Source organism: Pedobacter sp. A2324, assembly GCF_059693705.1.
Genome location: NZ_JCASSK010000001.1, coordinates 970,995 through 1,028,665, shown reverse-complemented (window position 1 = coordinate 1,028,665; position 57,671 = coordinate 970,995). Strand labels below are relative to the sequence as shown.

Sequence of the window (57,671 nt, the reverse complement as noted above, 5' to 3'; positions counted from 1 at the left end):
GAATCAAGCGGTTTTTCATTCTGGATGTATATGATTTTCCTCACTTTTTTCCCTCTGGACTTAGCGTAATACCGCTCAGTAAATGTAGCCATTTGTTTATCGAAAACCCATCCTGCTTCTCGCCTGTTCCCACTATATTCTGCATAGGGTGCGGATTTTGTATTTGGGGGTAGGTTATTCCGCCATCTATCGACAAGCCATCCTTTTAAAGGATCAATGGGAATCATGGAAGCATTTGAACTTCGGTGTTTGGGGAACCTGTTCTCAACAGTCTTTTTTATAAAGAGATTCAGATATTCTATAAGCTCATCAGAAAAGTCAAAATGACCGTGACCAGCGTCACATAGAATTGATATTGCCGATGCGGGATGCGCGGCTTGGTAACTAAGCAAAGGGTTGAGCCTTCCCTCTCCCCATTCATATTCCCCCATTACGAAAAGACCAGGAATTCCATCTATATTACGGTCTTTCCAATAGGGGTTCGGCTTTCCGCTTCCAGTCAAATTGGTCTGTGGTGCATCACCATGAATAGAAAGGATAGCCAGTGTCCGCTGTGGATTTACCGCGGCAAAATTCCATGGATAACTTGCCGCAGCGGAATGTCCGATGGGGATTATTGGGGAGGAACTTAGTTCAGCATAACCTGATTGATGAGCCAGTGAATCCAGCATCTGCTGAAATATTGCAGTTGAACGATCGCTAAAGACAAAATCAGCCACTGGAGTAATCCAGATTTCGGCGATATCAAGGGATTGAAGATTTTTTCTAAATGCCTTATGCTCTAAAATCCCTTCTTCGAGCATATTATGTTGTCCGATAACTATGCCCTTAACCCCCTTACATCCTGGCGGGATCCAAAGATAAGCTACGGAATTACCCTTGGTTTCAGTATTAGGTGTATTGAGCAGCGGTGTAGACCATTGCCATTCCGCTGCTTTGAGCTGTAAAGTCGTTAGTAGCATGACAAACCCGAGACCAATTGAAAATACTTCTATTCTTTTTATCATTTGCGAATTCTAAAATAATCGAAATCAGCATAGCCACCTATCCTGACACTGGGTGAACTGGTTGAAAATATTCCTATTTTTGCACCTATCCATTTGTCCTGCTTCGCTTGGAAAACCTCACCAAAATTGACAAAGACATCACCATTTTGACTAAATGAAAATTGGCAATCCCCCCCTGGACCATTAACAGTTACTTTAAGAATTACCGAACTACCTTTTAACCTCTTGCTTGCTACAATAATTTCTTTTGTACCCTCGGCAGCATTTTTACAAATAATCTGATTTAACTTATATCCGGTCTCATCTTTTGAGATGGATAGATAGGAATAGTCATTGCCCATAATGAGCAGACCAGCCTTTTTCTCTTGCCACACATCCCACTCGGTATTCCAACTTAGCTTTGTTGTTGCAGAAAATTTTTCAGCCGGAAATTTCTGTAATAATAAATTGGGGACTTGCCAAAGATTCTGACCGGCTGATAAAGTGGGATAGGCAAATAGGCGTAGAAAGCCGGTTTCCGCTATTAGTGCAGACCACTGAATTTTTTCATTCGCATGCCATTGCCACTGAAGGCCGAGGTTGCTTCCATTGAATTCATCATCGACTTGCAGTGGCTCTATTGGATAAACCTTACCTACATCAGGTTTTTTTCCTATCAATATTGGCTCTCCTATTCCGTCTTTCTCCTGCCCGATGATTGGCCAGTTGTCTATCCATTTTACGGGTTGCAGGTGTACTACCCTGCCATACACGCCCTTATCCTGAAAATGAATGAAATAGTCCTCACCTTTTGGCGTTTGAATCAAAGCTCCCTGGTGAGGTCCGTTGATCTTGGTTGCACCCTGATGCATTACTGTCTTCTGTTCAAATGGGCCATATATATTCTTTGAGCGTAGCACAAGCTGCCAGCCTGTGGATACTCCACCGGCAGGGGCAAAAAGATAATAGTATCCATTGCGCTTATAGAATTTTGGCCCTTCAACAGTATGATTTTCCGGATGTCCATCAAAAACATGCCTTCCTTTATCCTCTACAATAGTTCCCTCTTTATTCATCTTAAAAACGGTAAGCAAGCTGTTTACCCCTGCCCGGCTGCCAGCCCAGGCAACGGCAAGATAAGCAAGACCATCATTATCCCAAAAAACGCTCGGATCGATGATACCCTTTCCAGCTAGGATTAAAACCGGCTTTTCCCATTCTCCGAGAGGATTTTTGGTTTTGACCATAAAGATTCCATAATCTGGATCGGGATAATAAATCCTGAATTCACCGTTGTGAAAATTCAGGCTTGGCGCCCATACACCCTTTCCATGCTGAGGAACATCATAAACTGCTTCCGGTTCCTGTTTTCTAAGGGCGTAATTGACCAATTTCCAGTTGACCAAATCTTTCGAATGTAAAATTGGTAATCCTGGAATGCAATTAAAGCTCGAGGCAGTCATGTAATAGTCTGTTCCAACACGTATGGCATCGGGATCTGAATAATCGAGATGAAGAATAGGATTCTGATAGGTGCCATTGCCCAGATCTGATGTCTCCAACTTTGGTTCACCATGCTGGGCGAAAGCTGTAGAAGAGCAACAAAAAAACATATTGATGATCAAAAAAAAATTAATTGGTATTCTTTGGGTTAACATAAATTCTTTCTTTTAATTGCTTTCTGTTTTAACTGAGATCATTCCTTTACTAAAGACTGGATCTATTTTTCGATTATTCAGTAAAAAAATCCCGGGTTTGCCTGGTGCAAAAAAGTTGGCCTTAAAATAAGGCTGGCCCTGCACGTTTACTTCCATTTTTGATGAGTTCAAAGTGGAAGTTACATATAGTTTGGAAAGGGAGTCAAAAATATCCTTTTCTCCTATTTTTAAATAACTTCCATACCCGATAAAATATTCACTGATATTGTTTGCATTGTTAGGTGCAACCCCCTCCTTGTAGCTTATGCCGGTAAGGTATGCATCCGTTTGAATGCCATTAAAGCTATTAACACTGTTTAAATGCATGATATGGCCGTCTGCAAGTAGGTTCAAATAAAGCTCAGTTACTTTTCCGTCTTGGGTAATGCGAACTCCGTTCATCGTCTCGCTATGAAGTCTTTCAATTTTAGGAAGGTTTTTATCTGAAGGAGAATCCTTCAGAATAATAGCTGTTATGAATTTCGTTTGAGTGACCTCTTGAGGATATTTCACCTCATAGTAAACTTCTGTAGGGTTTTTTGGATCTCTGGCTTTGGGTGCAATTATCTCCTCGAGCTTGAGTTTCTCAGGAAAATCGTGATCGTATCCCGTTTCGACCAGTGTTTCGGGAAATAAAGGGCGTACTAATACCGACGAGTTATTATTGATGATACTTATATCACCCCCAATTTTTTTCGAGATTCCACCAGGGTGCAATAACCAGGAGAAAGCACCTGTCTGGTAAGCTCTAACATCATCAATGATTAAAATTACTTTCCCCATCCAGATGATGTTGCGAAAATTTCTGCTAAAATTTGATGCGGTTGGTCCCGATGCATCGGCAAGCATGTATTTAAAATCTGAACCGTTGATAAGTTGGGTAATCTTGCCTGGTATTGGAGATCCATTGTATTGCTGTTGTTTTGGTTGTGCCTTTCCATTGAAAAGGACGACATTGTGTGCAGGGCTTTGAAAGAAATAAGCAGGATATTCCTTAGTCCCATAAGAACTGTTACCCGCATCCTTGATAATGGCCTCCCCATTGTGATAAAGAATGAAAGAATTGGCATCAGCATGTGAATGGTTCCAGGTATAACCACTTTTTAATCCGAGCATCGTCTGATTTTTTTCCCAGGAATTGCGCATCATTGCCCAACCCATATCCTTAAACAATGCCGCTGTGGGCAAATTAGGTACTTTGGGTGCAGAACGGGTATCCGGCTGATAGATGATTCCTATGGGTGTATTAGGAAATAATCCCTCCCGGTGCTGTCCGTTCTCAACCTGGTTGAGGTACCACAAATTATTCGGGTTTTTATACCCTAGTGCTTCCAGTAGTTTAACCGAACGGTCAGCAGCAACATCTGTACCTGAATCTCCAAAATTGAGTGACTGAATAGGTCCTGTCCGTGGATAGGATGCCTGCATAAACCAATTTGCCATTTTTTCAAGTCCGGGAATGACCGGAAGTTTTTTTGCAGGGAATGTATTTTTGTAAGCGAGGCGAAAAAACAAGAATTCGCCCGTTCCGAATGAGGCATAGTTAAAACTTTCGTACATGCCACCATCCCGATCCATTGTCTTTGGCTTAAACTGAAGATCATCTCCGTTAAATCTAAACCATTCTTCTAATCCCTCTGAGCATTGCTCTACCCATTCTTTTGCAACAGGTTCTTCATTCACGATAGCCAGAGAGGCCACCCCTGCCATCCCTACGCAAGCACTCCACCAATTATGCCCCATAGAATTCAGCGTATGAATTCTGGTTCCTTTCAAAACCCAATCCTGCATGGCTGGTCGTATTCCCATTCGGACTAACCCGTCAACAATTACCTTTCTTTCATCTGGCGTGAGCAAATCATAGACTGAATCATAGCCAATAGCAACCAACCAGCAGTTATCAGCCACAGGAAGATCGGCGTGCCAGGCTGGCGATCGTTTCAGCATTTCTTCACTGCTCCATGTTCTTTGTCCACATAATTTGAGCAAAGTCTTTACAACCTTCTCACCGTATTTACGCTCACCTGTTACCAGATAGGCTAAGGAAAGAAATTCGATCTGTGGTTTTGCATCTGTTTTTAGAAGAGCATCGTCCGATACTTTAAGGATTGAGATCCAGTTTCTGCGTATAAATGTATCCTGGTCTATCCTGACTTTGAGTTTCTGTGTTTTCTCTTTGGAAAAAAACAGATAAGGGTGCTTTTGTGCACAAGTGATCATCGCTGAAAATACGAGCGTGATCAGTAAGCCATATTTTTTAAAATTTCTCATATATAAAATTTTGGAGAGTATTTTTATCCTATTTAAAGTCTGTTAGCGTCTTTTAGATGATGTAGAGGAGCTGTTACTGGTAATAAAATCAATAATTCGCCTATTGAACTCGACAGGGTTCTCAATATTACTTACATGTCCAGCATCGGCGATCGTCACTTCGATTGCTGTTGGAATTGCCCGCTTTAGTTTATGATTGGGATCCAAGTCATATTCACCTCTTAAAATTTGTACAGGAAAATTGATTTTAGCGGCAGACAATAGTTTACCAAGATCATTCCCGAGTAAAAAGCGTGGTTCATGATGTAGTGGCTGCCAAGCATCCCACTGGTAAATCATTTTCCATAGGGGCCTGGTGAGAGAGGGTATCGAATGGCCGTTGCGTGTGCTAAGGGCATTGAACCATTTCGATCTCATCACATCTATCCCGGCTGAACGATAAGCTTTTATTTTTTCGGACTGCGCATTCCATTCAGCGGTTGTCCATGGCCTGGAAGGGCCATTAACGTTAAAGAAATCCCCGCTTGCAGCGGTTGCGGTTAATACCCTCTCAGGATAGAGTGCCATGAAATCGCAAACAATAAATCCGCCTAGAGATAGCCCAACAAGATTAGCCTTTTTAATATGCAGGAAGTCCATTAAAGCTGCCAAATCCTGAGCATGAAGTTCAGGTTGGTTTTCATGAGGCATACTCGACCATCCATAACCCCTAATATCATACCTGATTACCCGGAATTTTTTGGATAGCGTTTCAAATTGTAAATCCCACATAGATCTGTCAAATGAATGGCCGTGTATCAGGATAAGGGGAGCTCCTTTGCCCATCTCTTGGTAATAAAGCCTTCCGCCCTTGACTGGAAGATAGCCTTTTTTTATCCTTTGGTCTGATGCGTCAAGGATATCTCTTACGAGATAAGGGATGACAGGACTCGAAAGAAAGGCTTTAAATTCTTTATGATTGTCATTGACATGTGCTATAAAAAAACCATACACGTTATTTTTTTTATCTATCCAGGGATATGCTCCTGCCCAGCTTGGACTACTCAGCAGTGTTGCCCTTCCAGTACTATCGGCCTCCTCCCTGTAGCACCCAACTCCGTAAATATCATTTCTATCATCACCACGCACCAAATTAACAAAATTTTCTTTATCTACTTTGGCGCCTTTCAACTGATCCGACTGCATCTGGAAAAGTGCCTGTTCAGATAGGATTCGTTTCCCTTTGAAAACACCATTATTTGATACCATGGATAAGAAATTTACATAATCACTCAAGGTAGATCTTGCGCCGCCACCAAGTTTAGGGTTATGTCCTGGTGTGGGATCAACAGGCGAGAACGAAGTTGCACTCATCTCGAGGGGTCTTGCAATCTGTTGTTTGAAGATATCGTCCCAATCTTGCCCTGTAGCCAATTCTGCCATCCTTCCGGCCACCTGCATCGACAGACCACCGTATTTGAAAGAAAGTCCAGGCAGTGTATCAGCATTCAGAGGAATAATTGCATCTACAGAGGCTTTGAGGTTCTGGTAATTATCTGGTCTTTGCCCTGGGGGCTGATAATCAGGATAACCACTGGTATGAGAAAGCAATTGCAGTAACGTAGCCCGACCTTTATCGCCTTTCATTTCCGGAATCCATTTATTTACCTGGTCTTGCCAGGATAATTTGCCTTGATCCACAAGACGCGCTATCACTGCAGATACAAGCCATTTGCCTGCGGAGGCGATATACACTTGCTGGTCTTCGGAGCCATTGCCATAATATCTCTGGTGCAGAATTTTATCTTTACTGCAAATGATTAGCGATGCACCAGAATAATACCCACTATCGATCCAACGCGTAATTCTCTCATCAAGCGGCGAGAAATCAAGCCTGGAGGCGTTTAACTGCTGGGCACGCAACTGGTGACTAAAACCAATATATATAACCAGCCAACCCAGCAGAAAAAACCTCAAATTAATCATTTAAATATCAACTAGTGTTTAACGCGGTAAAAGCGTATACCAAATAAGAAAATCACTATATAACATATAATGGGAAGATAATAAGCATTGGCCACCCCAAACTGGTCTGCAGCATATCCCATAACAAAAGGAAAAAATGCTCCCCCCACAACCCCCATAGAGATAAAAGATGAAGCCTGTTGGGTACGGCTTCCAAGGTTTTTTATGCCCAGGCTAAATATGGTAGGAAACATGATACTAAAAAAGAAATTAATCATCAATAAAGCGATAAAGGAAACTAAACCCAGGCCTTGTGCAACGATAATACACATAACAATATTAGATACTGCGAATATCGCCAGCAGTCGGCTGGCACTGATATACCTCAACAAAAATGTTCCGACAAGGCGTCCAGCCAACATCAAGCCCATAAAAACAGTCATATAACTTCCTGCTTTCAGGTCAGAGAAGCCCATTTGTTCGTGGGCATAATTGATAAAGAATGCCCATGTTCCAGCCTGTGCTGCGACATTGAAGAACTGAGAAATTGCGGCCCAAACAAAGTGACTATGCTGGAATAGCTTTTTATCCGGGGCAAGATCTATATTAGTGGCATCTTCAGTGTTTGCATGAGGGTCGCTCAAGGCTGGAACTTTTACAAAAGAAAAGCAAATCGCAATTAAAAGGATTACGCTTCCAATAACCAAATATAGTGACTTGACCGAAGAAAGGTCGGTGCTTCCAGGGGTATTTCCCCTTAGCAAAAAATATGATCCGATTAGCGGTCCGAGCATTGCTCCAACTGCATTAAAGAGTTGTGCAAAGTTTACCCTTTGATCACTCGTACGCTGATCGCCCAGAGCTGCGACAAAAGGATGGGCAACTGTTTCAAGTGTGGAGAGGCCGCAACCTAAGATGAATAGTGCTGCGCCGAAAAAGCTAAATGAAGCTGCATTGGCTGCAGGATAAAACAAAAAGGCACCTAGCGAAAATAAACTCAACCCTAGGATCACGCCAGCTTTATAGCCGAATCTTTTCATAAAAAGACCCGCAGGGATACCCATCACAAAGTATGCGCCGAATACGGCGAACTGGACAAAAGCTGATTGGGATTTGGAAAGTTTAAGCACATGCTGAAAATGCTTATTTAGTACATCGGCCATTGTAATCGCAATACCCCAAAACATGAAAAGGGATACTACAAAAACTAAGGTTATTAGAAATCTTCTATGAGTAAAACTCGGTTGATTTGTGATCATAAATTACAGTGTTATATTTTACGCAGCCAGATAGCCTGACCACCTGAAGCTTTTAGTGGTGTATTAATTACGGTTTTTGAAGTAACTTTTAGAGTTTTCACACCTACTTTTGTTTTGGTTTTAGCCTGATCGTCGTCGCTGTATATCCGGGCTTCATAAGTGGCTCCTTTAGGTAGAAAATCAAAGGATATTCTTACATTCCGAGCATCGTTATTTGTTATAGTCCCAATGAACCAATCGGTACCGGATCTCCTCGCTGTTGAGACATATAACCCAGGGTTCCCTTGGAGCACTTTGGATTCGTCCCAGCTGGTTGGAATCTTATCCCAGAATTCGAGCTCGGGCTCACCTTGATATTGACCTGGACGATCATACCAATAAAGGGTTTGTATCGGGCTATAGTAAACAGCTGCAAGTGCGAGCTGATGTGCATGGGTTGTTTTGATACGTTTGTCGAAATAACAAATGGTATAGTCTGCCGGACCACACAGATATCGGGTAAATGGCATAATTGTATTATTGGTTGCTGAAGGCATTTCCTCGTTACCTCGAATACCTTCAGCTGTCATTAGGTTTGGCCAGGTGCGCTGTTCGCCGGTCTGACGCCAATCATCATGGATGTTAAGCATAATCTGACTGGCGGCAGCCTGTTGGATGGCTTTCTCTATCCAGGTGGTCCAACGGTGTGAACCGGATTGCACAAAGCCAAATTTTACACCTGCCACTCCCCATTTCTTATACACTGAGAAAAGACTGTCGGTCTGCAGTAATAGCGCCTGTTGATTGACATAGAGCCAAACCCCTATGTTTTTTTCCTTACCATATTTAATGATCTGTTGAAGATCGAAATCCTTTATTGCAACTTTGGTGGCATCAGAACTGAAATCAAAAGCAGGACCATACCATTTCCAATCGAACAAAATATGATTTAGATTCCTTTTGACAGCAAAATCTATATTATCGATCGCGTCCTGTGTGGTCTGCGACATCACCCTCATAATTTTCCCAGGCTTGATGTAAGAGAGATCTTTAATCTTTGACGGCTCGTTGAGGTTTAGGACCATATAGCTGTTCTGAGCAAGCTTTGCAGCATTATCAGCAACCATAATCATTCTCCAGGGTGTGGAAACCGGGGAGATCAGGTCAACAGGCGTAAACATCGAAGTGACAATAGTATTAGCATACTTCGGGTCAAGCTTAAATTTAGTTCTTGCATAATCAACCATCTGGGCTTCTACTAAAGAAACGAATTTACCCGTAGGTAGCACAAGCGTTAATGGCCGCTCTCCCTCACCATTCCAGTCTTTCAAGGCCAAGAGTTCATATGGTGCCTGAGCCCATTTCGCCACCCACGCGTTTGTATTTTCAGGAAAAGTAAAAGTATCATTCTCTGATACAATCCTGTAATAGGTACCTTTCTCGTTCTCAGGAAAGAAATAGCGAAATGCGACCCCCTCATTGTAAACCCTTATCTGAATATTCATACGATATATCGAATTATCGTCTTTCACTGTTTCGATCACAACAGCGTTATAACTATCCCTTATTTGGGACTGTTCGCCGTACACGGGCTTCCAAACGGTGTCCTTATTGGTCCGTACAACTTTTGTAATCTTGAGATTATCGAACCATTTGCGATGCTGATCAACCTTAAGTGCCATGGCACTCTCAGATAAATGATTATCTAGGTCTAAATCTAAATTAGATTTGCTGATGATTTCTTCTTTTTTATAGTTAACACTATAATGAAAGGACCTTTGGCCTGATGCATCGGCAACTTGCCAAAATCTAAATTTAAGGGATTGATCAGGAGAGGAAATGCTTATATCCGAACTTGGAACGGTTTTTTGAGCCATCACGGACTGGAGAGCAAAAAATCCGGCAACAAATAGAAAGAAATATTTTTTGGCCATATTGTTATCTAATAGAGAATCTATAGCAGATTCTGGTTTAATGATTTACCTTTCTGCAGCTTTGCTAGTCTGGTAAGTGCTTCAATGTAATAATAGTCCGCATATATAATGGATGTATCCACTTCAGAGCCATTCGGCTTATGCCCTGTAGAATGAAGTAAAAATGCGGTGTTGACTGAACCGCTTTTGTAACGATCTGAAGAAAGAGAGGTAAGCATTTTTTCGGCAGCCCTACGGTAATGAGCTGCTTTTTTTTGATCTTGAACAAACGTGGACAGCTCCAATAAAGCAGAAGCGACTACCGCTGCTGCTGAAGCATCACGAGGGGCATTTGGAATGGCAGGATCATTAAAATCCCAGTATGGAACCAGGTCCGTAGGAAGCTTTTTTAAATATACATCACTTACCTTCTGGGCAAAACTTAAGAAGGATGTATCACGCGTTTCACGGTAACACATCGTGAAGCCGTATATTGCCCAGGATTGACCACGGGCCCACATTGAATTGTCGGCGTATCCCTGATGGGTCAGCCCTTTGATTTTCTTTCCTGTAAACCGATCGTATACCACGGCATGATAGGCAGAAAAATCTGCTCTAAAATGATTTTCCATCGTTTTTTTGGCATGGGATAACGCCATATCATAAAGTGCTTTGTGCCCACCGTTTTTTGAAGCCCAGAATAAAAGCTCCAGATTGATCATGTTATCAATAATTGTATTATGCTGGGGCCAGTCCATGTGTTCTACGGATCGCGGCCAGGAAAGTATGGTGCCCACCTTTGGGTTGAAAAGTGTTGCAAGTGTGTCTGCGGTGGCTAAAATAACCTGTTTATACGCTGGGTTTTTGGTTAGGCGATACCCGTTCCCATAGCTATTAAAAACCTGAAAACCCAGATCATGATCTATCGCCTTTTGCATAGAGAGTGATTGGAGTTCATGTGTAAACCCGTCAGCTGAAGTTCGAAGCGCTTGATCGTTTGTTCCTTCAAAAGTATACCATAGCGTGCCTGGCCAAAATCCACTACACCAGTCCTTATAATCCACGAAACGCCATGTATCCGTCCCCGGCAAAACACTTCTGGGAATATTTGTAGTGCCTTCAGGTATCAACTTAAGCGTTTTCTTTGCTTGGCGAGCGCAATAGTCTATTTCCTTTTGAACATTAAGTTGCGCATACGACTTACAAGAAGTAAATGTAATGACAGTTAAAAGAAAAACTGGAAACCATGATCTCATGTTTCGGTAATCTGTATTATTCATAAGTTTTGAAATTCGGTAATAAATCCGGTAAGAAAAAATACATTCCACCGAATTGCGATACCTTTTATTGTTATTTTGTATACATCAGTGTGCCAAAGCCTAGCTGATCAAATCCCCCACTATTAGGACCATAATTTCCACCACCGCCTTCAGGCCTGACTTTTTCGGCAAATTGTTGGCTATACTTTGCGCCTAAACCTTTAACCTTCACATAATGGTTGTAGATTAATTCCCACGATGGGCGAAGAGTACCTCTTGCAACACTGGAAATCACTGTGTGTTCTGGCGTTAGGCTTACAGGATCACAATTTTTATAAGGGCTAAATGGCACAATGTTGGTAGTATTAACATTGTACTTCGCGGTGTATTCTGATAAGGCCAGAACCCGATTATTATCGTAAGAAAATAGGTCAATCCCGATATTATAGGCCATCTGACAAAATGTTCCATATAGAGATATATTAAGGGTTGCGTGTCCCTGATCTCTACCAGACTCCTGTCCTTGCCCTAAATCCTCATCGCCGACCTGGTGCCTATGAATAACGGCATTATGAATGTTACCAGTTCCTATCCCGTTCTTGAAATAATTGACTGCATAATCAATTTTGCTTTGGTCATCAACAAGAATTCCTATGGCAAGAACAGTATTCATATTGGCAATATCCCAGTTGGTCCAATAATGAGAAGCGCACGTTCCGTTATGTCGCTGTAAAAAATCAAGCGAAAGTGGATACCATACGCCAGTCATCCAATTTTGAAAAGCTTTGAAGTCATCTGGATTCCAGCCTGAGTATCCCCTTACAAGCTCAGCCGCATTCGCAAACTGATAGCCATATATACCGGAAGCTAGAAATCTATTTGAATCACCATTAATACTTTTATTAACCGCGGCCCATGAATTGAGTATTTCCACTGTCTTATCGGCATATTTTATGTCACCAGTAAGGTTATACATTAATCCGCACTGGTATGCTGCAGCGGCATCACGGTAGGCATTGCCATAATTATCACCTTCAGCCTCCTCCCTGGTACCGCCCCCACGAATGATTTTCACGGTAGGCTTGGGAAGGTAGGTAAGCGATACGTAAGTGCTTGCAGAAAGTTTATCAAATCCTGATTTCCATGGCTGCAAATTTGCTGTCAGCTTAGATTTTATAAAATTGAAATCAGATTTTTTATGAAGCATTGCAGGATGGACTATTGAAGAGGCATTCACCTCAACGCTTGCAATTTCCCTCATCCCGGCTACCTCTTCATCCGCAGGCGCGATTTCTTTACAACAAATAAAAATACTAGTTAAAACAATCAAATAACCTATCTGAGTAAATGCTTTTAGGTAATCGCCCTGGATAATAGGAAAAAAGTGTGGCAATTTTAGTTTCATAAATTTTATTTTTGATCTCATGTTGTAAGGCATATAGCAAATAGAGGCTGTATTACGCAGCATATATGAGTTTGAGTGAACTGAGCTCTCTCAAGGCTTGCGTTGCCCGGTAAACATGGTTAACGACAGTTTGATAGCGAACCCCGGTTACCTTAGCGATTTGATTATAGTCGAGCCCCTCATAAAACCGAAGGTGGACCGCCTCTCTCTGCTTTCTCGGTAAGGTATCAATCGCCTTTAAAAGCTTAAGACTTATTTCTAAGCCTCTTTCGGAGAGCATAATCAATTGTTCCTCACAACATTCAGTCTCTACTTGTGGAATCAAGGTAAGCTTCTGATTCTTGGCATTAGTTATCCGAATATGGTTGAGCAAATTTGATCTTGTAGATTTGAAAAAATAAGCCTTAACATTGGATATGATCCCTATTTTCTCCCGATTGATCCAGAACTTTAGGAAAAGTTCCTGAAGCAGGTCATTTGAGAGATCCTCATCCCGTAAAATTTTGTAGGAATAAGCAAGCAATGGCGAGTATAGTTTTCGATAAAGCTCTGAGAACGCTCCCCGATCACCCATAATAGTTTTTTCCCAAAGCTTTACTAGCGCTACGTCTGCGCATTCTTTCAAAGATGAATTGGTGGATTGCATGCTGTTTGATTAAGTTGTTGTTTCAAAACAAAATCTCTGGCAATTATAGATTCCTTTATAGCTGTACAAAAGAATATTTTGAAAGGCCTGTTGTATATTTAAAGTCAACGTAGAGGCCTTTACAGAGTCTATCAAGCACATAGATTTACATTTGGTATTCCAAACATAAAAAACCTAAACCGGTTTAGCAACACAATGTTCAATTTTATTAAAATTTATCTTAAAGCACCTATTAAAAATGATTCTGATTACAAATATCATTTTTCTTTGAAGAATCAATAAAAATATTTCGATTTAAACAAATTAACGAGAAATCAGAATAAGACCAGAGTTGATTAATTTTGCATCCTAAAGGTGGAAAATATCTTTGTTTATCACATCATCCTCTAATTGAAGGCAGCTTATTTTGATATTTGTTGAATGGGCAAGAAGTGATTGAGCGTTTAGGATCAAGATTTAAGATACCGTTTGTTCAAAAGGATGATATCTGGAGTGGTGGGATTTTTGGCCTAAAAATTCCATTTAGAATCTTGCAGAATTTTTGGGTCAGATAATGGTATGGTGAGAAATTACTAAAGTTCAATATACAGTAATAGGCACATTAGCCTATTACTGTATAAATAATTTGATAAAATCATTACTACTTTCTGTATAACACAATGGTTGAAGATGCAGCAATCTTAAGCTTATTTTGAACACCAATATTTTTTTTGGTTACCAAATCTGTCGATGATCTAAATTCGTTTGGCACTATAAATTCAGACTCCTTGTCTTTTTGTGTATTCATTGCAATAAGATAATTACCATAAACCATTGTGTAGAGATCTGCTTTCCCAGCATAAACATTCTCATCTCCGGCTTTAAATTTAACACCCTGCGGTATCTTAGCTATGGGCAATTCCTCGCCTGCATGTGCAGATTCTAATCCAGGATACCATTCACGACCACCAGAAAATGCCAAATTCACCCAGTTCGGTCGCTTATATTTCAAGCCCGAATCCTCAAATTCTGATTGAATATAGATGTTAGAGATGAAATCATTTTCTAGAGTCATGAAATGAACCTTGGCAAGACCGTTAACTCCATACCTTGCTCTCCAATAAAGTGAGGCATAAAGCCTTTCTTTTCCATTTTTAACTGCCACTACCCCGTCCTCTTCGTCTGAAAAAACAAAATCAGGCATTGCCGCTGACATTGGCAATTGCACTTTAGTCGGTTTTTGAGCCTTTATCCATTCATAGTCATCCGGGATAGTAATTAAACTCTTCGTTACCCTAAGTCCACCCATTTTAAGTTTATTCGCTACAGCCTTAAAAAACTGGTTATCTTTGATCATCTGTTGCGCAATGCCTATGGCGAGCGTATCATGAGTAGAGGCGGCAGTCATAAGCGGGCTGGCATCCCAAGCCAGGTAACGGTCCCCATATATCACATCACCGGGATAATGTTGATCATCTCTCCATCCTACAACTGACTCCATGCGCATCGCTTTATAACCATCATCATCCTCAGCTGGATATCTAAAATAAGTTCTTGCCTTCATCATCTTTAAGAGCTGCGCTCTGATTTGCTTATCTCCTGAGTTTGCTACACCATCCTTTCCTGTAGAATTGTAAATATCAACAACCCAGTCTAATACTTCTCCATAATTACCAACATAGCCAAGCTCCTTAGTTAACCCCTTAGCTGTAGTCTGGAGGTAATTTTCCCCAAGAATTTTTTCCGGACCATTTGCAGTTTCCTTACCTAACCATGGCTTTAATCCCACTGATTGATAGAGGTAATCTAACGTTTTCTCCCGAGGCAATGCCTTGCTGCTGTCTAGAAGCATGAGCGCCTCATTACAATCAAACATGAAAAGATCTACGATCATGGATTGATTTGTGTATTGCCTGCGATGGGTCGCGCTATGTTTGACGGCTTCATCCATAAGCACTGACCATGCTTTTCTACGATTAATCTGTGTACCCTTCCCGTCATCAAAAGTTTTTTCAAGCTCAGGGTTGATCTCAGTCCAGAGCTGCGTGATGGCCCTCGCGATCGGGCCGGTTACTAACCAATCCCCATTATAGATATTTGGATCAGAATAAAGGATCTTTGGGTCCTTCAGATATTTCCGGTAGTGCTCATCAATGCCTAAAATTATCTTATCAACTAATAACTTGTTATGATAGGCAGTAGTCCATTTTATTTTGTAGGCAGCTGAAAGAAACATAATTTCCAACTGGTTGATCGGGCGATTTTGCTTCAACGCAGCGTTAAGTTCATTATTTACCCTTTTTTTAAGTTGAACCATAACCTCATCATCCGGTTCTTTCCTGGTCTGAGGGTTGGATGGGGCTTTACCTTGAACTTCTTTTTTCCCCGGCTCCAGTTTAGTACTTGTATGTGAATAAGCGTTGTATAAGCCAAGCGAACCTGAGCTCATGTTTTTTTGATACTTATCAAATGTGGTTCCATATCCCCAAATCTCGCCATAAGAACGTATCTCAAGATTTATTTCCCTTTTTCCAATGGTGAGGTTAAGTGGTATAGGAAGTGTAACGTAAAAAAACCTGTCCTTTAGAGGCACTTCTCCGTTCCCCAGATAAAGTAAGCCAATATCACCAAGATGGCGGTAACCGACCTGCTTTCCTTCTGCAAAGAGCATAAGCATGGAACGATCCATGTCCGATCCCCAAAACTTTACGCTGAAATAATTCTGAAGAGTTGGGTCTACTTTCATTTTGAATGATAATGTTCCTCCATCGAAGCTGGGAACTTTTTTTGGCAGGAGCAGTCTCGCTGGTTCAAACAACCCTCCCTCAATGACTTCAGATTCGACGGCCTTAAGCTGGTGTAAGCCTTCAGACTGAGAATTGCCAAATATTATTAAATCGGTATTTCCCTTTTGGGAGTATGCAGCTTGGGAAAATAAAACCATCAACCCCATGATGCCAATCAATACGGAACATTTGGTTCTACTGAGTCTGATTGAAAAAAGTTCTTTCTTTAGCATAAATTTAACTTTTGCTCTTACATCCATTTTTATTAACTTGTTAATATTTGCGTTTAAAGGTTAGAAATAACGGAATGCTCTGACTTTATACTTATATAGCTTGCTAAAACTGGATGTTGAGGATACAGTGCCTGGTCCCATGAAAACATAGTTTGCATTGGCAACATTTGTCTGTATTTCTGAGGAAGACCAATAAACAGTTTCCGGAATATTTCCAACAACTGACTTTCTCAAGCCCAAATACGCAAGTTCGGCTGAAGATGGCAGAAACCAATCAGAGTAACCACCGCCCCGATAGTCTGCGCACAATTTAGCAGCATAATTTCCGGATCCTAGTAAAGTGATGATCTTGGTGGTATTAGAAGCTCCGGTACCGACTGCAGTACCTGTAGCAGTAGTGGCTTCAAGGGATTCAGGGGTCCAGGGAGCTGACGGTGATATGTCATCTTCTGATACCACATAACCACGTTGTACGCCAGCTACTGTAAGGAGATGAACAATGATTCCACCAGCATAAAACTGTCCGGCAACAAAAGTTCCCGAAGGAACTACCGTAAAAACGGTTTCTACTTCTCCTGCATCGAAATCCCCTGAACTTGATTGAACGGCTTTTATCGTAGTCGTTCCTGCACCCAAAATAGTTATAGTATTCCCTGAAACTGTAGCCACACCACTATTACTGCTGGTATACGTGAAATTTCCATCACTATTGCTCTGCGGTGGCCTGACCGTAAAAGGTGCATCACCAACTGCGCGTGCATTAACGATAAAGCTTAGTGTTGGAGCTACTTTTTGATCTTTTTTGCAAGCCGAGATCAGCAGCACAAAAAATATAAATATGAGATTTCTCATTTGAAATAAGTTTAAATGATAGTGTGCCTAATTAACCGTTATAGTGAGCTGTTTTACAATTTCCTTCACGCCGTCAGCCGAGGCATTATTCGCAACAAAGGTCACCAGATAGGTTCCGCGTCTGGCAAAAGAATATATAAATTTATCAACGACTGCCGAAAACTTTTTCACGCCCACTGCCTTATCTGAGGCAATAGAGGATGCTTTGAAGCCGCGGGATATCAACCAATCTTCATCGCTCAGCTCGTTCACTCCAGCCTCGAAGCTCGCCGTTGTAGAGAATGACCATTTAAGCGAATCCTTTACCGAAGTACCTTTAAAACTAAAGCTATTGAAGCCAGCAAGTTTATTATCGGTATCCACCGTACCATGAGTAAAAACGGTGCCGTTAGGAAATTTATTCTGAAAGATAAACTTGCTCATCGTCCATCTACGCGCCCTAGATGCAGCGGAATTTGTCGTACTCATGTATCGGAAAGCCACATATAGGGAATCTCTTGAGGTCCTGAGATCAGCGACATTTATTGAATCAGATACCACCGCTGTAGTGCTTGTTGGCGCGGGAAACTTTGCCCGAGAGCTAATGTCTGTCCATGTAGCACTTCTAATACTGGCGGAGTCAAGCCTTCCGGAAAAATCATTGGAAACAAATAAACGGAGGTTATTGGTTTGTCCAATATTTCCTGACGCAAGTGCAGTCAGCTGGGTGGTAAAATGGATAATATTACGGGCATCAGGCGCTGTTACACGTGCGATATTGGCATATTCCTTGCCAGGTTCTCCGGAATAAAAGCTGATATTATCCGGTACACCCTGAATACTGAATTCAATATTCTCGTTGACCGCCACCGTGGTTTTATTTGCAGTTACCTCAAATGCTGGTTCCTCAAGATTGTAATCCTTGCGGCAAGAGGATGCAAATACAATTGTAATTGCAAGTATGGTATATAGTGAAAATTTCGTTTTCATTGTTTATAGCTTAATGGGCGATTAATAGCCAGGGTTTTGCACGATTTTTTTATTTAATGTTATCTCTTTCAATGGTATTGGCCATATAATACTAGAAGTAGTGATCTGGTTTACCGGTGAAATGGCACTGGCACTTGTGGTGGCCGGAGCCGCTGGTATTGCGGGATCGCCTCCCCCAATGTCCGTGGCAAGTCCTCTGACCACATTGTAAAGGGTTCCCCACCTTTTAAGGTCCTGATAGCGCAAACATTCAAAAGCAAGTTCTCTGAACCTTTCATCCCGGATAGCCTGATCAAGCTGTGATTTGCTCATGGAGGCAAGGTCAATTGTACTTGCATGGTTGCTTAAGTTTGCTGTGATCGATGTTGGCCTTTCCCCCACGTAAGTGAAAACAGCACCAGTCTGCGCTGCAGCAGAAGCTCCGGCGGTATTGGTAGGTGCAACCGAAGTTGCTGTTCCCGCCGTCGTGACGCGATACTGCCTGGTCCCTACCGCTACATAGTCATTTAGCTGATAGCTGGTAGCCGCTACCCAGCTACCCCTACCTATTGTAATTATCGGAGCTGAGGTATACCCTGAACCCTGATTAATGACCGTGATGGACAATTTTCCAGAGGTGACAAAGGCCACCAATGACGCGCCACTTCCTCCACCTCCAGTGGAAGTAATCAGCGGTACAGATGTAAAATTCGTAGATGCCGCATTTACTACGTCCACACTATTGATGATATTGGTTGTACTGAATGCACGTCTTCTAACCTGATTGATCGCATTTAATGCCGCAGTAGTAGGGCCGTTAACATAATTCTCTGCCTCTGCGAACATCAACAAGACATCAGAATAACGCAATAATGGAAAATTGATGGCGCTGGTGCGAAGTGTACCCCTGCTGATCAAATCTTCTTCTTCCCTGCGCCACTTTGCCGGGAAACGTTCCCACAATAAATTCTCAGCAACGAAATTACGTACCACTACAGCACTGGTGGTCGTACTGGTAAAATTATAGTTGGCGATCGTGCGGTCCCTTCTCAAATCACCAGGCTGATAAGATTTGAAAAGCCTTGGATGCACAACAACGTTCCCCTCACAAAATCCGGTATCAATACCCCTGGTGGGTGTAACGGCCTCAGAAATCATTCTCACCCCGACGAAGCAAGCCACGGGCCCACCTTGATTTTGAGTTACAGCTGGTCCATTATAAGAGTAGCCAAGTTCCCAGATATTCTCTGAATTGTAAAGATTCTTTGCCTCATCAGCAAATACCTTACTGAATTGCGGAAGCAAGCTATGCTTATTCGAAGTGATCAATTTATTTGACCAGAATAATGCATCCTGATATCTGGCGACGTCTTTTAAAGGCTCACCTGCTGCATGCAGGCAAACTCTGGCCAGAATTCCCTGTACGGCATCCTGGGTAACCCGGTCCGAATAACCCAGACTGGCAAAGGTTTGGTCTTTCAATAAGCCTTCGGCTTTGACCATATCTGTTATGATCTGATCATAAACTTCCTTCAAAGTCGACTTGGCCAGCTGTCCTTCTTCTACGTTCTTGGATGCTGTCAATCTTAAGGGTACACCTCCGTACCATTGCGCCAATAGAAAATAATAGTATCCCCGTAAAAAATAGGCCTCCCCGGTTGCTTTATCTATTGTTGACTGATCCACCCTTCCGGCAGAGTTCCCGATGTTCTCCAAAAAGTTATTGATAAAGTTGATGCTCGCATAACAGTTATCCCAGTAGTTGGTGATAATACTGTTACCCGCTGTTGATGAGAAGGTGGCTGGCCCATTTGGCGCTGTCCTGTGATATCCTTCATCACTGGATGCATTTGCAGCCTGCATCCAGTCCCTGCTTAGTGCAGAATTTTTTAGGTTTGAGTAAATTCCAGCAATCGCATAATCGATTTCGGTCTTGTTGGAATAATAATTAGAAGTAATGGCGAAGTCGGTAGGCTCAGTTGCCAGGTACTTTTTGCATGATCCCAGCATAAAGATGCTGCTAATGCTCAATATCAGTAGAATATAGTATTTCATGAATGTAATATTAAAGGGTAACATTTAAACCAAACACCACAACCCTTGCTCTTGGGTAGGGAGAAAAATCAAATCCGGGAGTAGTAGCGGTATTCTTTGTTGATACCTCAGGATCTGGCCCGGTGTAATTCGTCCAGGTATAAAGATTTTGTGCCGAAACATATAGCCTGGCGTTTGATATCTTAACCTTTTGGAGCAGCTTGCGATCGAAGTTATATCCCAATGATACGGTCTTCAATCTCAGATAAGATGCATCTTCAACAAATCTGGAGCTGAACGAACGGATTCCGAATGCCGTAGCATTAGCTCCTGGGTATTGTCCCCCATCATTTTGAAGTGTCCAGTAATCGGCATAGCTCGCGAACATATTCAAGCCCAACCCTCTGGCATCACCATTTGACTGACCTTCGTTGACAGTCCTGTTTCCGTTATAAACATCATTTCCATAGGACCATTGAAAGAATACATTCAGATCGAATGCCTTGTAGGTGAAGTTATTAGAAATACCGCCAATGTGCTTTGGATATGGATTTCCGATCACCGCATAATCATTTTCATTGATGATGCCATCATTATTGAGATCCTTAAATTTCACATCGCCAGGTTTAACCGAAGTTGGATTTGTTCCTGGATAAGCCATGGTACTTTTAAGGCGATAAGTGGTTTCAGTACCGTTTCTGATTACATCAAAGTCCGCAAGTCTATATAGACCGTCGTATACATAACCAAAAAACTGCGCCACCTGTTGGCCTACCTTGGCGATGTAAAGAGGCTGACTGGCATAGTCACTTCCAAAGGTAGACGATGCCGAAAGCTCTTCTCTCACCTGTTGATTTCTCGATAGTGCTAAAACCTTATTTTTATTAAATGAGATATTTAAATTCGTTGACCAAGAAAAATTTGTGGTTTTGATATTATTGGAATTGAATGAAAATTCCAATCCTTCATTTTGGATGTCTCCAACATTTTCGACCGTCGTGTTAAAACCTAAACTTGAAGGAATGTTAGAGGTAAGCAGCAAATCGTAAGTTTTCTTTTTATAATAATCCACCTCTAAATAGAACCGATCCTTCAAAATTCCGACCTCCATTCCTATATCCAGCATCCTGGAAGTCTCCCACTTAAGATCTGGATTAAACATTTTGGTAGGAATCGCACCATTGGATATCGTGCCATTGAAAGAATAACGGGTAGTGGTACCGGATCCCGACAATACAACTGGAGAAGCATAAGCATAATCACTCACCCTATTGTTTCCGGTTATACCATAAGATGCCCTCAACTTAGCAGTACTGATTGCTTTGAGGTTTTTCATAAAATCCTCACTGGTGATTTTCCAGGCAACCGCTCCTGTTGGAAAGTATCCCCATTTATGTCCTTCATAAAATTTTGATGATCCATCTGAACGAATGGAGGCAGTGATCAGGTATTTATCCTTGTAACCATAATTCACCCTTCCTAAGAACGATGCAAGTGTATTTTCACTTGTAAAAGAGCCTACACTGAAAGGGGTACCCTCATCCAGTCCAGATACGCCCAATTTTTCATTTGGTACCTGAATAGCTGAGAACGCACTGGTTTTGAATGTACTACGCTGATTGGTAAAACCAACCAAGGCATTGATGGTATGGTCCTTTCCAATCTTTTTATCATAAGTCAATGTATTTTCATTCAAAAAGCTAGTGCTGTTAAATGAATTTATTCCGCCGCTCATTCCGTTGAGCGCACCTTGATTGGTTAATGGACTCCCTCCTCTTGTAAAGGTATTGTTAAAGAACTCTGCACTACCGGTATTGTAATTAATACCAGCGGTACTACGAAGTTTTAAATTTTTGAAAATTTTATATTCCACGAAACCATTGGTCTGGAGATTGTTAACATAATTATCATTAACTGTATTCAGCGCGAGCAAGTAAGGGTTTAGACGATCCAAATCCCGGTCTCCTGCCTCATCATCCTGAAAGCTATTTTCCAATGCATCCAGGTTGCCTGAACTGTTGATCGGCCTGTAACTCCAGACACTTTGAAGGAGGTTAAATTGTACACTGTTTTGAGTTCCAGAACCAATGCCTTGAGATTGGGTATTAGTCTGGTTGCCATAAGATTTGCTTGCTGCATAATTGGCAACTACGCCTACCCTGAATTTGGAACCAAGGTTTTGATCCAAAGTAATACGCCCTTGATATCGCTTGAAGCCACTGGCAATCACTAACCCCTTTTGATCTACATAGTTTCCGGATATATAATAATTTGTTTCATTGGCACGTCCTGACATGGTTAGGCTATAATTCTGAAAAGGCGCTAGTTGAAAAACCTTATCCTGCCAGTCTACTGTTTCCACATTCCTGTAGGATTCAAGCGTTTTGCCATCCGTGAAGTAAACGCCTCTGGCATAGGCTGGACTAATGTCCTGCTGCAACCTCACGAAATCATACGCACTCAATAGGTCCATCTTTTTTAGCACTTCCTGAACACCTGCATAGCCCTTAAAAGATATGTTTGGCGTCCCAGCTTGTCCTCTTTTCGTTGTAATCACTACTACCCCATTAGCCCCCCTTGCGCCGTAGATTGCCGTTGAGGAAGCATCTTTCAAAATGGTAATAGACTCTACGTCACTGGGGTTGATACTATTGAAGGCGTTATCTTCCTGAGGGAAACCATCCACAACGTAAAGTGGTCCTGCTCCTGATGTTACCGAGCCAGTACCGCGAATGAGAATCTCTGAGGCGGCACCAGGCTGCCCATCGGGTGAGGTCACCTGGACGCCGGCTACCCTTCCCGCCAAAGCTTGATCAAGGGAATATACAGGCGCCTTATTGACATCCTCCATTTTCACCACGCCCACTGCCCCAGTCAAATCCTTTTTCCTTGAACTACCATAGCCAACTACAACAACATCATTCAGGTCACTGGTAGATTGCTTTAAAACAATCGTCACATTTGTACGCGGCCCGAGATCAATTTGCTGAGTTACATAACCGATATAACTTACCACTAGAATCGGTTTAGCGTTTGTTTTTGGAATTCTGATGGAGAACTTTCCACTGCCTATTGTATTCACAATGGTCTGCGAGCCCTGCAAGCGCACGCTTACTCCAGCAAGGGCTTCACCAGATTGCTCTGTCACCAAACCTGTTACCACCTTGTCCTGGGCGGAAGCGTTGTTTGGAAAAAGAAAAATTGCAGTAAAAAACACGATGAGACTACCCCATTTTAACGTGTTTTCCCTGATGCGAACAAAGTTCGCGAAGTAATGGGTAAAATTTGCTTTCATGTATATTTGGTTAATTTAATTGCTTTGGTAATTCTTTATCTGCTTTTCTGGCGCTAAGGCGCAAGGATGTTTGCAGTAAAAAAGACCCTTAATTTTTTATAATATTACGGATGCCACTTGATGAGATATTGAGATTGTTTTGTCATCCAGATAATGAACCGGCGTTTTTGTAACAATTTTGATCAGCCTATCAATTCTAAAGTTTTCTAATTTGGTTATCTAGTTATAATGAGAGAAAAAGAAAAAGTTTATACTCTTTTTTTAAATAAATAATATATAATGACTCCAGATAATTTTGACCATACACCTAAGTAGGCGTATGACAAACATTTTCTTCTCAAATCGGCTTGTAACCGTTGATTTTCCAAACCGGTCAAATTAGATTCCAGATCTTTGAAACTTTACTTTGCTGGCAAACGAGTTGAGTAAAATATCTATCTATTTACATCATTGATTATCCCATTGTTGCTGTCCGCTGCATGAAAGTTTTTTTTATAAGCCTACTGCATATATATAACTGCTCCACCATTGCCAGATAGCTTTAATTCAAACGATCCATCTTTATCAAATGTAGTGCTGGAGCATTTGCTATTTTTACCGCCATCGTCGCTGATAACAAGCGCCTTTTTTTCAGCCATCATTGGAAGCTTTATATCCAGTTTTTTTGCCTCACTGTCTCCATTCACCGCGGCGATATACCATTTGATGCCCTTTCTTCTAGCAATGATGCAAAACTTGCCCGGATAGCCATCAATTAATTTCGTCTCATCCCATACAGTGGGAACTACTTTAAGGAAATCAAATAGATAGGCCGGCTTTTCTTTCAAATTTTCCGGTGTAATGCCCCAGTGTTGTATAGCAGAAAAGAAAAGTACAGCAGTTGCCATTTCAAAGGCATCCGTAGTTTTTCGGATGGTCCCCTTATTTGGATCCCTATTTAACCGATCGTTTAAAAAAACCGGCCCGAAGTCCATAGAAGCTACAGCATTTCTGGTAAAGGGATATATGGTTGCCGTTTGCGCATAATGGTCAGCAAAATCCTGGCTAAATACCAAATTTTCAGAAGCCATTACTGATTCGCTGGTTGCAAAACCTGCATACATACGTTCCCAACCCCGAGGTAAAGTAGTTCCATGGAAATTTACGCTCAGGCCATATCTCTCTGCATCCATCAGAATATCGTGATAAAGTTTCATTGTCAATTGCTTATCACCGCCAAAAAAATCTATCTTCATTCCTTTAACCCCTATCTTTTGCAGCCATTGCATCTCTTTTTCTCTAGCACTGCCAGTGTTCATCAAATTTTTAGGCGTTTGTGGTGCATTATTCCATTCTCCATTTGAATTGTACCACAATAATATGCCGACATTTTTCCCCTTAGCATAATTTACAAGTTCAACCATCTTTTCTCGTCCAATCTGCTTATCCCATAGCGCATCGATGAGCACATATTCACATTTTAGAGTAGCTGCAAGGTCGATATAAGCTATCTGATCGCTATAGTTACAACTCGCATCCTGCCAGACTATCCAACTCCATGTTGCCCTGCCAGGGTTAAAGACTTTTGTTCGGGATGTAAGTGGCTTAACCACATCTGTAGATACTGTAGATTCAACTATAGCATTTAGTTTCGTGCTTAGGGTTATTGTTTTCCAAGATGTCTGTAGTGGTAATTTGCCATTCACCTTCTGCGAGCCGACTCCTCGATTTTCACTCGCCTGGGGAAATGAAACATGATAAATTCCATTTTTTGAGTCGCTTATTCTAGTCCCGAGGTAATTTTCTCCAACACCTGTCTCCGAAATCATCACCCAACCTTTATTACCCAGATGAAAAAGTGCTGGGTAAGTATAACCGAGATCATATTTAGATTTGGTATTGATCGGCTCTTCTATGGTATATTTTTCTTCATAAGAGGGCTTCGTGTTTTCCCAGCCACTTCCTGCGGGCGCTTGTGGTGTTAGAAAAGTTGTCGTTCCGTTTGGCAACTTAAAACCAGTTGCTTCGGCCTCAATCGTACAATCTACTTTCCCATTGACTCTTTTTGGAAGATAATAACTGAAAGCGACATCTTGATTCGCAATTCTAAAAATAATCTTAATGGCATTCTTTTTTTCGTTAGTCAGCCAACAAGTGAGTTGGGTAGCACTATAGTTAACCCTGCTCACCTTTGAATGAACCAAATTGTAACTCTCCTTAATTTGCTTCACCTGATGGCTTATGATTTTAAGACCTTTGGTAAAATCTCCGACTGAAGTAATTAAACCTAAGGGAGAATTGGATATAAAATTTACGCCTTGATATGAGATTTGGTAAGATGGTTTTCCTTTTGTTACTTGAAATTCCAGTCTGACTTTGTGGTCTGGGCTAGTTTGAACAATCTTTTCCTGAGCCTGAGAGGCTTGTAGTGCAAATATCAAATTGAAAATCAGTACTAATTGCCACCTCGAATAAAACGGGGTTTCCAGCAGCGTTAGAATATTTTTTATAGATTTCAGCCTATTACTTTTATTGGTTAGCAGCATTGAATGTAATTAAAATGGTATGATTGAGATTCCAATTAACAAGGTATTTTCTGGTAATGGTTTTAATTATTTTATTCTTTGTTTAGCAGTTGCAATATCCTCGAAAAGTTTAATGGACTAAAATATCTGTTTTAGGATAATTTATTTTTTCCATCTGTAGATGATTGGATTGGAGAACAGCATGGTTTGCAAGGCGAGATAATTTCGAAAACCTTCGAAAGTATTAAACAGTGGTGTTGATTGTGACCAGCCTGCCAGAAATCTAAATCGATGAGTGGATTTGCCTTTACCTTCCTTAAATTTGACAAGATAACTGTCCTTTACATCTATGCCGTTTTTCCCAACACTATCGATAGCGGATATTTCTTGGGTATCTGTTATTATCGCCAGTCCAAGGTTATCATGGTTTTCACTTTGTTTGCCCATTGTGAATATCGCGGTTTTGTCACCTCTGCTGATCTGGTTTAACATCAAACTATAAAGATTTGCAAATCCTGTAACCAGACCGGCTGATTTTGCAGTGGGATCAAGACTAACTTCACTTTGGTAAAAATACTGACCACCCCAAATAGTGATACACTCGGTAAGGGAAACCGACGGAAATCCAGGTGCAAAACTCCAATTTGGATATTTTAATTCAAATTTTGCTCTTATAGGACCATCACAAATCTGTCGATATAGAACTTTCCCCATATTTTTCCCACCCAACCGAATAAGGGAGTCTTTTCCATCGGGCAACCTCAGGTTTAGCGCTAAGGCACCGGCACTTAAAGACGAGCCAACTTTATAGATGTCCATTCCCCAGTTCGCAGGTTCATGGTAACTGACCTTCGGATCTCTCCCAACACTATCCATCATCATTACCGGGGTTTTCTTGCCCCAAATATCTTTTCCATTTCGATTATCCAAGTAGAGGCGAAAACCTACTTTGTCATTTTCCCATGCTGGCCCTTCGGTAAGCATTCCCGGTAACTTCACTCTGCTGAAATCAGTATTAGGGGTGTTTTCAGGGATAGAGTCAAACTTAAGATTCTTTCCAAAACGGTTGTGTTCATCTTTTCTCATTTGTCGGACATGGGCTTTAATATTTCCCTGACCGAATGGAAATTTATGAGAATTAATTATAGCCATGCGGCTTTGGTTTACTTTAAAATCGCAAAGAAAAACTGCTTCGTCCCATTTCCCATCCATATTCAAATCATCATACTGCAATTGGACATCTTTACCATTGATCAAAATGCTCAAGTAAGGTTTTTGCGAACTAAGTATAGCCGATACATCTTTCCTTTTGATGATGATTAATTCATCGCTTCGGTTCGTATTTGTACGATTAGTCAGACTCAGTTTTAACTGTGCATCTGCATGATAGGATAGCAATCCTATCAATAGAGAAAATAGTATTCTTTTGACCATCATACCGGCAAGACATTAGCGTTCCTGTAATACCCCATCCCAATCATTGCTGCATCTTCCCATAATTTTGAAGGATAGACCGGAACGAAAACGCCGAGTTTAACCAGTTTGGAATTTAAATCGCTTAGAAAAATATGATGAGATTTGGAAATATTCCCACCTAGTACTATGGCTTCAGGAATTTCCAAAGAAACGTAATTAGCTAAAAAGCTACTGAAGTTTGTTGTAAATTCATCTATAATCGACTGAGAAATTGGATCAGAAAAATGTCGGTCAAAGATCGGTTTCGCATCGGCAATATCGCTACCTGTGAGCTCCTTGTACCTGGATACAAACCATCGCGTGGATAAATAGTCCTCGGCAATACCATCTTTAAATTTAGATACACCTAAATTACAATCACTGGTATTACCTAAATGGTGAATTGCTGAACCTAGTCCTGTACCTAAGGTAATCCCAAAACTCTTTTGAACATGGCGGACAGCTCCACAATTGGCTTCGCCATGTAAAAAAGCCTCTGCATCATTCCTGAAAAGAATATCCTTTTCAGCTACATTTAGCTTAGCGGCCAAATAGCTCATTACATTAAATTTATATAAGGCTTCGAGTTTGTTCATTTGGGTTATCAGAGAAATTCCATTCTTATAATCAAAGGGTCCGGGCATAGCAATACCTATTCTAACTCCACCGGGAGAAGGCGTTACATGGCTCATTACTTGGCGGATATTAGATATCCAAGAATCCAAAATATCTTGAGCTTGTCCATGTGTATTCACGCTCGTACGGCAATAGGATGATTTGACTGCGCAGTTTCTCTGTAAATCTATGATTGAAGCGGTAATATGCGATCCTCCGACATCTACCCCTATAAAAATTTTCATGTTTGGTTCCAAGTTCCTAGTTGTTTTTAACATGGACACAAAACTTATCATTCTATACTCATAATTTTGATATTACTTTTTTTTAAGCGGTCAAAAAAAAGAGAGGGCCAGGGCATCCGCCCTGACCATTCTCGCTGTCATCATCTACGAATATGTAGTTTCTTAAATCGGTAATCAGTTTATTTATTTAATTTAGAGATCTTATCTGCCAACACCAAAGCATCGTAAGCATTAACAATACCACCTGTCCTGCAGAGTTCAGTCATTGCAACCATTTTACCACCTGATTGTGGTTTTTTTACAGGAAAGCTGATTCTGGTGACGGACTGTTCAATAATGCTTTTTAATTGTTGGGCTGTTAAACTAGGATAATAACTTTTAATCAGTGCTGCCAAGCCTGTCACTACCGGAGCAGCCATACTCGTTCCTGAAAGTGCTTTATATTTGTTGTCTGGCATAGTTGAATAGATTAATTGGCCTGGCGCGAATACATCTACCGTGTTCTTTCCATAATTACTAAAAGGAGCGATCAAACTTTTTTCACCGGGCCCACTAGCACCAACGGTTATTATATTGGATGCACGTTTGTTTCCTTTGGTAAAAAATGGAGTTGGATATTGAGGTATACTATCGATATCGATAGCGTTATTTCCCGCCGCGAAGATCAACAATACACCTTTTTTCTCGGCATATCTGATGGCATCCTCTACCATTTTTCGCTCAGGAGATACCTTTTTACCAAAACTCATGTTAATAATCTTTGCACCATTATCAACGGCATATCTAATACCGAGTGCTACATCCTTGTCGTATTCATCTCCCTCTGAAACCACACGAACGCCCATTATTTGCACGGCGTCTGCTATGCCGTCCATGCCAAGGCCATTACCCCGCACTGCTCCGATAATGCCAGCAACATGGGTACCATGAAAATATGGACTTCCAATAAGATTTGAATTCCCATAATAACGATTTTTCATGTTAGTTTGATCGTCTTTAACTTGCTGTCCCCGATAATCAATAGGAGCGATAGTATCTGCCTTTTTTAACAGTTTTTTGCTTAATGCCCATGACCTGTAATGTCGCCTTTCCTTCTTCTTTACCTGCATTTCATTGGAAAGCCCTTCAAATTGTTTTCTATATCGGTAGTAGACTCGCTGATAATCTTCACTCTCCTTTGTTACCTGCCCATTTGGACCACCAAGAAAGTTCCATCCAAATACGTCACCCTTATATCCGTTGCCATCCATATCTCGCCCTGCGCCCAAAACCTCTTTGGTATTCCGCCATAAACTTGCCTTTAAATCTTCCTGTAAAGTATCGATACCACCGTCGAGTACACAAACCACTACAGGTTTTGGAGTCTTCCCTTTTAAAACTTGACCATAAGCTTTGTTTACACTGATGCCGTAAACACTATCTGCGTCTTTTGATAGCATATGCCAGTTTTGTGGCAATTTCTGTGCAAATCCAAGAGCAGGAAGCATGTAAACAGCCATTGCAATTATTTTTTTCATTTTATATATTTTAGTGTTTAATTTTTATACCTGTATCGTTCGATCATCATTTTTGCAATTCTATTATGGTGTAACCTGAACATCAACAATTGCGGACCTGCAGTTTGCAAATTCAATCGAATTTCATCGTTGACATGTTTAAATACATGAAACAATCATACAATTAGAATTTGTAATAAGAAGATCAGGGTATCCACCCTGACCATTCTTCATTAACGTCACCTATGACTATCTTTTACCACTTATAGTAATTAACATTTCGCTTGGAATCAACGGATAATATAAAATCCGACATTACCTGCCCCCCTTCACGCTTTATAAAATCAACGTCCTCCCCATGGGGTTTTTTGTCTAAAATTTTCAATCCGGGAAGCATCATGGCTTTTCTTAAAATATTTTCGCGCCTGATCAACCTTAATTCTTTGATTTGATTGGATTTTCTGTTTTCTGATGCATTTAGTGATATCATCTCAGGTTTGGCTGATAAGGTAGCATCTGTTATGGTTTCAGATGCATATCTTGATAGACCATTTGCATTGAAGCGGTTTTGATGTTTGCTATTTAATTGCGGTATCAAACCTGTAAAATCTTTTATGCGAGTATACTGTGTACCAGCAATTGTATCATACTCGAGTGCGGATTTCTCACTATCCTCACCGTATTGCTTTTCAGGAAATAGGCTTGGTAACAAAACATCAGGTGTCACGCCCAGATGTTGTGTTGAGTTGCCATTTATTCTATAAAACTTACCGATTGTAAGGTTTAGCTGCCCAAATTGTTCCTGCTTATTTTCCGTCACAGCCGATGCATTGTTGATATTGCCAGACTGCTGAGTAGTTTTAGATTTCGCTAGAAGTTGATCAAGATCAATGGTTTGCTGAACGGTTCCCTTGCCATAGGTCTGACTGCCAATAATGATCCCTCTGCCATAATCCTGGATAGCCGCAGCAAAAATTTCAGATGCTGAAGCACTAAAGCGGTTTACCAGAACTCCAAGCGGACCTTCATATTTGATCTGAGGGTTTCTATCGGTTTCGATTTTTACATTTTTTTTCCTGTCTCGGACCTGCACGACAGGTCCTGTCGGGATAAACAGGCCCGTAAGGTCTATGGCTTCAACCAGCGATCCCCCACCGTTTTGCCTTAAATCAATGAGAATGCCGTCCACCTTTTCCGACTTTAGAGAATCTATCAGTAGTGACACATCTCTAGTGGTACTTTTGTAATTTTTGTCCCCGGAATTGAAAGCTTTATAATCAAAATAAAATTGAGGAAGGCTAATTATGCCTATTTTTATCTGCCTTCCATTGGTGTAATATTTCCGGATTTCCTTTTTCGCAGACTGGTCCTCCAATAAAATCTTTTCCCTTATGAGCGTGACAATCTTTGGAATCTCGGTTTCACTTTGCGTGCTGCTGAGAATCTTAAGTTTTACGAAAGTCCCTCTTTTACCTTTAATAAGCGCCACAGCGCGATCTAGCCTCCAACCACGTATATCTTGGAAAGCATCTTCATCGCCTTGGGAAACAGCTGTAATACGGTCCTGAAGATTAACCATCCTACTTTTGAATGCCGGTCCACCAGCGACCATAGATTGAATGGTTAAAAAGCCATTGCGCAAAGAAAGACTTGCCCCGATTCCTTCCAGAGAACGAGACATGCTTACATTATATGCCGCTGCATTTATAGGATTCAAATACGCAGCATGCGGATCTACCGCAGCAATGACTGAATTCATAAATAATTGAAAAGCATCCTGACTATTGAGCTGAGCATCTTGCTTAATAAGATCGCTATACCTTTGTTCGAGTAATTTTTTGTTTGCTTTTTCGTCTTTGCTGGTATTAGAAAGTATCAACAAGTCATATTTAACTCTTTTATGCCAGAGCAATTCCAGTTCCTTAATATCTTTAGGATAAGGCAAGAACTCACGATTTATTATGACACTTTCTTTAATATCAAAGGAGTAGGGTTTGGATAGATCACTAATTGCAAACTGCATTGCGTTATGGAAACGTTCATGGTAGCAATTGAAAATTTTAAAGGCGTTTCCCAAAGCCGCGGACTTCAAATCCTCGTCAAATCCAGTTCTAAATGACTTAAATGATGTAATATCGCTCTGCAAAAAATAGTTGTGCTCAGGATCGAGGGCTTTGACATAGCGATCAAAAATCAACCCGGAAAGTGAATCGTTAAGGGGTAAAGTCTTGTAATTCGCAGTGGTAATCATCTCGGCAACAAGCAGTGTAATTGATTTTTGTTTTTCCTCTGCTTGAAGAGGTTTAAAGTTTTGTCCAACGCTTTTGATCGTTGAACAACTTAATAGAAGGATAATAATTATATATTTCATTTTTTATTTTGTATGGATAATAAATTCTAAATCAAAGTCCCGATGAGCCTAATGAACTATAGCAGGATTCAAATTAGCAAGAGCGAAATTATACCGACATTTATCTAAATTAATCGCTTGTAGCCGGCAATCATGCTGGTTATGTTGATAAGATGTAAATGTGAGTCTTACTTAATTTTTAGTCGCTAATTATTTCAATCCGCTTTAAGAGCCGCATTTATTTGGGCGAGTACATCCAGAAAGTGCATTTTATTAAGTCCTACCATATTTGCTACGCCGCGGCTAATCTGAGCCTTTAATGACGAAAGTTCATTTCTTGCCAGAGCGGATATATCTGAACCCGCAGGGTTAATCGTTCTAGTAAAGAACTGACCACCTGGAGGCTGAACTTGCGAAACAGGAGCTTTCAACAAAGAGGAAAGCATTTGAATATAAGCCTTCTGAAGGTCTCGATCATAAACGCTTGTGCTGGTTCCCTTTAAAAGTGGCTTCCATATGGCAGCATGCAAGGCATTTATCAGTTCCCTTGCAGTATAGGAATTAGGATTGGTTGCTTCCTCATTCAACAATTCTGCAAGGACTGCTGGATTCAGTATCTTGGCTAAAGTTGCTGATTGGATACTTTTTATACTGGTTACTGGATCAATTCCAGCTTTACCTATTAGCGCCTGATTTACTAACCATTTTGGAGTGTCGAAAACCTGTTGAACTAGGAATGTTACTGCTTTCCTTTGAATAGTGGGTGGCACCGCTATAAATACATTTCCAGGTTCATTAACTAATTTGGGAGTATGATAGGTCCCTCCAATGTTTTTGGCAACGTGCCCAATATAACGTTCGAACTGCTTAACCAAATCGCCATACGTAGATTTCGCGTCCTCGTATCCTTTTCCGGGCTCACTTGTCCACTTTATAATATTGGGTACTATTCTTTTAAGATTCATGATACCATAGGTGCTAGCCAACATCGCATCATCGCCAAGATCTTCACTCTGGGAACGCGGATCATATTTCTCGGTTTCGCTACCAAACCATAACCTTTTATTATGGGCAAGCTTATAGGTAACGTAAGCGTTTAAAAAGTTGGATTCAGCGTTTGCCGTTTTATATCTAGGCAACCACCTGTATCCCCACTCTATTGCCCACATATCATAATCACCAATTCTTGGAAATATTCCCTTTTCAGAGATACTGTCTTGCGGCTGGGCAACATAATTGAATCTGGCGTAATCCATAATCGAAGGGGTGTGCCCATGCTCCTCTACCCATTTTTTATTCCTTAGGTTTTCTACAGGAACAGTGGATGATGATCCAAAGTTATGTCTCAGTCCCAAGGTATGGCCAATTTCATGAGAGGATACAAACCTGATGAGTTGTCCCATAAGCTGGTCATCGAATTTCATTTTTCTTGCTTGTGGATCTATGGCTCCCGCTTGGATGATATACCAATCGTGTAGAAGTTTCATTACGTTATGGTACCAATTCACGTGAGTTTCTATAATTTCCCCACTTCGAGGATCATGCACGTGTGGTCCTGATGCATTTGAAACCTCTGAGGGCTTATATACAATCGCATTATGTGTTGCATCTTCGATATCCCAATCCGCATCTTTGGGGATTTCTTTCGCCATGATGGCGTTTTTGAAACCCGCATTCTCAAAGGCCTTTTGCCAATCATTTACACCTTGAATCAAATAAGGTACCCATTTCTTTGGCGTGGAAGGATCAATATAGAAAATAATTGGTTTAGCGGGCTCTACGAGTTCACCTTTGAGGTATTTTTCGACATCTTCTGGCTTAGGCTCCATCTTCCAACGGGTGATCATGGAAACCTGTCTTACCCCTTGAGGATTGAGATCATAATCGGTATAACCCGTCTCAAAATACCCTACGCGAGAATCAAATAAACGTGGCTTCATAGGAACTATTGGTAGCAATACCATAGAGCTATTGAGCTCCATGGTCGCCGCGCCTGCACCGGGCGTGGCATTCGATGCTGCCTGATTTTGGGGAGCTGCTCTGGTATAAGTTTTAATGGTCTTGATTTCGATATTACTGATGAATGATTTGACGCCAACCATGTATGAACGATCCGATAGTAAACCCCCGATTGCTAAATCCCGCTTAGCGCTTGAAGAGAAGAAAAAGATATCGTTGTCACCATTCAAATAATCCTGAACATCGATTACACTGGCGGCGGTATTTCTGATCGAATCCTTGCTGTAAGCTTTAACATCAAAAGAGGCAATGATAGGCTGTAAGGACGAATTAAGAACCGATCTAAATAATCCAGATGTATCGGTCGAGCGATCGCCATAAGAGATACTTTTCAAAAAAATACGGTTTACAGGGCCTTTTTCAAAGCGTATCACATTATCGCCAATTGCATCTCCCGCATATCCTATCATTCCAGTACGAACTCCGGCTGCAGCTTTACTAATCCTATTTACCACAAGGATGTCCCGGCCCAATAGAGAATCGGGAATCTCAAAAAAGTATCGTTCGTCTACATTGTGTACTTTAAAAAAACCAGCAGATGTCTTTGCTTTACTAGTTATCACTTGATTGTAAGGTTTGGGACCGCTTGTTATTGCTTTACCCAGGGTAGTAGCTGCAACATTATTTATTGGCAGCTGTGTACTGGCTGTGGAAGATTTACTTACGGGAAGCTTCTGTGCATTTGCATTAAGGCTTAATAAGCCTATAAGAATACTAAAAAGTATTTTCTTGAACATTGTATAATTCTTAACGATTATGGTTATTTTTAATATAGTTGTAGTTTGTAGCGTAACTTGATTACAAACCAATGAGTGTTATATGACTGCTTTCTATCCTAACACTTTATCAGCAAAAAATAGGCATACCTTCAGGAGATTAGATACCTGAGGCAATACGTCATTGCCGTAGCTGTGATTGACTATTTATAATTTCTATTAAAGATTGACATGCTATTTTTAAGGAAAAGGGGTACCATGGTTCTTGCAATGGAAGAACCATGGTACGTTAAGTTATCGTGATCGCCTTTGAGAGCAAACGCTAGAGCATTCAATATTTTAACTAGCCGTAGAAAATATTTAACTCCCCTTAGCCGCATTACCAATTGCCTGCAGGTCCACTCCATATTCGTTCAGAAAATAATTTCGGACAATCGCGTATCTCTTTTTTATCTGTGCGCTAATGTCTTTAGTACTATTCAAGATGCCAACAGGCGTTGTATCAGTAATTGCAGTAGAGAGATTAAGATTGGCCGTGGAATAGCTCACCATTGCTGTTATATAGGCATTCCAATCTGTTTGTGCAGTTGCACTAGCAAAGGGAGCGATGATCCCACGCCCGTAGGCCTGTGTAGTAGTAGTCATAGTACTGGCATAATTCGCACTATTGGTGAATTCTAAAGTGGGCTCACTCAAACCTCTTGCGATGATGCTTTGTATAAATATCAGGTTGACCTTTGCCAGGAACCGACGGGTTTCGGCTGCAGTCATTGTAGTTACAGAGGCGTCTCCGTAATTGATATCAATATTATCGTAGCTATAATAAGCGCCAATCTTTGTTTTTACTTTATCCGCTCTAAATACTGGGGTATATACATAAGCATTTGATATCGAATCCAGTTGACTGCAGAGTATAATTTTAGTGGGAAGAAATTTCTTTAAAAATTTATCGGTGTAAAAACTAAACCATTTATTTTTAATCAATTCCAATTGAGCGGGTATGTAATTAACATCTGAGGCTGTTACATCGACTCCAGCGGTCCATGGCACGGTTGTAACCGTCTGAACTGGCTTAGTCCACTTGATTGGCGTCCAGTAAACATCCTTATCCGTAAATTTATAAAGCATATACGTACTATATTTATTGTAGTAATCCAATATGGTTTGGTCAAATGCAGCTGTTCCTTGCGGCAGAGTGTAAGTATCGATATCGGACGAAGGAGTTAGTGTTGCTTCGGTTTTCTTACACGAAATGAGTATAAGAGAAGCCGAAAATAAAATCAGGCATGAAATATATGTTCTCATTGTTAATAATGTTAGTAAAATGATTAAACTATCGTGGATTTTGGATTAAGTCATTGTTTGCAACAAAAGCTGTATATGGAATTGGCAGTGCGTATAAAAGACTGTTTGCAGGCAGGGTAAAAGTGCTTTTTGAACCATCGGCCGCTATGTAATCATGCGAAACTGGAACAGACCACCTTTTGATGTCCTGCCATCTGTGCCCCTCTTCAAGGGCAAGCTCTCTCCTACGTTCCCGCTGGTAAAACGTATAAAGGTCTGCGCCATTAGTGATCGAGACTGGTGTGTAGGCAACATTACGGGTATCGTAGCGGTTCGCTCTTAAGTAATTGATATCTGCTAATGCCTGCACACGATCTGCATCATTGCCAGTTTTGACAAAACGCTTAATGAGTGCTTCGGCACGATTAAGGTAGACTTCTGAGAGCCTCAACCCACAAGCCCCAGATGAAGCACTTAAGGTTGCCTTTTGAGATCCGTATGGAAGATATGCTGCACCGATAATATAGGTATCAAAATACATTTGATAGCGCAAATCACCATAATTTTGTGCACTTGGACCACGCTCATAGAGTGAGAGCAATGCTGAGGAAGCTGTGTAAGGCGGAGCGGCAACAGTGGTTGCCAAGAAAGGGTAATAACTTCCCCGGTCTGCTGAAGGATTAATGCCATATATCCAAATAACTTCAGAATTCGAAGGATCGAAGATTCCTTTCAAAGGTGATGCTGGATTATTGACATTGACAAATGTGCTGAGAGCGGTGAGTAAAGGCCGCTCTTGTAAGACGTCGCCCGCAGAGCTAATTACCTTCTCCAAATCGCTGTCCAAGCCTCTATACAAATAAAAACGGCACAATAAGGCATTGGCAGCAACAGATCCAACCCTGTATGCTGTGGGAGGTGTAAAGCTTGCCTTCAATAGAACCTCGGCTTCCAATAAATCCTTTTCAATCGCATCGTATAATTCCTTTAGAGTAGCCCTACTTAATCCCCCATCACGAACCTGGCTGGTGAGGACCAGTGGCACACCTAATGCAGTTTCGGGGTTTACACCCTGGCCACTGTAAGGCAAAGCATAAGTAGTCGCCAGTTTAAAATAATAATAAGATCTCAAAAACAAACACTGTCCTCTAATGCCATCCTTGGCTTGTTGTGAACCACTTACCTTGGACAGATTATCTAAAATTACGTTGCAACCTTTAATCCTCGCATACCAAATCTTATATAAATCTGTACCGGTTGGAAGCGTTTGATTCTCATCAAACATGGTTTTATCAAAGGTAAACTGGGGCGTACCAAGCTTAAAAGGGTTGACATAATTTGCTACCTGATTGCCGTTGGGCGCAGCTAAGCCATTACTTTGAATATCATCGGTGAGCAAATCCAGTCTATCAACAATCTGACTGTAAGGATAGGCTTCGCCATTCATTAAATCGGCTAAATCATTTGTGGTTGAAGGTTTAATTTCATCCTGACTATATTCAGCGAGGAACTTTTTACAAGCGCCAAATGTTATAGTTAATAGTATTAGCGAAAATATAGTAAGTTTTCTCATGTCCATGTTTATAAACTCAAATTTAAATTGACTGTATAGGTTTTGGTTCTCGGCTGCTGTCCAGTTGCAACCTCTGCATCAATACCGCGGAATTCCCCACTATTAATGGCAAATGGATTGCTCACACCTCCCCCAATGCTGATATTTTTACATTTCAATTTTTTAGCTAATTCAGGAGATAATGAATAGTTTATATTGATGTTATTGCAGCGGAAAGAAGATGCGTCTACGATACGGTCCGTACTGTAATTGTATAATTGGTAAACATTGGCCGTAGCCGTACCATTAGGCAATACAAATGTAGGAACGGTACTATCTGGCAGTCCTGGAATGGATGAAGTAGTATTGCTTTGTGTCCAGCGATCAAGTAACTGACGCGATAAATTTTGGTATTCAGTTGGAAGGTTATTAGTCAGCGTGTACAAAGGAGCCAGGAATTTTTTACCGCCGACCTGCAGATAAAACCCTGAGTTCAAGCTAAGCATTTTATATCTGAAATTCATACCAAACCCCGAAGTAAAATCTGGATCTAATTTTCCCACATAGGTCATAAAAGATGTCGGATCCTTCGGGTTGGCGCCTGGTGCAACAGATAAGTCAATAATCGGATAACCATTTAGAGGATTAACGCCCTTAAATCTGAATGCATAAAAAGCCGACACAGGCTGTCCCTCGATATTCAATGTACCAGCCGCAGCTGAAGTCCATCCGAGCAATTGGGAACCAGTTTTAGTCACACGGTTATTATTTTTAGAGGTATTGATCGTAACACTCCAATTAAAATCTTTAGTGCGTACCGGTACAAAACTTGCAGAGATCTCATATCCGGAATTTTTCATGGAACCACCATTTACCAACATCGACTCTACTCCATATTCCACCGCCACTGGCAAAGAAGTAATTAAATCTTTACCCCTTTTTTCATAATATTGTAAGGAGCCGACAACTCTGTTGTTAAAGATGCTAAAATCCAACGCCAGGTTCATGCTTGAATTTTGTTCCCACCGGAGATCCCCATAAGGCAGAGAACTTATAGCAAGAAGGCTTTCCCCTGTATAGATATCGGTGCCACTTGAAGCTGATGGAATCCTGAGAATCAAATCAGGACTTACATTGGTAGCAATATTCCGTTGATAGCCAAACGTTCCACTCACATTTAAGTTAGACAACCAGTTATTTTTGTTGAACCATTTTTCATTGGCAATATTCCACTTCAAACCTCCTGCCCAAACCGGGTTAAATTTTTCGTTACTGAACTGGCCGAAACGATTAGACCTGTCATTCCGAACACTCACATTCACTACGTAACGCTGATCATAGCTGTAGCTTGAGGTTAGGTACAATCCCATTGTATTAGTAAGCCGATCTGTGATGGTAGGAACAAATGCAGCGGGAAGGCCATTTACGCCGGTAGCGCCTGCTAATGTTAATACCGTAATCGGTAAGGGAGCAAATGTCTTTCCCTTATCTCGCAAGTATCCAAGTGAGGTGCTTCTAAATCCCGTATAAACGGTACTGTTAAATTCCTGCCCCAACATAAAAGACATCAAATGCTTTTTGTTCAACATCTTACTATAGGAAATACTATTACGCCAATTCCAAGTATTGCTACTGTTCTGATCCTCGTTGAACTCCCCGCCAACAGGCATTCTGCTCTGTTTATATTTAGCATCTGCAGGTTTGTACAAGCCATAATCGTATAATCTATAAGTACGAGCTATGTATTCTGATTGCTCTGTAGCATAAGATTCCCCGGTGGTAGCAGTATTATTGTAGCTAAATAAACTTTGAACTTTTAAGCCGTCAATGATCTCATAATTTGCATTTATGCTCCCATTAGCAGACAGCGTCTTATTGCTGTTGCCTGTATTGGCAAGTTCATTGATGACATTAAATGAATAACCATTATTGTTCTGATAGTAATTCAGATCCCCGGTTGGGGTATAGGCGCTAATGGCACGGTTAATACCTGTTGCATAGGAGTATGGGTTCACCGCATAAGACCCTGTTGTCGTGTTTTTCGAGGCAGATAGTCTGACTGCAATGTTAAACCTTTTGGAAACCTGCGAACTGAAAGACAGATTCCCGGTAAAGGCGGTAGCATCATTACCAATAGCTGAGCCTTTTGAATTACTATAGCCAAACGAGCTATAATATCTGTTAGTGAGGTTTCCTCCTGAAATACTCAAGTTATGATTGGTACTCACTGGAGTACGGAACAATAAGTCAAACCAATCAGTATTTACCGTTTCAAGATCGTGTACTCGGGTATTAAATTCATCGGCGCTTATGGTCTTTTTGTACATATAATCATTTAATGCGCCTGCATAACCTAGGTTACTATTCACAAAATTTGATACTAACCCGCGGCTGAATATCTCTCTGGAAACAGCTACCCGCTCTTTAGAGTTCATCATGTTTAGTTTATCATAATCCACCTGTTCAGTAGCACTGAATCTAGTAGAATAATTAATAGTCGCTGGACCAACCTGACCTTTTTTAGTTGTTATAACAATTACACCATTACCAGCCCTGACACCATAAATTGCTGTAGCTGAAGCATCTTTGAGGACGGTAATCTCTTCAATATCCTGAGGGTTGAGCCATCTGATGGAGTTGCCGACAAATGTTCTGATGTAATCAAAATTATCCTGAGTAATCTCACCATTGGCAGTTAATGTCTGCGACTTAAAGGGTAGCGGGTCTTCCTGTACAACTCCATCCACAACCCAAATTGGTTCAGCATTGCCGGACAATGTTGAGGTTCCACGTACCCGAACCCGTTGTCTGGTGCCAACTTCACCGCTTGTATTGGTAACCGCTAATCCAGTTAATTTCCCCTGAAGTGCTTGTTCAATTGTATTCACACCATCGAAATAAAGATCTTTGGCTTTCACTGTAGCTGTTGAACCAACTATATCCCTTTTAAGCAGTTGTTGGTATCCTGTATTGACCACTACTTCGTCTAAATTCAAAATTTTGTCTGCGAGCACTACATCAATCGTATTCTTACCATTAACCTTTACTTCTAAGGTTTCTTTAGTAACACTTGTAAAAACTAATATGGCATTTTCCTGCACATTCAAAAGGGTAAATGTTCCATTGATATTAGTAAAAGTTTTATTAGTGGTACCCTTTACTGTGACAGTGATACCAGGCAAAACATTTCCATCAATGCCAGTTACCTTTCCTTTAATCGTAATAGTATTGAAAAAATCGCTAATTCGATCGATTACAGACTTTTGTTTTTCATTTATAACAATGGTCCTTTCATTAACGATATATTCAAAGCGTTGATCCGCAAAACAAATCTTGAGTGTCTGCTCTAAGGAAGCTTTGTTTACATTTATATTAATAGGCTTTGCCAGTTGCATCAATTGCGTGTCGAAGACAAAATCATAACCTGTCTGCTTTCGTATTTCTACAAAAACACTTTCCAGTGATATGTTCTTTTTATTTAGGGTAATGTTCTGGGCGCGGGATGATGCGCTGACTTGCATGACAAGTGCAAATAATACGATGGTGGTTAAGCGCATAATCAGCAGAAATTTATTGATCCACCCGGAATGAGTGCCGGGCCATTTGGTATAAAATTTATACATTTGTTTGTGGTTTGGTCAGTTGATTGGAATTACAAGTTCATTTTTAATACCAGGCCATATCATTGAACCAGAAGTGTTAGCGCACTTCTGGTTATTTTCAGGGCCCGTGATTTATTGTGGTAAAATTATCTCATCACAGTTACCCTCCTTCCCTCAACTTTAAAATGGACTTTACCAGTAAGCTCCATTACTTGCAATATGGTAGAGATATTTTTTTCTCGTGAGACTATCCCTCCGAGCTTGAGATCCAAGGGGGCATCTTCTGTAAAAGCAACCTCTACATTATACCAACGGGCGATCTTTCTCATAGTGGACTGAAAATCCACAGCTTTAAGATTGATTTCATTTCTTTTCCAATCAAGAGCAGTTTCTGGATCAATATCTTCCAGTTGGATTTGACCCTTTATAAGCGAAGATTGCTGACCTGGCTTTAATACCCGGTTAAGATGATCAACTGTACTTATTTTCACCGACCCCTGCAGTAAAGTAGTTTTAACGGCACTTTCATCTGAATAGGCATTTACGTTGAAGTGTGTTCCCAGTACCTGTATTGACTGCTTTGCGGTATGCACGAAAAACGGACGTTCTTTCTGGTGGGTAACCTCAAAATATGCTTCTCCTTCCAGCTCCACATTACGTGCTTTTCCTCCAGTAAAATTAGCCGGAAATCTGATCGACGATTCCGAATTCAGATAAACCAGCGTGCCATCGGATAAAACAAGTTTATAACGCCCACCTTTTGGTGTCGAAAGTTCGTTATAGACTTGTTCATTCCCTTTTGCTAGGATCTCTAAGCCTCTATATTCTAATTGCCCATCAGCGGTTTGTAGGATGGAAACCCCTGATTCTTTATCCAACTGTTGATTTGTGGAGCCTTTCAATTCAATCACCTTTCCGTTTGAAAGTTTCAGAAAGGCGGTATTCCTTCCAGGTGGGATGTCGTTTTTAAATTCCGAGGCGTGAAAATTAAATAGTTGAGTTTTACTGTTGATAAAATATAAGCCTACAAAAACTAACACCATTGCTGCTGCGACTGGCCAGTAACGAAAAGAAACTGTAATATTTTTTCTTCTGGGTCTTAAAATGTTATCAGAAATGGAGCGGTCGAGCCTGTAAAGAATATTTTTTGTCTGGGGCAATGAATGATAGGCGAGGTCATCCTTTTGAAGCTCTATATTGATCATTTCAGCCAACTTATCATCCATTTCTAAAAGGTCAAAGCGGCTCAATAGTAGTTGCAACTCTTCCGAGTTACACTCATTATCCAGGTATTTCCGGTAAAGTGCGATGGTATCTTCGAGATTGTTCATTATGCTTGGTTTCTTGTAATACGTTTCTCAAACAAAAAGTACTTAGTCTAAACGAAAAAAAATATATAATTCAAGTATTTATCACTATAATTGATGGACCCAAACAAATTACACCATTTCTACCATGTTTTATCAGGACAATGGCACAAATTGACTCCATAGATGAAGAAACAACTCTTTTAGCACTGAAGAATGGGGACAAGTATGCCTTCGAAACGATTTATAATCGATATAAAACACCATTAACAGCAAATTTATTCAAGCTTCTCAAATCCGAAGAGCTAACTTTTGACATTCTGCAGGGACTTTTTTTGAAAATCTGGGAGAATCGTGAAAAGATCGATCCTGAGAAATCATTTAAATCCTATATTTTTCGCATTGCTGAAAATATGGTCTATGATTATTACCGGAAAGCAGCCCGAGATAAAAAAATGCAGGCAAAGATCATGGAGATGAGTACTGAAATATATTCTTATATTGAAGAAAATATGCTCATCAAAGAACACTCAAATATTCTAAAAGAGGCTGTCTTATTGATGCCACCACAGCGCCAGCGAGTATATACTCTTTGTAAGCTTGAGGATCATTCCTATAAAGAGGTTGAGGCAATAATGGGAATCGGTCCAAAGACAATAAATAGTCATCTGGTCCAAGCTAACAGGTTTCTCAAAGAATATTTCAGTAAAAATCAAGAACTATCCGCAATCGTATTGGTTTCAATCATAATTAAAGGAATTTGATAAGGGATAAGGATGCTGAGCAATCGGGAAGTCAATGACCTTCTAAATCAAACGTGATATCTCACAAAAGGCTTCAAGATTTTAAGCCATTTCATTCCAATATGCAAATAATCTAGTCACTCAACACGCCAGCCTTAAATAACATTTCTATTAAAAAGCCCGGAAATAGAAATCTTCCGGGCTTAAGGATTACCATCCTGGGTTTTGAGCTAAATTTGGGTTTAGTTGTAGCTGGCTAGTTGGAATTGGCAAAAGGTAATTTTTCTGTTCCCATTTCCTTCCGGACTCTATGATTAATTCTCCTGTAGAGGTCTTTGCAGTGGTACTGGCCGATGGCCAAGTGGTCTGAAATTCTGTACCTGTCCACCTGATTCCAAGCATATTCTGTGGCATTTCTGTTTCAGCAGTTTTCCACCGCTTTAGATCATCGATACGATAACCTTCCGCATAAAGCTCAATAGTTCTTTCACGCCTGATCTCGGTTCGCATGTCTAAACCATTTGCTGAAACAAAGGCATTGCTTAATTTTGGCATTGCTGAATTTACACGCTGACGAACCAGATTTAAAGAAATATCCAGGTCTGCATCTGATATAACTCCATCTCTTTCAAAGACGGCTTCCGCATAGGTCAACAGTACTTCGGCATAACGTATGACTGGAAAATCGTAACTCTCCTGTCCATCGGCGACCGCTCGCTCTGCAGCCCACTTTTGATTAGCATAACCGCTATTAAAATTCGGAACAAAGTTGAGGGTATTTGCACTTGCGCGATCCACGGCATCACCGGTCCAGGTCACTCTCGGCTTGTTATTCCTCCAAAAAGCCTTTTTCGGGGTCATTAGCGTATAGCCCATTCGTTTATCGCGGTCAATAAATTCAGTCTCCATATTTGCATAACCTCTGAAAAGAGGGGACTTCTCGATCGGCAAACCATCTTTGCTTAGGTACATGGTTGCGAACTTTCTAGTCACCCACCATACATTTGCGAAGGCAGTTTGAGTAATGTTCGTTCCAATAGTGCGGTTGGATTCATTATACCTATAAGACAACATGTATTCAGTATTCGCTGCTTTGTTAAGTCCTGCAGGATTAGATTTAGTATTTTCCAAAATAAAAAGATATTTCTGAGCAGAATCACCTAAAACCGCAGGCTTGAATAGACTGTATTCAGCACGAGTTATCACATTTTTAGCTGAAGAAGCTGCCTTCGTCAGTAAGGTGGCCGCACGCGAGGTATTGGATCTGAATTTTTGCCATGTACCTTCATATAAAGCTACTCTTGCCTGAAATGCCTCTGCAGCACTTTTACTTACTCGCCCTTCATCATTACCGCTTACGACAGCTTTTAATGGCAGACCCGCAACTGCCTCATCTAAGTCCTTTAAGATGAAGTCCGCTACATCCGAACGCGGATTTCTCGCTGCCATTAATTCTGGCGAATTGGTATCCAGCGGTTTATCGATAATGGTTGCGTCGCCGAAATCCTGTAACAGCTCGAAATAGGCATAGGCTCGGAAAAACTTAGCCTCAGCAACATATTGAGCAACTTCGGCAGGATTTGCATATTGGGACGCGCGAAAAATTAGCTCATTTGCGCTTCTGATCTGTATGTAGGGGTTATTGTATGCCGCGTCAGTAACGAGCAATCCATTTGTGCCATTACTAAAGACGTTCCTTGATGGAGAGGCGATCAAGTCTGAACGTAAGTCACTATGTATACCATCGAACGTAGCGGAACCGTAAGTTCTCAAAGCACTATAAAAACCATTCGCATATGTTTTAAAGTCTGAAGCATTTTTCCAATAGGTAATGGTTGATAATTGATCTAAAGGAACCAGATCAAGGGACTTTTTACAGCCCAGTTGAAGTCCAGATAAAATTAGCAAGAAGACTAACGTTTTATATATTTTTAAATTTTTCATGACCTTACAATTAAAATGTTGCACTTAAACCAATCGTTCCTGAACGGTAGAATGGAAACCTAGCTGTTCCACCAGTAACCAGTCTGGTTGCTTCAGGATCCCAGCCATCTTTAATTTTGGTTGTCTCCCATAAATCGGTACCGGTTGCATAAATTCTGAAATTAGAGAAGAGTTTGGTACGCTTTAATAATTCCGCAGGGATCGTATAACCAATAGTGATGTTTTTTAATCTCAAATACGCACCGTTTTCTACAGAAAATGTAGAAGCCTGATAATTGTAGTTATTAATCGCCCCAGTTGAACTGTAGCGTGGGTAAGTCGCTTCGGTATTCGTTGGCGTCCAATCTTTACCAATTGACTGGGTCGTGGTGTTTAAATATATCGCTGAGAAAGGCACTCTCCAGGTCGTTCCGTCTCTGAAGATGGTTCTTTTTCCTACACCCTGGAATATGGCATTAAAGTCAAAACCTTTCCATTGAAGGCCTGCATTGAAGCTATAGGAAACTCTGGGATCATCTGTTCCAAGGAATTTAAGATCGGATTGGTCCAGTTTACCATCTCCATTCTGATCCTTATACATATTATCTCCTAACTGGAGGCCTGTTGCCTGACCACTTCCTGTTGGCACCAAGGCAACTGAGCTCGCTGTATTCGCAAATTTCGCTTTGTAAGCATCTAACTGCGCCTGCGTTTGAATTCTTCCATCATATTCATACCCGAATACCGAGCCAATGCCGTAACCCTGAACGGTGGCATTATAACCTGCAGATGGAATGAGGTTCGCACCTCCAAAATTTATCAATTTATTTTTATTGTAGGTAACTGTTCCGCCTACGTTATAGCGAAATTCACCAACCTGATCACTCCAGTTTAAAAAGCCTTCGGCACCTGTCGTCCTTAGGTGACCAATATTTTGGGCCGGTGCGGAAGCGCCGAGTACTGCTGGGAATGCCTGGGCGAGAAGCATGTTCTTGTTCTCATTCTTAAATACTTCCACAGAACCTGTCAACCTATTTTTGAATAGACCAAATTCTACTGCAAGATTGTATTTCTGAATCTTTTCCCAAGTCCTGTTCAAGCTTACCAATGTTCCCGGCAGGGTAACTGTAGATACCAAAGAGGTTCCGAAGTAGGCAGCATTTCCATTGAGGTTCAATAAAGAAATATAGTCATACAAACCTATTCCACTCTGATTGCCCACTTCACCATAACTTGCCTTAAGCTTCAATTCACTGATCAGATTATTGTCTTTCAGGAAATCTTCCTGACTTATTCTCCATCCACCGGATACACCATAAAAAGGTTTCCATCTGTTATCCTGGTCAAATTTAGATGAACCATCATAACGGAGAACGGCCTCTAACAGATATTTGGATTTATAATCATAATTAAACCTTCCGAAATAGGAGCCTATCGCAAAATGGTTTTTTTGTTCAGAAACGGTTTGAACAGAAGAGCTTCCTGTTCCCTTTAGCACTTCGAGCTGGTTGTTTACATCAGTAACCTGTGAGGTCCAAAAATCAAACTCGTTACGTTCGTAAGATGTACCTGCGGTAACTGAAATATTATGATTTTTGTTAAACTGCTTTTTATATTCTAGGTAAGCATTTGCAGTATAATAATCTTCCTGATTAGTGGTTTTAAGTAGGAAGGTTGCGGACTGTCCAGGGTTGATATTTCCTGCTTTACTACCGGTATAATTGAACCATTGAATCGTTTTGTTGTGCTGCGTCCGAGTTGCCAAAGTTGGGTTGTAAGCAAGAGTGCCGACAAAATTCAAATCCTTGCTAATTTTGTAATTTAATTTTTCATTGATGGTAATTACGTTTACCCTTAATCGGTTTTCACCCCCAAGTTCTAGCAATGAAGTAGGGGCGTAATTCCCTCCCCATGCATATGGTGTACCATTTAAGCCAAGCTCAGGAAAACCAGGCAGAGGGTTAGTTGTAGATACCGCTGCTCCTACTTGCTGAGGCGCTACTTGGTCATTCCTTGTGTAGGAGATGTTTGATTCAATATTGAATCGGTCTGAGATCTTAAAGTCATTGACTAACCTAACGTTATAGCGCTTATTGCCGTTTTCACCCCATCTCAGCATACTACCTTGATCGAGATAACCCAAAGATAGCCTGTAACCTGCTTTCTCGGTTCGCCCTGAAAGACTCAAATTGTGTGACTGAGAAAATGCATTTCCCCAAAGCATATCTGTTATGGTTTTATCTGTGAAGAAAACATAATCATTCACATCTGCAAAGTTCGAGATGGGGTTGGCGACCTTTGTAAGATCTATTGAGGTTCCTAAATTTGCCAATGCTAATCTTCCATATTTTATCCATACATCATCATCTCCAAAACCATCATTTTGTCTAGCTCTTATTGCTCCATTAGCCCACTGCTCAACTGACATTAATTCAGGTTGCAAGCCTGGAGATTGAAAAGTGAAACTCCCGTCATATTGAACAACTGATTTTCCATTCTTAGCTTTTTTGGTAGTAACAATTACTACCCCTCCTGCTGCCCTTGCACCATAAATGGCAGCCGCAGCATCTTTCAAAAAGGAGATATTATCGATATCTGCAGGATTGATATGTCTTAATTCCCGGAAACTTGAAACGATAACACCATCGACGATCGTGAGCGGTTCGGTTGCATTTACAGAACTGGCACCCCTTAACTGGATGCTCCAGGCCTCGTCACCAGGTGCCGATGAAGAACGCGTAATAACTGCGCCTGGCACCTGACCCTGAAGGGCTTGTAGCGGACTTGGTAAAGCACCTTTATCCTGAAATGATTTCGCACTTACCGTTGAAATTGATCCGGTAAGCGTTTCTTTTTTTGCCGTACCATAGCCGACAACGACAACCTCATCCAGATCTTTATTTCCTTCCAACAGGGTTACCGTATAATTGCTCTTTGCCCCAATGTTGATTTCCTGGTCTTGAAAGCCTACATATGAAAATAACAAAACTGGACTAGTTTCTATCGAGGGGATTTTAATTGAAAATGAACCTTCAGAAGATGTTACAGTTACCGTTTGGGTATTTTTTAATTTGACACCAACACCAGGAATTGTCTCACCCTTAGCATCACGAACGACGCCTGTAACAGTTCTTTCCTGCGCAAAAGCAGTTAAAGAACTTAGCTGAAGAAACAGTAATAGCAAAATTACTATACCGTAATTTCCGATAAAAGGGAAATTAATTTTTATACGATCCTTAATCGCACGAAAATTCGTAAAGTTTTGTTTCATATTATTTGGTTAGGATTTGGATTTCAATATGTGATATTATCTCAGGCAGATTTATATTGTTGTTAGTTTATTCAGCGATATTAATCAGGTCGTATTTATATACTTATTAAAAATAATTTGTGATGATTCAAAGCATTAAATCAAGTCGAATTTTTCTTGGGATTTGACACCTAACATCTGAGGATTTATTTAAAATATGCTTTCGATTCATATTGTCTTCTTCAATAATGTTAAAAGAAATCTCATAAGTTTTTTACATTTGGCAAATCAAATATAAAAACCTAAACCGGTTTAGCAAAAAAACAAAATATTTTTACAAAAATATCAACAGAAGATATTGAAAGATATTCTACTATCAATAAAACGTTAACAATTTTATAAATGTCACAATAACGCTTATCATCCTAAGACTCATTATGCGTGACAATTATTGTCGAACGAGTAGATATATAACTGTTATAAACTGGCATTGATTAGTAGAAACTTATTAAAATTTGGGAGTTTATGCAATCGGATAGGTTTAAAAATTTAAAGTCTGGAAAATAGATACCTAATTACCAGACTTTATTCAAGTATTCTAAAAAGAGTGCTGACTTTATTGGATTGAAACTAATAATTGTAGACAATTATAAGCAGGCTTAAAGACATGTTATTCAATTTTTCCTTTAACGATAACAGTGGCGACTATTTTCATTGTACAATGTTATATAACAAACCATCTGCCATAAAGGGATTTCCATAGCCATTTCTTGGTGTTGGACCAACAGGGGTCGATTGCATTTGGCCTGCCATAATTTTGGTGTAAGAATTAATTGGCAGTAGCCTCAAGCGGGAATAAGCACGAGCAACCATATTACACACCGATCCCTGTTCTTTCGGCAACCCTCTAACTACATCAGAAATTTTGGACCATGGCCCCCATCCTGCCCTGCACCTATAGATACTTGGATCATAAGGTACATCCCCTCCTAAATTGTATTTGCACCAGTATTCCACTCCCGTTAATAAGCGGTTAGATCCTAATGTATATCCATCTAATCCCTGGTGGTACGCGATCTCAGCAACCCCCGCCAACATCTCATAAGATGACCAGCTATGTACCTGATCACGCCCCGATTCAACATTTTGTCCATTTTGTGCAATATTCTTAAAGAGCGAATAATCATTTGGACATCCAGCTGTAGAGTTAAAAGCGTTCCAAGCCGCATTGAATTTTGTTAAATCATCAGTAAATACGGCCAGAGCCATTGTGGCATAGATACAAGATGTACTAAAATTAGCGCCGTCTGCAGGATCAAAACCATCAATAGCTGGAAGAAATATTTTGGTCATCATATTCTTCGCACGTTTAATGTCCGTTTCATTCCATCCAGAATTGGTATAAGCAAGTAATTCTCCCGCCTGAGCCCATAGAGGCGCCTGAATCGCTACTAAGAGTTCTACGTCTGCTCCCCCAACAGAAACTAGCTTAGTTGACCAAGAATTTATGATGTTTATTGCGTTTGTAGTATATTTAACCTCGCCGGTGATATAGCCTAATAAGGCTTGCACATAGCAAGCTGTAGCGTCCCTCCCGTGCTCAGACCAGCCAGTGAGATTACTTGTTTCACCAGAACCAGTTCGGGATATATTTGGAAATGGTCCCTTCATCACATAGTTTAGATTCCCTGATGCAGACGCTTTAAGTGCAGCTAACTCCGATTTCCAAGGATCAACATTTTTATTTGCCTTGACAATGTTTAATTCATCGAGATTAGTAAGCAAGCCAGGATGAGCAATTTTTGTTAATGCATCTGCATTTAAGCCACTAATATTTGAATACTTCGCGGTTTCGGCTGGGTTTTCATCGGCTTTATTTGATACTCCAACATTGCTTTTATCGCAGCTCGAAGAGATTAGGAGCAATATAGATACCCCTAAAGTTAAAAATCTATTCATAATTATTGAATTATATTAATATTTAATCGATATTCTCTTTATAATGCACACTGTGAATAAGATGACAACAATAAATCTATTTAATACTCTTTTAAGGATTTTTTACCTCTCAAGTGATGGAATGACAATGCTTGCAATTATCAAATTTTAACATTGTTGCCATGCTCATACGAACCAGTGAGGTTGGTTATCTCAGCTGAACTGGCTTAGAGAATTGGAAAAGCACCTTTGATTACATATTTTAAATTACTTGAGAAAGGTATTTTAAATGCAGTTAATGGTGATTTCCATGAGTAAACGTTTTATTCCTTAGGACAGTCGAGCAAGCCAGTACTGAATGCTTACTTGCATAAATTGCTCCTCCGGCAACTTTATTTGCCGCTACCGTACTAGTTTTCGCAGATAAAAAGTAATAATGAGCAATCCAATACCATTTGAAATTTTTCACCATAATTATTTATTTAACATTTAAGTAAATATTCAATCCGGAATGCGTAGTAAAAATAGTATACCAAAAATTGATCAGTTGCTAAAAATCTCTTAATTAGTAAACATAAATCCTTGCATTATCTAAATTATTTTTAAAACTGGGGTAACAAAAACCCAATTTAAATCACCTACCCTGCCCATTGTAGATTGATCTTATCTTTTAACTTGACGAAGTGCTAAAATTTGCAATAAATCCAAGCGACTATATTGGATCTCCTATTGCTAGATTATAAAATTACCCTTTATCTGTTATAAAATTTTAGCGCTTAATAAATGTTTGGCAAACTAATTAAGTTGCGAATAAATTAAAATCCAAAGTGGAGTTAACTCAATATAGTATCAGTACTGCATGAAGTAAAAATATTTTTTCTTAAGCTTTCTCGACTAATATGCAATTTGATGAGGAATTCCATAATATGATACAGATTATTTATTTAAATTTTGCTTAATTTTATTGGATTAACCTCTTATCTAAATCATTCATGTTCTTAACAAATCTTAAATTATGGAACTTTCGGATCTTTGGCACCGATGGTTCTTTCGACCGCTCTAAGCCAAATTTATCACTTGATTTCAATGACGGTATTAATGTTCTGATCGGCGAAAATGACTCCGGGAAAACTGCCATCATTGACGCGATTAAAATAGTACTCAAAACGCATAGTGCAGAATGGATAAAAATCGAAGACGAAGATTTTTTTAAAGATGCCAATCACCTGCGTATAGAATGCCGTTTAAAAGGGATGAGCGATGAGGAGGCTAAGCACTTTACCGAATGGCTCGACTGGGTTACCGAGGGTACTACCGGAAAGCCATATCTGACAGTTTACTATGATATTTATCGTAGGGATGGCAAGATAATACCTGCCGATATTAAGGCAGGTATCGATGATACTGGACATATACTTACCGCCGAGGCAAAAGAAATGCTAAGGACTACATATCTAAGACCACTACGGGATGCCAAAAGTGAGCTTTCCCCAAAGCGCAATTCCCGCCTTTCACAAATACTCTATTCACATGCGGCTTTCAGCGATAAAAAAACACATCGGTTAATCGGTCTTGCGCAGACGCTAAATAAAGAGGTAACTGAATATTTCAAAGGAAAGGATGCAGCTGGCATGGATCTTCCCGCTGGTGACCTTTTAGGAAAGGAGGTTAAAAAGGTCATGGATACCTATCTCAACCAGTTTTCTAAGAAAAACACGGCTTTTAGGATGACCTCGTCAGACCTTAAAAGCATTTTGGAGTCTCTCTGCTTGCTTTTTGAGGATGGCTATAACCTGGGACTGGGCAGCCATAATTTGCTATGTATAGCATCAGAGTTATTACACCTTAAAAAAGGAAACTGGGATGGCCTGCGTCTTGGACTAGTAGAAGAGATAGAAGCTCATCTCCATCCGCAGGTTCAGCTTCAGGTGGTGGAAACCTTGAAATCCCATTCTAAGGATATGCAGCTCATCTTTACTACACATAGTCCCAATATAGGATCTAAGATATCACTGGAAAACCTGATTATGTGCCACAAAGGGGTGGCATATCCATTGGGACATACTTTTACAGAGCTGAATAAGGATGATTATAAATTTCTTGAAATATTCCTTGATACAACAAAAGCAAACCTGTTTTTCTCAAAAGGGGTAATCCTGGTAGAAGGCTGGGCAGAGGAAATCCTGGTGCCTGTTGTTGCCTCGGCAATAGGAATAAACCTTACAGAATGCGGCGTTTCAATCATCAATGTAGGCAGTACGGCTTATCTGCGTTTTGCGAAGATATTCCAGAGAAAAGAAGCGCCCTTGATGGAGATACCAGTAGCCATCATTACCGATGTAGACATCAGGACATATGATAAAAAACTGGCCATTGATGGTGCAGGTAAGCCCGTTCTTGATGGTGATGGAAAATCAACTTATGATTACCTGAAAAGAGATGCCGCAACGGTAAGGTCTGAAACAGCTGCAAAGCAGACGGCAATAGATAAATCAAAAGATAATGTAAAATATTTTATTGCAAACGATTGGACGTTAGAGTATAGCCTGTTCAAGTCTAAATGCATGTCCGCCCTTTTCAGTCAAATAGCCGAGAAGGTACACAGCAAAACAGATTGGGCGACGGATTTTGAGAAAAAACTCGCAGAAAAACTTATTGTCAAAAGCCTTGATAAAACCGAGATAGCCTATCTTCTGGCAAATACGTTACTCGATTTATTGGAAACAGACCCTGAAAGAGCGGCATCACCTTTAAAAGAAATAAATGAAGCTGATGGCAAAACCGATGCAATTGATTATATAATTCAAGCGATCAAACATGCTTCAGGAAATTAAGATCACAGATGACCAGGTGAGCTTGTCAGAAAAGTATCTGCTTCCTCAGGGAAAGAGCTTTGATGGAGAACGGGTGGCATTTATAAAGGATTTATCTACCCATGACCTTCATGCAGTACCCGGCAGCGGAAAGACTACGGCGTTGCTGGCAAAGCTTATTGCCCTTGAACAGCATCTTCCTTTTGCTGATAGGTCTGGAGTATTGGTTATTTCCCACACCAATGCCGCAGTCGATGAGATAAGACACAAAATTGGCCATATCTGCCCAAGGCTATTTGCCTATCCAAATTTTATTGGTACAATACAGGGATTTGTCGATACATTTTTGGCTGTGCCATTTTATAAATCATTATACCGCAGGCGTCCGGTGCGTATTGACGATGAGATTTACGATGAAAACCATTTTCCAGATTACAAGCTTTCAGCGTATCTGAATAATAGAGGTGACGGCAAAAAATTATTGTATAAGTATCGATTGGGAAAGGATGGGAAGTTGACCTATGAGCTGGAAAATAAACCATTTATTTTTCCTGAAACATCTGGAACTTATCAAAAAATATTAGCCATTAAAAGAGGACTACGGGAGAGTGGTTTTTTATGCTTTGATGATGCTTACATCCTCGCCCAGGAGTACCTAGAAAAATTCCCAGGGGTTATCAATATTTTAAGAAAGCGCTTCAGTTTTATTTTTATCGATGAGATGCAGGATATGGGTAAACACCAGTACGACCTACTTGAAACACTCTTCGGAAATGCTGCAGAAGTCGCTTATCAGCGTATTGGTGATAAGAACCAGGCCATATTCAATTCTGAATCAGAAATGCCGGACATCTGGCAAGAGCGTAATGTAAAGGAGCTGAATGGAAGCCACAGGCTACATCCCGCCGCCGCTTGTATAGTAGAGTCACTAGCTTTGAGCCCTATAGCTGTGGTTGGAAATAAGACCAATCCGGATGGATCTGCAATCGATATACAACCGGTGATGTTGGTATATGAAGATGATACAGCTAATGAGGTAATATCATGCTTTGCAGATGAAATAAAAAGGCTAGTAGAGGATGGAAAAATAGATCTAACCAGTGATAACGTGCATAAGGCAATAGCCTGGACGGCAGCAAAACCAGGAGACAAAGCCAATATGATAAAACTTAACCATTACCATGGTAGTTTTTCTAAGGAGCATGCAAAACTTAAAATCAATTATCCATGTTTAGAGGCCTATCTCCATTTTCACAATCAGGACTCTGGCAAGCTGGCCTCGATCAGAAAGAGCGTGCTTAACGGGATATTAAGAGTTCTTAGATTGGAAGAGGTGCTCAATCCAGAGACAGGTCGCTCCTTTACTAAAAGAAGCCTGGTAGATTGGATTAAAGATAAACATGCAGATTTTTACCGGGAATTCAAGCTGCAACTTTATCAGATTACGGCACTGAATATAGAACAGAAAAAAGTCGAAGCATTGAAGGCCTTGGTTAAGCTAGTCACCGAAATACTATCCAAACTGGGTAAGAGCATTAAAAAATCAAAAACCTTTATTGCCGAGAAATATGTTCCAGTTGTTGTTGCGACAAAAGAAGAACCAGATCAAAAAAACAATTGCTTTGTAAAAAGCGGAATTCACATTGAGGTGGCAACCGTTCATGCTGTAAAGGGACAAACGCATACAAGTACCCTTTATATGGAGAGTTTTTACCAGATCAATGTGGGTGGCAAAGGCCAATATGAGTCTTCCAGGGTTGCAGATCAGTTACAGGGAAGCCCGCTCGCTGCTGGGGCACATGAATATATCAAACAGTCCTTGAAAATGACTTATGTTGGATTTTCAAGAGCTACGCACTTATTGGGTTTTGCGGTACATAAGTCCCGTTTTGACACGCTGTACAGCGGGAAACCAAATATTGACCGCTGGAAAGTAATTTTTGTACCTGGCACCGAGAAAGCAGCTATAACTGCAGCTAAATAATTTATTCACAAAACTTTGAGTAATGATTTTTTATAATACAAATGGACTGCCAAGCGATGAGCCAAAACAGGATAAATTCTGGATAACAAAAGGGCCATCAGATTTTGTATTGAAGGAGAATGATTTGACACTCGATATAGAAACCCAGGCGATTTACTTAAGAAATCTTCTGGCAGAAAAAATATTCGGGAGTCAGCAGCGCTATTATGATCAGTTGCCGTTTGCCCCGATATGGCTTTCTATAGCCGGAATAGATTCTGACATCAAGATCTCTAGAGAGGAGTTTGAAAAACTCGTCGCCAAGGCAGATGAGCGCACTCTTAAGTTTTTATACTATTACGATATCTCAGCGCTGATAGGCTCCTTGGAAAACAGCGTACAGGAGGTGAGGCACCTGATGTGCGAGTTTTATCGGGAGCTAAATGAAAACTCATTTATGTTGATGCCAACACCTTTTGAGCAGGATATGGTCATGTTTGCCTCAGGACTTATGGTGACCCGGCTATTTAGTACAGTTAACCACATATTCATAGCCCTACATAGCCAGCTCGATTTTATCACAAAAATCTGCTATGAGCTGGAGCACATAGATACAAATTACAATGAGTATAAAAAACTCAAATCCGCAAAAATACTATTTGGAGATGCAAAGCGGTTAGGCTTAAATGACAAGCCCGATACACTATTCACCGATTCGGTGAACGTTAAGATTATTCAGACACTGCGCAATGAAATTATCCATAATGCGTCATTTGAGGATGTACAAAAAGTGTTTCAGGTATTTGAATCAGGCGTAATGGTTGAAAAATTTATCCTATTGCCAGATTTTGAAAATGGAATTATCAAAACGTTTAAAAACAGGAAGCGATTTTTTGACCAGGAAGTCAAGCTCAACGAGATATTGCCGGAACTTATTTTTGATTTCTGGAAGCGCTTGCACAGAACCTTAAAAGTGCTCATCGATGACTCCCAATCCTAAAGCTACCTTCTAACCATTCATACTAAATAACTATTTTAGAGACACTAAAAATAACCTTAACATCATAATGCTCAAAAAGGATATACACACATTAACATTTAAAGACATCAATGAGCTTTTCTACCGGGGTGCCCTGGTAGAGAGCGAGACCATAGAACTTAAGCGCCAGTTGTCATTGGACAAAAACGGAAAGATAGAAAATAAGGAATTTGCGAAAGATGTTTCCGCCATGGCCAATGCACAAGGTGGCCTGATCATTCTTGGTATCGATGAAAAGATGCAGGAAATCTGCGGCGTAGACGTTAAAATGGGCAATCAGAAAATAGAGGACTGGATCAGCAATGTGCTTAATGACCTCATAGATAAAACCATCAGCTACCACTTGCACCAGATACCTGTTAATGAAGACGAATCGTTAAAGGTCGTTCTCCTTCAAGTAGCAAAGGGAACAGAAAAACCCTATTATGTAATTGCGGATAAAAAAAGCCTGCCTTACATCCGCAAAGGGAGCTCGGTGTTTGCAGCCAAACCAGGAGACATCAGGGAAATGTACAAACAGACCATGCTTCAGGAAGTAGAAACAAGCGAAAAAGTTGTTGTTAAACAACAGGCAAAGGGCAAACATATCCAGCAGATCGGCCAAAATTTTGGCAGCATCATCACTACTGCTAAAGTTCAGCAGGTTACCGAGGTGGTTTATGACAAGGAAATTAATATCACCGATGAGCAGGCAAAGCAGATAAAAGACAAAGTAGAGGAGATAGTTGGTATACATGATAGTGCTGGCAAATTTAAAACCAGCGCAGATAAGGGTCGCTTTTTTGCCACAACCTGGAGCGGGATAAAGAATAGATTCAGTGTTACTAAATATAATTTGTTGCCAAAAGATAAGTTTGAGGATTGTATGCAGTGGCTACAGTCGCAGATTGCTTCAAAACATCGGCCCATACTTCGCAAACATAACAACCCGGCCTGGAAGAACACCATGTATTCAAGTATCTATGCAAAATCAAGGAGCGACTGGAAGATGGAAAAGGAAGAGCTGTATGAGTTCGCCTTCAAAAAATTAAAGCTTAAAGGGACCATTTCTTCTTTAAAGGACCTTAGTGATGTGAATCTTAAAAAGCTTTACGGTTTGCTGTTTTCCACCTGATAGATTCCCCTTACCTAATTTAGATATAATTGAAAACATTTTCCTCCATAAAACAATTACTGAGCATACTCAGCCGGGAGCAGAGACTCATCAGCGAGATATTTGAAAAGCGAAAACAGCTAGCCTATAAATATGACCATGCCATGGAGGTATTGGAATATAATGAGGATAAGTTATTGAGCCTGATTGAATTTGCAGTACTGCGCCAAAATGGACCTTTTCTGGAGTTGGATGACCAGTTTCTGCAGTTTTTTGAG

The 57,671-nt window shown here is 40.5% G+C and carries 33 protein-coding genes (2 of these 33 cut by a window edge); 6 read left to right on the top strand and 27 right to left on the bottom strand.

Annotation, left to right across the window (positions count from 1 at the left end; all coding sequences use genetic code 11):
• The 24 genes from AC570I_RS04240 to AC570I_RS04125 all read right to left on the bottom strand — a co-directional run.
• On the bottom strand, positions 1-1,007 hold the 5' portion of the coding sequence (locus tag AC570I_RS04240; protein ID WP_497404487.1) for a hypothetical protein. 604 nt of this gene lie to the left of the window's left edge; 1,007 of the gene's 1,611 nt are visible here — the first part of the coding sequence; it begins with the start codon at positions 1,005-1,007; the stop codon falls past the left edge of the window.
• Positions 1,004-2,599 (bottom strand): glycoside hydrolase family 43 protein, encoded by a 1,596-nt coding sequence (locus AC570I_RS04235; protein ID WP_497404486.1) that lies wholly within the window; start codon positions 2,597-2,599, stop codon positions 1,004-1,006. Before AC570I_RS04235 ends, AC570I_RS04240 begins: the two co-directional genes overlap by 4 nt.
• A 57-nt stretch (positions 2,600-2,656) precedes the next feature.
• A complete protein-coding gene (locus AC570I_RS04230) occupies positions 2,657-4,954 on the bottom strand; it encodes a heparinase II/III domain-containing protein (protein WP_497404485.1) in 2,298 nt (765 codons plus the stop codon).
• Between the two features lie 42 nt (positions 4,955-4,996).
• Positions 4,997-6,919, bottom strand: a complete 1,923-nt coding sequence (locus AC570I_RS04225; protein ID WP_497404484.1) for an alpha/beta fold hydrolase — start codon at positions 6,917-6,919, stop codon at positions 4,997-4,999.
• An 11-nt stretch (positions 6,920-6,930) separates the two neighbouring features.
• Positions 6,931-8,157 (bottom strand): L-fucose:H+ symporter permease, encoded by a 1,227-nt coding sequence (gene fucP, locus AC570I_RS04220; protein WP_497404483.1) that lies wholly within the window; start codon positions 8,155-8,157, stop codon positions 6,931-6,933.
• A gap of 11 nt (positions 8,158-8,168) precedes the next feature.
• Positions 8,169-10,070 carry a glycoside hydrolase family 97 protein gene (locus tag AC570I_RS04215; protein ID WP_497404482.1) on the bottom strand — a complete coding sequence of 634 codons (1,902 nt, stop codon included), beginning with the start codon at positions 10,068-10,070 and terminating at the stop codon, positions 8,169-8,171.
• A gap of 20 nt (positions 10,071-10,090) precedes the next feature.
• Entirely contained in the window at positions 10,091-11,329 is a 1,239-nt protein-coding gene (locus AC570I_RS04210; protein WP_497404481.1) for a glycoside hydrolase family 88 protein, read from the bottom strand.
• A 70-nt stretch (positions 11,330-11,399) separates the two neighbouring features.
• Positions 11,400-12,713 carry an alginate lyase family protein gene (locus tag AC570I_RS04205; protein ID WP_497404480.1) on the bottom strand — a complete coding sequence of 438 codons (1,314 nt, stop codon included), beginning with the start codon at positions 12,711-12,713 and terminating at the stop codon, positions 11,400-11,402.
• A 52-nt stretch (positions 12,714-12,765) separates the two neighbouring features.
• Positions 12,766-13,359, bottom strand: a complete 594-nt coding sequence (locus tag AC570I_RS04200; RefSeq protein ID WP_497404479.1) for an RNA polymerase sigma factor — start codon at positions 13,357-13,359, stop codon at positions 12,766-12,768.
• A 640-nt stretch (positions 13,360-13,999) separates the two neighbouring features.
• Positions 14,000-16,357, bottom strand: a complete 2,358-nt coding sequence (locus AC570I_RS04195) for a hypothetical protein (protein WP_497404478.1) — start codon at positions 16,355-16,357, stop codon at positions 14,000-14,002.
• 60 nt (positions 16,358-16,417) lie between these two features.
• Positions 16,418-17,209 (bottom strand): Ig-like domain-containing protein, encoded by a 792-nt coding sequence (locus AC570I_RS04190; RefSeq protein WP_497404477.1) that lies wholly within the window; start codon positions 17,207-17,209, stop codon positions 16,418-16,420.
• 27 nt (positions 17,210-17,236) lie between these two features.
• Positions 17,237-18,178, bottom strand: a complete 942-nt coding sequence (locus tag AC570I_RS04185; RefSeq protein WP_497404476.1) for a DUF5017 domain-containing protein — start codon at positions 18,176-18,178, stop codon at positions 17,237-17,239.
• 21 nt (positions 18,179-18,199) lie between these two features.
• Complete coding sequence (locus tag AC570I_RS04180) at positions 18,200-20,212, bottom strand: RagB/SusD family nutrient uptake outer membrane protein (protein ID WP_497404475.1); 2,013 nt, start codon at positions 20,210-20,212, stop codon at positions 18,200-18,202.
• A gap of 10 nt (positions 20,213-20,222) precedes the next feature.
• The gene (locus tag AC570I_RS04175) at positions 20,223-23,486 is read right to left on the bottom strand and encodes a SusC/RagA family TonB-linked outer membrane protein (RefSeq protein ID WP_497404474.1); all 3,264 of its coding nucleotides are present in this window, start codon (positions 23,484-23,486) and stop codon (positions 20,223-20,225) included.
• A 500-nt stretch (positions 23,487-23,986) separates the two neighbouring features.
• The gene (locus AC570I_RS04170; RefSeq protein WP_497404473.1) at positions 23,987-25,906 is read right to left on the bottom strand and encodes a glycoside hydrolase family 97 protein; all 1,920 of its coding nucleotides are present in this window, start codon (positions 25,904-25,906) and stop codon (positions 23,987-23,989) included.
• A gap of 246 nt (positions 25,907-26,152) precedes the next feature.
• A complete protein-coding gene (locus AC570I_RS04165) occupies positions 26,153-27,427 on the bottom strand; it encodes a DUF4861 family protein (protein WP_497404472.1) in 1,275 nt (424 codons plus the stop codon).
• Complete coding sequence (locus AC570I_RS04160; RefSeq protein ID WP_497404471.1) at positions 27,424-28,305, bottom strand: ROK family protein; 882 nt, start codon at positions 28,303-28,305, stop codon at positions 27,424-27,426. The genes AC570I_RS04165 and AC570I_RS04160 overlap by 4 nt, the downstream gene beginning before the upstream one ends.
• 179 nt (positions 28,306-28,484) lie before the next feature.
• On the bottom strand, positions 28,485-29,822 hold the full coding sequence (locus tag AC570I_RS04155; RefSeq protein WP_497404470.1) for a S8 family peptidase: 1,338 nt from the start codon (positions 29,820-29,822) through the stop codon (positions 28,485-28,487).
• A 235-nt stretch (positions 29,823-30,057) separates the two neighbouring features.
• A complete protein-coding gene (locus AC570I_RS04150; RefSeq protein WP_497404469.1) occupies positions 30,058-32,172 on the bottom strand; it encodes a carboxy terminal-processing peptidase in 2,115 nt (704 codons plus the stop codon).
• A 194-nt stretch (positions 32,173-32,366) separates the two neighbouring features.
• On the bottom strand, positions 32,367-34,907 hold the full coding sequence (locus AC570I_RS04145; protein ID WP_497404468.1) for a zinc-dependent metalloprotease: 2,541 nt from the start codon (positions 34,905-34,907) through the stop codon (positions 32,367-32,369).
• A 339-nt stretch (positions 34,908-35,246) separates the two neighbouring features.
• Complete coding sequence (locus AC570I_RS04140) at positions 35,247-36,191, bottom strand: hypothetical protein (protein ID WP_497404467.1); 945 nt, start codon at positions 36,189-36,191, stop codon at positions 35,247-35,249.
• Between the two features lie 28 nt (positions 36,192-36,219).
• Positions 36,220-37,743, bottom strand: a complete 1,524-nt coding sequence (locus AC570I_RS04135) for a RagB/SusD family nutrient uptake outer membrane protein (RefSeq protein WP_497404466.1) — start codon at positions 37,741-37,743, stop codon at positions 36,220-36,222.
• Positions 37,744-37,751: 8 nt separating this feature from the next.
• Positions 37,752-41,345, bottom strand: coding sequence for a SusC/RagA family TonB-linked outer membrane protein (locus AC570I_RS04130; RefSeq protein WP_497404465.1), 3,594 nt, complete (start codon positions 41,343-41,345; stop codon positions 37,752-37,754).
• Between the two features lie 125 nt (positions 41,346-41,470).
• Positions 41,471-42,655, bottom strand: a complete 1,185-nt coding sequence (locus AC570I_RS04125; protein ID WP_497404464.1) for a FecR family protein — start codon at positions 42,653-42,655, stop codon at positions 41,471-41,473.
• 140 nt (positions 42,656-42,795) lie between these two features.
• Between AC570I_RS04125 and AC570I_RS04120 the strand changes: the two genes are divergently transcribed.
• A complete protein-coding gene (locus AC570I_RS04120) occupies positions 42,796-43,395 on the top strand; it encodes an RNA polymerase sigma factor (RefSeq protein WP_497404463.1) in 600 nt (199 codons plus the stop codon).
• A 189-nt stretch (positions 43,396-43,584) separates the two neighbouring features.
• Here AC570I_RS04120 and AC570I_RS04115 read toward each other — a convergent pair whose 3' ends face one another.
• The 3 genes from AC570I_RS04115 to AC570I_RS04105 form a co-directional block, all read right to left on the bottom strand.
• The gene (locus AC570I_RS04115; protein ID WP_497404462.1) at positions 43,585-45,318 is read right to left on the bottom strand and encodes a RagB/SusD family nutrient uptake outer membrane protein; all 1,734 of its coding nucleotides are present in this window, start codon (positions 45,316-45,318) and stop codon (positions 43,585-43,587) included.
• Positions 45,319-45,328: 10 nt separating this feature from the next.
• A complete protein-coding gene (locus AC570I_RS04110; protein ID WP_497404461.1) occupies positions 45,329-48,568 on the bottom strand; it encodes a SusC/RagA family TonB-linked outer membrane protein in 3,240 nt (1,079 codons plus the stop codon).
• A gap of 690 nt (positions 48,569-49,258) precedes the next feature.
• Positions 49,259-50,506: an alginate lyase family protein gene (locus AC570I_RS04105; protein ID WP_497404460.1), complete on the bottom strand. Its 1,248-nt coding sequence runs from the start codon at positions 50,504-50,506 to the stop codon at positions 49,259-49,261.
• A 971-nt stretch (positions 50,507-51,477) separates the two neighbouring features.
• Here AC570I_RS04105 and AC570I_RS04100 point away from each other — a divergent pair.
• From AC570I_RS04100 to AC570I_RS04080, 5 genes are all read left to right on the top strand, one after another.
• Positions 51,478-53,319, top strand: coding sequence for an ATP-dependent nuclease (locus tag AC570I_RS04100; RefSeq protein WP_497404459.1), 1,842 nt, complete (start codon positions 51,478-51,480; stop codon positions 53,317-53,319).
• Complete coding sequence (locus AC570I_RS04095; RefSeq protein ID WP_497404458.1) at positions 53,303-55,282, top strand: UvrD-helicase domain-containing protein; 1,980 nt, start codon at positions 53,303-53,305, stop codon at positions 55,280-55,282. The genes AC570I_RS04100 and AC570I_RS04095 overlap by 17 nt, the downstream gene beginning before the upstream one ends.
• Before the next feature lie 22 nt (positions 55,283-55,304).
• Positions 55,305-56,261 carry a hypothetical protein gene (locus AC570I_RS04090; protein WP_497404457.1) on the top strand — a complete coding sequence of 319 codons (957 nt, stop codon included), beginning with the start codon at positions 55,305-55,307 and terminating at the stop codon, positions 56,259-56,261.
• 67 nt (positions 56,262-56,328) lie between these two features.
• Positions 56,329-57,414, top strand: coding sequence for an RNA-binding domain-containing protein (locus tag AC570I_RS04085; RefSeq protein ID WP_497404456.1), 1,086 nt, complete (start codon positions 56,329-56,331; stop codon positions 57,412-57,414).
• Between the two features lie 29 nt (positions 57,415-57,443).
• Positions 57,444-57,671 carry the start of a hypothetical protein gene (locus tag AC570I_RS04080; protein ID WP_497404455.1) on the top strand. The gene runs 972 nt beyond the window's last position, so only the first 228 of its 1,200 coding nucleotides appear in the window; it begins with the start codon at positions 57,444-57,446; the stop codon falls past the right edge of the window.

What these genes read in the sequence shown, in the direction of transcription:
- AC570I_RS04230 (WP_497404485.1), bottom strand. Translation starts at nt 4,954, where the DNA reads ATGAGAAATTTTAAAAAATATGGCTTACTGATCACGCTCGTATTTTCA.
- AC570I_RS04165 (WP_497404472.1), bottom strand. Translation starts at nt 27,427, where the DNA reads ATGATGGTCAAAAGAATACTATTTTCTCTATTGATAGGATTGCTATCC.
- AC570I_RS04215 (WP_497404482.1), bottom strand. Translation starts at nt 10,070, where the DNA reads ATGGCCAAAAAATATTTCTTTCTATTTGTTGCCGGATTTTTTGCTCTC.
- AC570I_RS04140 (WP_497404467.1), bottom strand. Translation starts at nt 36,191, where the DNA reads ATGAGAACATATATTTCATGCCTGATTTTATTTTCGGCTTCTCTTATA.
- AC570I_RS04145 (WP_497404468.1), bottom strand. Translation starts at nt 34,907, where the DNA reads ATGTTCAAGAAAATACTTTTTAGTATTCTTATAGGCTTATTAAGCCTT.
- AC570I_RS04200 (WP_497404479.1), bottom strand. Translation starts at nt 13,359, where the DNA reads ATGCAATCCACCAATTCATCTTTGAAAGAATGCGCAGACGTAGCGCTA.
- AC570I_RS04105 (WP_497404460.1), bottom strand. Translation starts at nt 50,506, where the DNA reads ATGAATAGATTTTTAACTTTAGGGGTATCTATATTGCTCCTAATCTCT.
- AC570I_RS04225 (WP_497404484.1), bottom strand. Translation starts at nt 6,919, where the DNA reads ATGATTAATTTGAGGTTTTTTCTGCTGGGTTGGCTGGTTATATATATT.
- AC570I_RS04130 (WP_497404465.1), bottom strand. Translation starts at nt 41,345, where the DNA reads ATGTATAAATTTTATACCAAATGGCCCGGCACTCATTCCGGGTGGATC.
- AC570I_RS04235 (WP_497404486.1), bottom strand. Translation starts at nt 2,599, where the DNA reads ATGTTTTTTTGTTGCTCTTCTACAGCTTTCGCCCAGCATGGTGAACCA.
- AC570I_RS04150 (WP_497404469.1), bottom strand. Translation starts at nt 32,172, where the DNA reads ATGAAATATATAATTATTATCCTTCTATTAAGTTGTTCAACGATCAAA.
- AC570I_RS04175 (WP_497404474.1), bottom strand. Translation starts at nt 23,486, where the DNA reads ATGAAAGCAAATTTTACCCATTACTTCGCGAACTTTGTTCGCATCAGG.
- fucP (WP_497404483.1), bottom strand. Translation starts at nt 8,157, where the DNA reads ATGATCACAAATCAACCGAGTTTTACTCATAGAAGATTTCTAATAACC.
- AC570I_RS04160 (WP_497404471.1), bottom strand. Translation starts at nt 28,305, where the DNA reads ATGAAAATTTTTATAGGGGTAGATGTCGGAGGATCGCATATTACCGCT.
- AC570I_RS04125 (WP_497404464.1), bottom strand. Translation starts at nt 42,655, where the DNA reads ATGAACAATCTCGAAGATACCATCGCACTTTACCGGAAATACCTGGAT.
- AC570I_RS04095 (WP_497404458.1), top strand. Translation starts at nt 53,303, where the DNA reads ATGCTTCAGGAAATTAAGATCACAGATGACCAGGTGAGCTTGTCAGAA.
- AC570I_RS04195 (WP_497404478.1), bottom strand. Translation starts at nt 16,357, where the DNA reads ATGCTAAAGAAAGAACTTTTTTCAATCAGACTCAGTAGAACCAAATGT.
- AC570I_RS04085 (WP_497404456.1), top strand. Translation starts at nt 56,329, where the DNA reads ATGCTCAAAAAGGATATACACACATTAACATTTAAAGACATCAATGAG.
- AC570I_RS04100 (WP_497404459.1), top strand. Translation starts at nt 51,478, where the DNA reads ATGTTCTTAACAAATCTTAAATTATGGAACTTTCGGATCTTTGGCACC.
- AC570I_RS04180 (WP_497404475.1), bottom strand. Translation starts at nt 20,212, where the DNA reads ATGAAATACTATATTCTACTGATATTGAGCATTAGCAGCATCTTTATG.
- AC570I_RS04090 (WP_497404457.1), top strand. Translation starts at nt 55,305, where the DNA reads ATGATTTTTTATAATACAAATGGACTGCCAAGCGATGAGCCAAAACAG.
- AC570I_RS04205 (WP_497404480.1), bottom strand. Translation starts at nt 12,713, where the DNA reads ATGAAACTAAAATTGCCACACTTTTTTCCTATTATCCAGGGCGATTAC.
- AC570I_RS04190 (WP_497404477.1), bottom strand. Translation starts at nt 17,209, where the DNA reads ATGAGAAATCTCATATTTATATTTTTTGTGCTGCTGATCTCGGCTTGC.
- AC570I_RS04155 (WP_497404470.1), bottom strand. Translation starts at nt 29,822, where the DNA reads ATGAAAAAAATAATTGCAATGGCTGTTTACATGCTTCCTGCTCTTGGA.
- AC570I_RS04115 (WP_497404462.1), bottom strand. Translation starts at nt 45,318, where the DNA reads ATGAAAAATTTAAAAATATATAAAACGTTAGTCTTCTTGCTAATTTTA.
- AC570I_RS04185 (WP_497404476.1), bottom strand. Translation starts at nt 18,178, where the DNA reads ATGAAAACGAAATTTTCACTATATACCATACTTGCAATTACAATTGTA.
- AC570I_RS04120 (WP_497404463.1), top strand. Translation starts at nt 42,796, where the DNA reads ATGGCACAAATTGACTCCATAGATGAAGAAACAACTCTTTTAGCACTG.
- AC570I_RS04210 (WP_497404481.1), bottom strand. Translation starts at nt 11,329, where the DNA reads ATGAATAATACAGATTACCGAAACATGAGATCATGGTTTCCAGTTTTT.
- AC570I_RS04110 (WP_497404461.1), bottom strand. Translation starts at nt 48,568, where the DNA reads ATGAAACAAAACTTTACGAATTTTCGTGCGATTAAGGATCGTATAAAA.
- AC570I_RS04135 (WP_497404466.1), bottom strand. Translation starts at nt 37,743, where the DNA reads ATGAGAAAACTTACTATATTTTCGCTAATACTATTAACTATAACATTT.